Below are 57,671 nucleotides of genomic sequence, written 5' to 3'. Positions count from 1 at the left end.
TTATCGAGAAAAGCGAAGTAGCGTTTCGCAATACCGAGCATGATAATTATTCCGTCCTGGAGGCCGAGCTGACTTCTGGCAACCGGTTGCTGGCGGTGGTGAATACGGATGTGTTGTCGTGGGAAAACAAGGCTTCGCATCCCTGGGTGATGGTGATAGAAGTCCATTTTAAAGGCAATGAGCAAACAGGCATGCCTGATAATGAAACCTACCAGGAGCTGGAAGAGGTGGAGGAGAGCATTGGCGAGGAGCTGAAGGCCGAAGAAGGGTATATCAATATCGGCCGGCAAACGGCAGAAAATACCCGCACTATTTTTTACGCCTGCAAGGAATTCCGCAAGCCGGCGAAAATATTAAAGGAAGCGCCGCAGGCTTTCAGTAAAGATTTACAAATCAACTTTGCTATTTATAAAGATAAATACTGGCGCACTTTCAACCGTTTCGTTACTGCGGGTTAAAACGCCCGGTAATAAGGCCGGTGGGCTTCTCCAAAATGCCGGAGAAAGTAATGTACAACCGGACTGATAATATATAAGCTTACGTTCAGCACCAGCTGGATGTGAGCGGTTGTTACCGTGACTATACGTAGTTGCCTGCTGGCGGCGCCGAATGGGCGTGCCTGCAGCCAGCCCCGGTAGGCATTGAAGATAGAAACGATCATTGTGATGACAACGAGCCAGCGTACGAGGGAGTGTAAGGCGAGTAGAAATGAATACATGCGTATATACGTAGTAGTGAATAAAAAAAACCGCCGGGGCGGTTTTACAGGTAGTAGTTATGCTTCATAATCGTAATGTATCACGCGCATGGGTTTCCCTCCGGTGGCGTTGTAGAAGCGCATGGCTTCGGTGTCTCCTTCCATGGCCTGTACAAAAAATTCTCCGATATTATGTTGCTGGCAGTAATCGCGCAAACCATTGAGTAGCATGCTGCCCAGGCCGCGTCTTTGTTCGGCCGGGTCTACGGCCAGGTCGTACAGGTATACAGATGCAGTTTCTTCAAAATAGCTGGGCAGTACGTAGGCGGTGAGTCCTCCAAGCACTTTGCCATCCGCATCTCTGGCGGCTAATACGATAAAGTCGTTGTTGCTGAGCAGCCGTAGCAGGTAATTTTCCGCAGGTAAGGTAAATTCTTCCATCTCAAAAACCGCTTCATAAATATGCAGGATGGAAATAAACGCTGGCAGATCTGCCGCAGTGAGTCGTGAAATTGATACGGACATTGTAATTTTCGTTCTGGCTTATGGAGATAATTCCTGTTTGTCGCCTGCAAAATTACAATTATGATTGAAGTAAATGAAATTAATAACTGATTACACCCTTTCCTGCTGGCGCATGTGTTCTTCGTGGAGGGTGTTGACATCCACCGGGCCGCGGCGACCCGCAAATGCATTGTAGTTTATGCCTTTGAAAATGCGGTATTTGCCCAGGCCTGCACGTTGTAAAAAGTACTGAAAACTGACTTTGAGTACCCCGAGTCCGTAGATGCTGCTACGCCGGAAGTTAATGGAAGAGGCTTCCTTGAAATAGCGGGTAGGGCAGGTGACTTCACCGATTTCAAAGCCGCTGTAGAAGATCTGCGCTACTATCTCATTATCAAACACAAAATCATCAGAGCAATTTTCAAACGGAATATTTTCCAGCACCCTGCGATGGAAGGCGCGGTAGCCGGTATGGTATTCCGATAATTTCTGACGCATTAGAATATTTTGAGATACAGTGAGTAACCTGTTAAATAGATATTTATATAAAGGCATGCCGCCTTTAAGTGCGCCCATGCCGAGGATGCGGCTGCCAAACACCACCGGGTATACGTTGTTACCGATGATGGATGCCATGGCGCCCAACAGCTGTGGTGTATACTGGTAATCCGGGTGGAGCATGATGACGATATCTGCGCCCAGTTCCAGTGCTTTTTTATAGCATGATTTCTGATTGCCGCCATAGCCCTTATTATTTTCATGACGGATAATATAGTGGATGCCAATGTGCTGTGCCACCGCTACCGTATTGTCTTTGCTACAATCGTCCACCAGGATGATATCGTCCACTATTTTGCGGTCAATCTCTTCATAGGTAATCTGTAATGTTTTGTCGGCATTGTAGGCGGGCAGCACTACCACCACTTTCTGACCATTTATCATAGTAACTGGTTTATAACTTAAATTTAACTCCGGGCACTGCATTGACTCCGCTCTTAAAATTTTTCCCGGCGTTAACATCTGATTCAGCAACTGCCCGTGTGAAATAGTTAATATGCAGGGAGATTTGAATATCACAATGTCACAACCATGAAAGTTCCCGGGATTATTACGCTGTTACTTATTTTGTTTGTTTTCCGCCAGGCCACTGCACAGGCGCCGGACTGGAGTAGTCGCAGTACCTGGATTGTGCCTGGTTATGCCGAAGACACGGTATCCCGGCCCAGCCCCTGGTACAGGAAAGTTTTTACGGTGGGTAAGCCGCTGGCTTCGGCCACCCTATACGTTACTGCGCATGGTATTTATGAAGCATACCTGAATAATCAGAAAATAGGTACGGACTATTTTGCCCCTGGCTGGACGAGCTATGACAAGCGCCTGCAATACCAGCAGTACGACCTGCTTCCGTTGTTGGGTAAAGGAAATGCCGAGCTGCGTATAGTCGTGGGCGAAGGTTGGTACAGGGGGGCCTTTGGAGGACTGATGCAGCGGGATAATTACGGAGATGATGCGGCAATTATTGCAATGGTGGTGCTGCGATTCCAGGATGGCTCGCAGTTGGAGATACCGACGGATGCCACATGGGAAGCTACTACGGGGCCTATTCTTCATGCTGATTTATATGGCGGGATATTGTATGATGCTAATGTTGCCGTCTCAGGATGGGGGCCTGTAAAAACAGTAAATTTTACCAGGGAGATATTAGTGCCTGCCATCGGAAAAGGGGTACGAAAACAGGAAAGACTACCGGCAGTCAGGGTTTTCACCGCGCCGGACGGTAGTCAGCTGGCGGACTTCGGGCAAAACCTGGCAGGCTGGGTAGCCTTGCAGGTAAAGGGGAAAAAAGGAGATACCGTAACGGTACAACATGCAGAAGTACTGGATAAAGCCGGGAATTTTTATACCGGCAACCTTCGGGAAGCCAAGGCAACGGACACGTATATACTAAAAGGCGGTGTGCAAACACTGGAGCCGGTATTTACCTGGCATGGTTTCCGGTATATCAAAGTGAGTGGTGCAAAGGTGCGCCCGGAAGATCTTACAGCCATTGCCCTTTATACGGAGATGACGCCTGCCGGTACTTTCAGTTGCTCCAATCCTTTGCTGAATCAGTTGCAGCATAATATCACGTGGAGCCTGAAAGGGAATTTTCTGGATGTTCCCACCGACTGCCCGCAGCGCAGTGAGCGGCTGGGTTGGACGGGGGATGCGCAGGTGTTTTTCCGCACTGCCGCGTTCAACTATGACGTTAAAGATTTCTACAATAAATGGTTGCAGGATCTGGTGGCGGACCAGCGTGACAATGGTTCGGTGCCACAGCTGGTACCCTGGATTTATCGGAACCTGCAACCGCCACGCCGCAACGGCATCGCAGGCTGGAGCGATGCGGCCACCATCATTCCCTGGGAAATGTACCAGGTATATGGGGACCTTAGTATGCTGGCAAAACAGTACCCCAGTATGAAAGCCTGGGTGGATTATATCAATGGCGCCAGTATAAATGGATTGTGGACCGCCAATGGATATGGGGATTGGCTCGCACCCGGCGACTCCACCTCTCTGCCGTATATTGATCAATGTTACTGGGCATACAGTACCCGGTTGCTGGTAAATGCGGCTAAGCTGCTCGGCAAACAGGATGACGTGAACGCCTACACTAAAATGCTGCAACAGGTAAAGGATACTTTCCTGGTGCATTACATCCGCCCGGGTGGGCGCACCATGCCGGATACACAAACTTCCTATGTGCTGGCATTGCAGCTGGGCATGCTGCCTGATAGCCTGCAACTTCCGGCCGCAGCGCGTTTGGCGGCGCTGGTAAAAGCAAATAACAATCACCTGGCTACCGGCTTCCTCGGTACTCCCGGATTGCTGCACGCCCTTAGTGATAACGGGCAGCTTCACACTGCTTACGACCTGCTTCTGCAGGATACCTATCCCTCCTGGCTATACCCGGTAAAAATGGGGGCTACCACCATCTGGGAAAAATGGAATGCCATCCTGCCGGATAGCACCGTGCAGGCTACTTCGTATAACCACTACGCGTACGGTGCCGTTGGAAACTGGCTATACAGCGTAATTGGTGGTATCCAAGCCGCCAGCCCGGGATACCGGGACGTAATCATTCGCCCGCAACCGGGAGGTGGGCTCACCTGGGCCAAAGCGAGTTACAAATCTGCCTACGGGGAAATTAAATCGGAATGGGTATTGCAGGGCAGCAGGATGCTGATGACCGTGGAGGTGCCACCCGGTACTACCGCAACGGTATATGTGCCGGGGAAGGAGCAGGTAGTAGTGAAGGAGGGGAGGTATGCGTTTGAAGGGGTGAATGATGATCTAAAATAGACTGAACTTGTATATTCAAATTGTACGATTTTTTCTGATCGTGTTAATACTAAACCTGAAGTAAAATGTTTTAGAATGGATTTAAATTCATATCCCTGTAAAATAACTTCTCTTGATATCAATGGGATAAAGTTGCTTGGTTATCGAATTGTAGGATTGGATTTTGGAGAAGAATTTTTCATTAATCAATTAGTCCATCCATTCCTGAGCAGCTCAAGGTGCTTGTAAGCCTTGAGGTTATCACAAATATGTACAAACGTTTATTTATGTTGATAGACAAGAATGCAGCTGTTGTTATAGAACATTTTGATGATTTGTCAAAAGATGTAGAACAGGGAAAAGTAAGAGTCTAGCAATTGAAGTACTATACTTTATTTTAGGCGGTTAGGGGAAAACCTTAACCGCCTTTTTCTTAAAAAAAGTTATACCGCCTTCTTCCCTTTCCCCTCACCCTGTAGTTCACTCATATGCAATGAAAACAGCAGCATCACAATCAATGGTATAAACTGATAACGCAACACTACCGGCGTTGCAAATACGCTGAATCCAAAATTAATCACTACAAACACTGTAGCCAGCCACACGCTTGCAAAAGACACAAATGTGCCTTTATTATGCTTGCGGCCCAGGTAGAGAAATATCAGTGATACAAGGAAATAGAAATTGAGTCCGGTGAAGAGTAAACGGTAAAAGTACCCTATGATGAGCATAGGCCAGGTAGGTATGCGGGAAAATACAGCAGGATCTTCCAGTTGGAACCATTTTTGTGGAGAACGCCACATCTTTTTTTCACCCAGGTTGTAGTTTGTGTATTTCTCCAAGTGTGGGTTGAAGTAGGTTTTAGTGTTCAGCCACATGTAGTAGCGTGCAAAAGAAAATGGGTATTGCTTTATCAGGTACCAGCCGTATTTATTATAGGTAGGTGAAACGGAGCCCCATAATTTGATCAGCCCTACAGAAGAGGGTTCAAATTTGGGTCCGTATGCAAAGGAGTAGGGCTTTAAAATAGCATTTGGCATCTTGATAAAGAATGTGCCGGGCAGATCCGCCATCTGTTGATCCGTGGGGGCAATTTTTCTGAAATAAATTTTCGCATAGCGGTCCAGCGGACGCAGGTCTGCCGGTAGCTGCGTGCTATCCACCTGTATGTGGCCATACATATACAGTGCATTGTTGGCTATCTGCCAGCCACCAAAAATGGAGAACTCCGCATGACCCGTTATTTTTTTCGTTTCCTGTTTGGTGTATTGGATAAATGGCAGGATGAACAACCAGGGGAGTACAATGCCCAATAGCTTCAACGGTATTTTATACGCAGTAACAGGGATCACCAGCAAAGCAACCAGGGGGTAGTAAATAGCAGTGTAACGTATGGTGAATGCAATGCCTATGAGTACGCCCTGTATGACCAGGTACTTCAGTTTGGGCGACCTGAACATCCACATGTACTGGGCAAAAATAGTTACACTCACCGCGCAGAATAATGCATCACTCAATACACAATTGGCCAGGTAAAGTAAGGCAGGGTTAACGATGAGGAATATGAAAAAGATCCGTTTGTTCCAGCCCTGTAAATCGAGCAGGTATAAGGCGCTATAAAATAAATATAGCAGAGCTGTTTGTAACACCAGGTATTGTACTGCTACCAGCCATACATGCGATGGTGAAATGAGATGAACCAGTCGCAGAAAAAACGGATACCCCACCGGCCAGATGTTTACACGCAGGTTTTCCAGGTTTGTATCTACATAGTTAGATGAGTCAGAAATGAAGTCCGGAAACGGGTATAGCAGTTTAAACACTACAAACTGTATTACTGTTAACAGCAGGGCCGCCAGCAAATACTTTCTGTTGGCAGCGTTGCGGAATACGAAAGCAAAAAATGGCTCCCGGTCGCGCGTGGCCAGTGGTTGATGCGATAGTAAACGAATAAGGTTCATATGTTAAGCGTTTGAATTGGCGGTAGGTTGCTGCTAAATATCTGGCTTTCGCATGCTACGGGATTTCAGTAGGTACTCTTTTGTCTAAAAACTGTCACAAATAAATTATATCGTGTGCGATATAATATTTCGGTTTACATTTGTGTCGTAAACGATATAAATACAACCATCATGGCAAATACAATCTATCAGACAAAATCCACCGTTACCGGTGGCAGAAACGGTAAAGTGCAATCAGAAGATGGGGTGCTGAACCTCGAACTGCGTATACCTAAAGAAATGGGTGGACCCGGTGGTAGTTATACCAACCCTGAACAACTGTTCTCCGCAGGATATGCCGCCTGTTTCGACAGCGCCCTGAATTTTGTAGCCTTACAGCAAAAAATTAAACTGACAGGAACTAGGGTAACGGCCACCGTTGGACTGGAAAAAGCTGATACAGGCTTCAAACTGGCAGTGGCACTGGATGTGGCGATTAGTGGTATTCCGCGCGAACAGGCGCAGCAACTCCTGGAAACCGCTCACCAGGTATGCCCTTATTCCAATGCCCTGCGAAATAACGTGGATGTTAAGTTAACTTTGCTGGAAGAAGAATACTAAACTCATGGAACCAACTTTAAAACTGGCGGATCAGATCTGCTTTCCCGTATACGCCGCATCCCGGCTCATCATCCGGAAATACACTCCTTACCTCGATGAACTGGGACTCAGCTATCCCCAATACCTGGTGATGCTCGTATTGTGGGAAGAAGACCAGGTGCCGGTAAGTTTTATTGTCCAGAAGTTACTACTCAACACCAACACGGTGACACCGCTGTTGCAGCGACTCGAAGCGATGGGCATGCTCACCCGCAAAAAGTCGCAGCAAGATGAAAGAAAAGTAATCGTTTCCCTGACCGCCAAAGGCCGGAAACTCAAAGAACAAGCGGCGTCCATCCCTTCGGAGATGGCCGCCTGCCTGCTTTCCAAAGAAATTACAGCTGCCGACCTGGGCATGCTCGTCAATAAGTTAAACCAGCTGATAGCCACCCTCAATGAAGAAGAAGCCTCATAAATGTGAGGTATGTCACATCCCGGACGGCCACTATCGCTGAACTTTGTATATTCATACTAAACGAAAAGAACTACCATGTTAAATTTCGAACTTTATAATCCCACCAATCTGGTTTTTGGAAAAGGACAGATCGCAAAATTGAAGACATTGGTGCCGCAGGATGCCAAAATCCTCCTGCTCTATGGAGGCGGTAGCATTTTCAAAAATGGCGTGTACGACCAGGTAGCCGCCGCACTCGAAGGTTTCGATATCACTGAATTTGGAGGCGTAGAACCCAACCCGCACTTCGAAACACTGATGAAAGCAGTGGAAGTAATCCGGGAAAAAAATCTCAACTTCATCCTCGCAGTAGGCGGTGGCTCCGTAATAGACGGCGCCAAGTTCGTTTCTGCAGCCGTCAAATTCGATGGCGATCCGATCGACATACTGCAAAAACAAATCCGTATAGTCGATAACGTAGTACCTTTCGGAACGGTGCTCACCCTGCCCGCTACCGGCAGCGAAATGAACTCTGGCTCGGTTATCACCATCCAGCGGACACACGAAAAACTCTCCTTTGGCGGACGCGCACTCTTCCCCCTGTTCTCGGTATGTGACCCGGAAGTCATTACATCTCTCCCTAAAAGACAATTACAGAACGGTGTAATAGATGCCTATACACACGTGATGGAACAATACCTCACTTACCCGGCAGGTGCCATGCTGCAGGACCGCTTTGCGGAAAGTATCCTGCAAACCCTCGTGGAAGTTGGCCCTTCCGTAGTGGATAACCCGGACGACTACACGCTGGCCGCTAACTTCATGTGGAGCTGTACCATGGCGCTCAACGGCTTAATTCAGAAAGGCGTACCTACCGACTGGGTCACCCATATGATCGGTCATGAACTCACCGCCCTGTACGACATTGACCACGCCAGAACCCTTGCCATCATCGGACCTAACCTCTATAAAGTGATGTTCGATACCAAAAAGGAGAAATTGGCGCAATATGGTCGCCGGGTATGGAATATCCAGGGAGATAGTACGGAGGAAGTGGCCAAACAAGCCATTGACGCTACTATCCGCTTCTTCGATACCATGGGCATGAAAATGCAACTCTCTGCCTACACTACCGAATACGCTAAAACCGCCGATTTCATCGAAAAACGTTTTAACGAAAGAGGCTGGGTAGCTATGGGCGAAAGAAAAAATATTACACCGGATAAAGTGAGAGCCATTGTAGAAATGAGCTACTAATTAAAAATATGTTAGTTATTACGGCAGGTGGCGGAGGGTGGTACCCTCCGCCACCTGCCGATTTTATGGGTGCCGAAGGCACCCATAAAATCGGCACCAAAACCAACAACAATTTCCCCGCTCCTGTGTTGATGAAGAAAAACTCCTTCAGATGACAAACTTAATCATCGCTTCATTTGCCCAGGAAGCACAGGCCATCACCGCGTTTAATAAGCTGACTGAACTGGAAACCATCGGAGATCTTACCATTTACGAGAGCGTAATCGTGCAAAAGAATGACCAGGGCGAAACAGGCGTTGTGCAAACCGGCACCAGCTCGGAAGGGGTACGCACCTTATCCGGTATGGCACTCGGCACATTGGTAGGGGCTTTTGCAGGCCCGGTGGGCATCCTCGCGGGTATGTTGCTGGGCACCATGGGCGGAGCCGTGTGGGAAGCCAACTACTTCAACTTCACGGAGGAATTCAGCCGTAAGGTAGCCGATTCCCTGAAACCTGGTTATACCGCTCTCATCGCCGAAGTGGATGAAGACAATGAAGTATTTGCTGATACCTATATCAAAAGTTTAGGCGGCACACTCCTGCGCACCGACGTAGATTTCGAATACGAAAAAATTGTGGATGACCAGGTAGAGGCCCTCGATGAACAAATTGCGGCGGACCGCGCTAAAATGCGTGTGGCCGAAGCCGCTGATAAAGCCCGCTTCGAAAAGGAAATTGCTGCACTGAAAGAGAAAAGGAAACAACGTATCGCTGAACTGAAATCAGCCGTGAAGAAATCAGGTGCTCACACGGAAGCTACCCTGAAGGAAATGCGGGCCACCCGCCTCAAAAGCCGTATTGAACTGTATAAACGGCGCATTGCTACCCTGGAAGCTGAACTTAGTAAATTAGCATAAAAGGCCTTCGGCCTTCATGATCTTTTTTGCACGCAAAGCAGCCAGGCAGGTAAGCAGCAAAAGCTTGTGTTTTGTTTTTAGTTCGTTACAGGTCCGCCTTTGGCGGACCTGTAACGAAAATGAGGTGACCGAAGGTCACCTCATTTTCGTTATAAACTATTTGGAACAAAATGCAGGCATTTGCTGCTTATGCCCCTTATGCTGCTTTGTGAGAAAAGAGATCGCGAGGGCCGAAGGCCCCAAACCTATAAAGTTTAGCGAGAAGAAATCCACTGCACACAAACCGGGCTCCCTACCTTAATTCGTTTGCCCGTATCTGTTAGTGATCCCGTCTGTTTATCTACCTTAAATATCACCACATCATTACTCTCCTGGTGTGCTGCCAGCAGGAAATTCCCACCCGGATCAAAATTGAAATTACGCGGCATCACACCAAGGGTGGATTGAAATCCCGCTACGCTGAGTTTGCCACTTGCCTTGTCGCGCCTGAAAATCGCCAGGCTATTGGCATCTCCTCTGTTGGAGGCATACAGGAAATTGCCATCCGGAGAAAGGTGAATGTCTGCTGATCCGATTTTACCCTTGAAATCCGCGGGGTGACTACTGATCGTTTGTAACAAAGTGAATCTGCCATCTGCATAATTATATACCAATACTTCCCCGGAAAGCTCTGTCATCAGATATGCAAATTTACCACTGGCATCAAACACCATATGGCGAGGGCCGCTGCCAGGCTTTACCTGTACAAACGGAGCCGTAGCAGGGGAGAGCTTGCCGGTACTGGCAGCAAAATTGTAGCACATGATCTTATCAATACCCAGGTCATTGACAAACAGGTATTTGTTATCGGGAGAAAATATGGCTGCGTGCGCATGTGCTTTCTCCTGGCGGTCGGCTACCGGACCGGTGCCTGTATGCTGCACCTGGTCGGCAGGCGCACCTATGCTGCCTTTACTCACCGGAAACACCACGGCATTGCCACTGCCGTAGTTCGCCACCGCAATAAATTTACCGTTGCTGCTGGCAGACACATAACAGGGCCACTGGCCTTCGGACGGTACTTTGTTGATGAAGCGAAGCTGGCCGGTACTATGATCAAAGGCAAAGGATGACACACCACCTGGGCCACTGTCTTCATTCACCGCATATACGAACCGGTGATCCGGAGATACTGCCAGATAAGAAGGGTTGGTAGTTACCGCCTCACTTACAGGCGTAGCTTCCCCGGTTTGGGTATTGAAATGGTATACGTAAATGCCTTTGCTCTGGCCGCTGTTAGTATAAGTACCCAGCAACAGATAAGGCGCATTGGATGGTTTACCGGACATATGATGTGGTTTAGGCTTTTGCTGGCCATATATCAGGCCAAAAGGCAACAGCGCAAAGGCTGATAACGTGGCATATCGCTGGAAGATTCTTTTCATCTGCTGTTAACTTGGATTAAAACAGCACCAAGTTTAGTGAAAATAAGATAAAGAACAAAAGACGCAGCTCGCTGTTTTACCAATTTGTACTATGATACAGACTAAAAAACGCAAAATTATGATATTAACACCCAACACACCCGCACCTGATTTTAACTTGTACGCCACGCCCGATCAGCGTTTGAAGCTCTCGGATTTCAAAGGGAAGAAAGTAATCCTGTCGTTTTACCCGGCCGACTGGAGCCCTGTTTGTTCCGATCAGCTGGCACTTTATAATGAAACGCTGAACATGTTTCGCAAAGCCGGTGCAGAACTGCTGGGTATTTCAGTGGACAGTAAATGGTGTCATCTCGCCTTTTCTCAGGACCGCAAATTTCATTTCCCGCTGCTGGCCGATTTCGAGCCGAAAGGCGCTGTGGCAAAGCAGTACGGCATTTATAATAATGATGGGGGCGAAGCTCACCGTGCATTGTTTGTGATAGATGAAGATGGCATTATCCAATGGAGCTATCTTTCTCCTGATGGTATCAATCCCGGTGCAGACGGTATTCTCGACGCACTCGATCAATTAAACAACGGTAAAAATTAGTAGCATGGCACATTTAAAAACAGCAGTAAGCAAAGGCGATCATACGCTTGGGAATCCCAAAGCAGCAAAGGTTTTAGTGGAATATGGCGATTACCAGTGCCCGCATTGTGGCCTGGCATTCCCATTCATCAACCGTTTATTGGATAATTATGGAGATGAAATCCTGTTCGTGTTCAGGAACTTCCCGTTACAGGAATCGCATCCGGCCGCAATGATGGCGGCATTGGCGGCCGAAGCTGCCGGGCTGCAGGGGAAGTTCTGGGAAATGCATGATATGATCTTCGAACACCAGGCCAGCCTCAGTGCCGATACACTGCTTCACCTGGCAGAAAAGCTGCAGCTGGATATGCAAAAATTTTCGCAGGACTGGCGTAGCCAGGAGTTGATGAGCAGAGTAGAAGGAGATTTTGAAGGTGGCCTGCGCAGTGGGGTTAACGGCACGCCTACCTTCTTTCTCAACGGTGCGCGCTACGATCACTATAACGAAACATACGAATCGCTGGAGCAGATGATGCGCGATTAATTAACGATAATATTCTTCCCTGATCTGTACGAGCAGGGCCTCCGCTTTCCGGCTGTCCGGTGCATCCGGCAGTCCGGAAGCGGCATACAGCGCATCCATATTATCCAGTTTAGCATTGATCAGGTCCATCAGCTCCTCGTATTCATAAGCACCGCTCCTGATCTTCAGCAGGGCTTCCCGGTCACTGCGATGTACCCTTACCTCCTGGTAGCGGGCAATTTCCTCCGCCATACTCAGCAGTCTGAATGTATGCATCATATTTTTGGCATCATAGCTTTTTCCATGCGCCAGCGTGCCCTGGTAGCGCTGCTCATTTCTGTTATCCACCCATTGCCAGTATTCCAGGTATTCGCGGCAATAAACGGAATAGGCATCTTTGTTGAATGTCATGACCGCTAAAGGTTCCACTCCTTTGGGAATGGAGCTCAGCTGCACGTCGTTGGCCTGCTCACCTGAAAATATCCCCCGTAAATGCGGATGATGGTAAATCAGGTAACCATCCCTGAAATTCGGCAGGGCGGTGAGTCCGCAGCTTTCCTGCTGTAAGTTGTTTTCCTGTAGCCAGGTAGCCAGCGGCTGACTACCATTGCCACTCACCACGTAGCAGAAGTCCGCCACCGTTTTGCGGGTTTTTTCAAAGCTTTTATTTATTTTTTTATTGAGACCTGAAGCCTTCCTGATCTGTGTTTTTGCGTAGCCGGCAAAGGTATCCTGGCAAAGCTTTGACAGGAAATCCTTCGGGTGAATAAGTGCCATCAAAGGATGCCTGAAGAGCACACAATGTTCCGGTGTGTTGAGCAGCTCCAGTATATTGGGGTTGTTTTTGCAGAGCAGTTCAATGAACCGGCCGATCTCAAAAAACACTTCATCATTACTGCTGTTGTTTACCTGCGGCGTATAGGTGAGGCCGTAGAATGCCTGCTTTGGCAGCACGAATATGCCTTTAATATCCGTATCAGACGTGGGCAGCGCCAGGTTATAGGCATTGCTGCCGCTGATACATTTCAGCAGCAGCTGCTGCGGTGCCTGCATTAATTCCTCAAAGGTCATGGCTGATATACTTTCTGAAAATTTCGTCGAGTTGTGCGGTGGTATGTTGTACTGGGGAGATGTTATTGGCCCTTTCTAAACCCTCCGCGAGTTGGGTCGCTATCCACTGTTGCAGGTACGGAACAGGAGCTACCAGCGTTTTTTCATCGGCGGATTGCTTGCGGAGCAGCAGGGCATCTACTGCCTGGTGCCATTCCGGATCTGTAATGAGTGTGCGCAGGGTAGAAAACACCATGGGCGGAACTGTTTGCTTATCAAGGATCCATAGTCCTGCCAGCAGTGGCCGCAGGGCATAGAAGTACTTTTTTAGCTTCACTTCCGGCGATTGCAGGCTTTGTTCAAAGGTGTTCCGTGCCATAGAGAAGTAGTGATGACACCCCGAGCGATGTGAATAGTACTCGTTCATCAGGCCGCGGAGTTCGGCCGCAAAACCGGTATCTTCTCTATATATAATCGGCGACTGCAGCCACTCGTATAAAGGGCTGTTGGATTTTAAAAAGAGTTGCAGGGCCTTTCGTATATCCCATCCGTTTATATCAAGTACTTCATCCACCGGTAGTTCTATTACATCTTTGCGATCGCGGATGCTGAGGTATTCCCTGCCGGGGCGCATATATAAAAAGCGAACATCATAATCGCTGTCAGGCGAAGCAAAGCCCCAGGCGCGGCTCCCCGATTCAATCGCTAACACAATCCTGACACCTTCCTGTTGTTCGATGTGGGTGAGCTGCTGCTGTATTGTTGGTTCCATATGCTTGCTGCTTAAGAGAGGAAGTCCTCACGGTGAGGGCTAAACGTATCAATGAGTACTCCTGCTTCCAGGCAGGTGCAGCCGTGCATTACATTGGAAGGCATGTAGCAGCCGTCGCCGGCGCGGATAATTCGGGTTTCGTTGCCGATGGTGAATTCAAAGGCGCCGCTTTCCACGTAGGTGACTTGTGTATGTGGGTGTTGGTGCATGGTGCCTACAGCTCCTTTTTCGAATTTTACTTTTACAAGCATCACGCGGTCGTCGTAGCCAAAGATCTGGCGCTCAATGCCCGGGGAAGGGCTTTCCCATGCTATTTCCTGTTCAAACTGGAAGATCTGGCTTTCTGGTTTCTTACTCATCGATGTGTTTCATTTTGGGTAAAATTAATTTAAATATATATTATCTTGTCTGCCCATAATCGGAACATATGCGAAAGAACTTGTTACTATTAGGAATGAGCTGCCTGTTAACTGCCGGAGTAGCCTCCCGTGCAGCAGCAGTAGCACCGGCAGCTACGCTGCAGGTGGCCGACAGCAAAGAGCTGATTGGTCGTTGGGACATTACCGTTGATGAGGACGGTAAGCAGCTGCCAAGCTGGCTGGAAGTAAAGCTCAGCGGCACCCGCACCCTTGTGGGGTATTTTGTAGGCACCAGCGGCAGCGCCCGCCCGGTGGCTAAAGTAAATTTTGATAACGGTAAATTCAGCTTCACCATTCCTCCTCAATGGGAGAGTGGTAACCAGGACTTTGTGATCGAAGGCACCGTGGCTAATGAAACCATTACCGGTACCATCACTACCAGCGAAGGAAAAAAATATAGCTATAAAGGGGTGAGAGCACCGCTGTTGGTGCGTGAAAAAGCGCCCAGGTGGGGCAAACCCGAAAATCTGTTTAACGGTAAAGACTTAACCGGATGGAAGCCTACCGGCAAAGTAAACCAGTGGATCGTGAAAGACGGTGTGCTCACCAGTCCTAAATCCGGTTCCAACCTGGTATCAGAAAAAACCTTCAACGATTTCAAACTGCACGTAGAGTTCAGGTACCAGAAGGGCAGCAACAGCGGAGTGTACCTCCGCGGCAGATATGAAACACAGATCGAGGACAGCCCTAAAGGTGCGCATCCCTCTTCCGTATTATTCAGCGGTATCTACGGTTTCCTGGCGCCAAGCGAAATCTATGCCTTAGGTCCGGATCAGTGGCAATCGTACGACATCACCCTGGTTGGCCGCATGCTGACGCTGGTGGTGAATGGTAAAACTGTTATCTCCAACCAGGAGATTCCGGGTATTACCGGAGGTGCGCTGGACAGCGATGAAGGTGCTCCCGGCCCGATTTATTTCCAGGGAGATCATGGTCCGATTGAGTTCCGCAAGGTGGTGATTACGCCTGCGTTGTAATTGGGCCTTCGGCCCTTGCGATCTTATTTTCTCGCAAAGGGGCATAAGGGGCATAAGCTCGCAAAGACCTGGGTTATAATTGGGCCTTCGGCCCTTGCGATCTTATTTTCTCGCAAAGGGGCATAAGGGGCATAAGCAGCAAAGGCCTGCGTTTTGTTCCAATAAGTTTTGCTCTTAACCAACAAAACATAATCCTTAGCTGCTTACCTGCTTTGCTGCTTTGCGAGAAAAAAAGGTCGCTCCCCTGGTGCCGAAGGCACCTTAAAAGAAATAATTCTTTGCGAGCTTAAAAATCTTATGCCTCTTTGCGAGCAAAACCACAAAACAAAAGGTCGGGCTTTTATTTTTGCTGCTGCCTGAGCGCATCCAGGTCCACCTCGTACAACAGCAACTTCTCCTCATGCTCCCGTTGGAGCTCCTGTTTTAACTTCAGCCCCAGCTTATCCAGTAATCGTATAGACGAAACGTTATGTGGAAATGTCGTGGCATACAGCACCGGCTGTTTCGTATGTGCGATGAGTCCATCCATGACGCATTTGGCAGCCTCCAGGGCATAGCCGTTCCCGGTATACCTGGGAAGAAAGGCGTAACCAATATCTCTGTAAGGTAAATAAGTACGCTGGATAAGGCTGATCATCCCAATGGGGGATGCCGTGTCTTTCAGGTAAACCACGTAGTAATCAATATCCGGATTACCATTGATCCGCTGAATATATGCCCTGGCATCCAGGATAGTATGTATATAACGTTCACCAATAAACGTTTTCCACCCTTCTGTATTGAGTAACTCCAAAATAAAAGGGGCATGGTGTAGCGTGAGATTTTTTAGCTGCAGCCGATAGGTATCAGTATTAAAATTCATAGTTATAAGATAAACATTTTAATTGCCGGACAGTTTTATCAGGTTATTTATAATATAGCTTGATAAGTAAGAAAGTTATTAATAAGTTACGTTATAATAGTTAAATTTACGGATAACCCCTTCATCTAACTAGGTCTGCAGGACTCCTTCAAAAGGTTTTTTTTGTTTTCTTCAGTTCCTGCTTGCATTTCAAAGGGATTAAAAGTAATATTGAAATATATTTCTATTCTCATAAGCAAAACTGGAAACTATGCCTCCCATCTTTTATGGGAGGCTTTTCTTAGCAATCCTTACAAAATTGATTTAGCAAAATCTTTTATGGCTGCAACCGCGTTTCGGAGAAATTTATAAATCTCCCCGGTATAATTATAAATTCTCAAAAAAGCATGTTATATTAGCAGCCTGAGAGTCACCCAAAAAAACACGCTCGACATTTCCTTCCCAGTAAGGAGCTGTTTTTTTATTGAACCAAAATCAAATCCACGTTGTGACAAAGGTGATTCTCTTACCTCACGTAAGTGCTTTCCGTTTATCTGTCGCGTCGGTTTTTTCGATTAATTCTTCCTAGCAGGGGATTATCGTAAAAAGTCACGTCTAAGAAATTCCATTATTAAGTCAGCCAAAATTTACAGCGTAAACTGTATGCGACACGTAAACACTCTACAGTGCCTGCTATCTCTATTCCTATTAAGTTCTACCGCTTCGCAGGTCAAAGCACAATCCCGAATTATCAGCGGTAGTGTAAAGGATGAAAAGAACACGCCCCTGCAAGGCGTAACCGTTAAAATCAGGAACTCCAACCTCGGCGCCACCACCGACAGTAAAGGACATTTCTCCTTCAGCGCCTCCGGTACCCCTGATTCTCTGATCATCACTTTCATAGGATACAATCGCGAGGCCGTAAGCCTTGCTGCTAACTCTAACTTTAATATTACACTCTTCCCGGCAACAACCGGCCTTACCGACGTAGTAGTGGTAGGCTATGGCCAGCAGAAAAAAGAGTCCGTTACTGCTGCCATCTCCACCATCTCCTCCAAAGAACTGGTGCAATCGCCAGTAGCCAATATCAGTAATGCCCTCGCAGGGCGACTCTCCGGCCTCACCGCCGTGCAAACCAGCGGTAAGCCCGGCGCCGATGCTACCACCCTCTACGTACGCGGGGTAGGTACCTATACCGGTAATACCGCCCCACTCGTAATGGTGGACGGCGTCGCCCGCGAGTCCTATAACGATATCGATCCAAATGAAATCGAAACGCTCAGCATCCTCAAAGATGCCTCCGCCACCGCCGTATACGGGGTGCGTGGTGCCAACGGCGTTATCCTCATTACCACCAAACGTGGTAAGTCCGGCGCCCCTAAAATCAGCGCCTCCGCGCAAACGGCTGTCAGCAACTTCGCCGCCATGCCCGATTTCGTTGGTGCCTACGACTATGCCACCCTTAAAAATGAGCAGTCGTTCCAGAACTATTGGGTCAACCACGCCAAAGATGCGGATATCAAAACATGGGACGACTTCGTCAAAAAAAGAGATGCCAACTGGGTAAAAGAAGCGAATACCTATTTTTCTCCGGAAGATCTCAAGTATTACCAAAATGCGCATACGCCTACAATCGATGGCAAAGCGAATCCCTACTATGATCCGTACTTCCACCCGGATGTAGACTGGAAAAGCCAGATATTTAATAAGTATGCCCCGCAGAACCAGGTCAACACAAATATTACCGGCGGTACAAATTCAGTCAAGTATTTCGTTTCCTTTGGATACCTCAACCAGGGCGGTATGTTCAATACCGATTACATGCCCTTTTCCAATGAAATGCAGTTTAAAAAGAACCGGTATAACCTGCGCGGCAATTTCGACTTCGATGTCAACAAGGACTTTAAAATCTCCCTGGACCTCGGTACACAATATGTGACCATCACCGGGATGGACAACGACGCATATATCTGGGAAAAAAGGGTACTGTGGTCTTCCCCGATGGCCTCTCCGGGCATCATCGATGGGAAATTCCTCATCCCTTACACACAAAGCACCAACGATCAAACCAACCCGTTGTATGCCATCGCCAACTCCAATAACTACAACATTACCAACAACAGTACGCTCAACTCCACCCTCAAGCTGGCCTATAAACTGGACTTCATCACGCCCGGTTTATCCGTAAATGCCCGTGGAGCCTATGATAGCTACTTCTCCAGTCGCACCGGTGGTAAAGCCTACCCTGTACTCTACAACTTCAGGCCTAACCCTAATGGCGATAAGCTGGACCCGATCATTTACCGCGTCAATGATATCCGCCCTAATGAAAGGTGGAGCGACTGGTACAATGGTAAATGGCGCAAGATTTATACGGAGCTCTCCATTAACTATAATCGCACCTTCGGTAAACATGCGGTGACGGGGCTGTTGCTCGGTAACACCGAAAAACTGCATGACCCTAACCTGGTGCCCGACCTGCCACACGCCTACCTCGGCCTCGCCGGCAGAGTAACCTATGGCTACGCAGGCCGTTACCTGGCAGAGTTTAACATGGGGTATAACGGTTCGGAAAACTTCCCTGACGGACAGCGCTACGGCTTCCTGCCGGCAGTTTCCGCAGGATGGGTTGTTACCAACGAAAACTTTTTCCCAAGAAATGAAATCCTCACCTATCTCAAAATCAGAGGATCATTGGGTAAAGTAGGTAACGATAAAATCACCATCCCTAATACCAATACCCAGGCCCGCTACCTCTACCTGCCGGATGCTTGGGAATATACAGGCAGCTATGCCTTCGGTACGCTCACGGATCGTAACGTGATCCAGGGCGCCGGCGAAGCTACACTCGGTAACCCTAACGTTACCTGGGAAACTTCCACCAAAGGCAACATCGGTTTTGAAGCCCGCTTCTTCCATGATAAGCTCTCCGTTACCTACGATCACTACAACGAAAAACGGGTGGACATCCTTTCCTATAAAGGTACCGTACCTGGTGTACTTGCCGCCACACTGCCAGCTTACAACCTGGGCTCCGTAAGGAACTGGGGTAATGAGGTGGAAATTGGCTACAATGATCGTATAGGCAGCAAGTTTACCTACTGGATCAAAGGCAACATCTCCAACACACAAAATGAAATCCTCTTCCGGGACGAAGCCATCATCCCCGGCCTCGAATACCAGGCCGCTACCGGCCGCCCCATCGGACAAGGCTCCTGGCTGCAGTCCAGCGGACTATATACCTCCTGGGCGGACCTCTATAAACTGGATGGCAGCGGCAACCCTATCCTGTCGGAACCTGTGGCCGCAGTCAATAAACTGGGTAAATCCTATACTAACGCGGACGGCAAAACGGTGTATCAGAAAGACCTCGGCTACGGCGGTGTACCACTGCAACCCGGTGAGATCCGGCTGGTAGATTATAATGAAGATGGGAAAATTGATGAAAAGGATTTTGTGCGCTCAGGCAATACCAGCATCCCTAAAGTGACCTATGGTATCTCATTGGGCTTTAGCTACCAGGGCTTCGATTTCTCTGTACTCTTCCAGGGTGTATCCGGCACGGCCAGGTATGCCATGCAAAACCAGCTGCACTTCAATAAACAGGAATCCCTGTTTGACGTGGATATGAACCGCTTCACCGAAGAGCGCTACAAAAACGGAGAAAAGATCGACTTCCCAATTGCCGGTTACAATATGTCCGGTGCAGCCAATACCTTCTTCCTGATCAATACTTCCTATACCCGTTTGAAAAATATGGAGATAGGATACACCCTCAGGGCAGGCCTGCTCAGAAGAATCGGCATCGGCTCCGCACGCATTTATGCCAACGGTAACAACCTGGCTACCTGGTGCCCGAAACCTATCTGGGGTGATCCTGAAAACCTCAACTACATCGGGTATCCCATCACACGTACCTACAACCTGGGTTTAAACGTGAATTTCTAATTCGTAAAGATCACTAGTATGAAAAGATTATATATACTGATGCTGATGATTGCCTGCTGCATAGGTGGCATGCAAATGAGCAGCTGTAAGCGCGACTTCCTCGAGAAACCAAAAGGAGGAACCGTGACGGTGGATACCATTTTCCACACTATGAACCAGGCTCAGTATGCAGTAGCTCAGATGTACAACCTCTGTATCAAAAGCGGCTTCCCTGGTAATGACCCCGGCAACTCGCGCCCGGAAATTATCACCGACGCCTTATATATTGTATACCCGGGTTATAACTGGGCTTGCGCTACCATCAACGCCGGCCCCTATAATGGTGGTAATATGTCGCCCTCCGCCAGCATTGACCCCAGTTTCACCAATCACTACAAAGGTATCCGCCAGGCAAACCTGGTATACCGCAATATAGATATGGTGACAGATGCTACGGACGAATGGAAAAAAGACGTGAAGGGCCAGGCGGTGTTTTGTCGCGCTATGCAGCACTACGAACTGTTTCGCCTATACGGTGGCATCCCCGTAGTGGGCCAGGTGCTCAATAGCGAGAACATGATGGTGAAGCGCAGCTCCTTACAGGCCACCGTGGATAGCATCGTAAAATGGTGTGATGAAGCAGCTTCGCTGATGCCGCCTACCAGGGCATCGGTGGATTTTGGCCGTGCCACTGCCATTGCCGCGCTGGCGCTGAAAGCCAGGGTGCTGCTGTATGCCGCCAGTCCTATCTATAATACACCGGCTTCCATGGCATCTATCGCTAACCAGATCCGCTTTAATGACGGACGCGATTCCGTGCTGGCTTATCCCACTTACGATAAAGAACGCTGGAACACCGCTGCCAAAGCCAGTAAAGCAGTGATTGATGCCGCCGCTGCCGCCGGCCATGCACTGATGTACGGCCCTAACAGCAATCCTGTGTCTACCGGTAATAGTTACGACACCTACGGCAACTACCAGTTGATGTATAGCCGCTATGCCAACCAGGAGCTGCTGTTTGTGAACACCTACGCACAGGCCAGTTCCAGCGCAGGTTTCGACTGGAGCCAGTACCTCTCTGCCAAACTGCTGATGCAGGCATGGGGCGTAAAAAATAACCCGCCGGTAGAATTCATGGAGCTCTACGAAAAACGCGATGGTACGCCGTTTAAATTCGCGGAATCCGGTACTGACCTGCCAGTGGACGTAAAAGCCTGGAACCTCGACCCGCGCTTTTATCAAACCTTTGCCTATGACGGAATGCTGTATAACAGTGGTAGAGCCGGTATCCTCAACTATTACAAGGCAGGTCCGGGTGTTACCGCCGGCAACCTCTCCAGCAGCGATGTGGGACCTGATGGCTATGCCTTTGAAACCTACAAGTTTGTGGAGCACCTAGCCACCGGTAATGGTAACGACTCAAAGCACTTCGCCTGGATCATCTTCCGTTTAGGAGAGTTTTACCTCAACTATGCCGAAGCACTGAACGAATACCAGGGCCCCGGTGCAGAGACGGATTTCTATCTCAACGAAATAAGAAAAAGAGCAGGTATGCCGGATAAACACCCGGGTAGTCAGGATGCCTTCCGCACCGCTATACACAATGAGCGCGCAGTGGAACTGGCCTACGAAGGTCAGCGTTACAATGACCTGAACCGCTGGCTGGAAGCACATATAAAAGGCAACCTCCTCCTGCATGGTATTGCCACCACGGGTAATAAAGTAAACAATGTAATACTCCGTAACTGGGAAAAGGTAGTGCTGATGCAGCGCCGCTTCCCGATGAAATACTATTACATCCCGTTCCCGTATGCTGAAGTGAGTAAGAGTTATCTCGGCGGTGAAGGCTGGGATGGCCAAAACCCCGGATGGTAACAGCATTTGCAACCTTAATTACAGCCTAACATGAAAAGAAAATATATCAGCATATTATCCTTATCCCTGCTGGCCGGATGGTCTAACGTGCACGCACAAACGACTCCTTCGGATTCCGTAAAAGTATTGCAGACGGGGAGTAACAAAATGGTAGACCTGGGCATGCGCAGCGAAAAGCAATGGCGCACCACTGCGGCTACCTACAGCATCACCGGCGATGACCTGGCGCGTACTTCCGCTGCCAACCTGCTCAATGCCCTGCAGGGCCGCATTCCCGGCCTCACCGTGGTAACCGGCTCCGGTGAACCGGGCTACGATAACCCCGGCCTGTACATCAGAGGTACCAGCAGCTGGAACCTGGGTGCCAACCGCCTCGCCATCTACCTCGATGGTTTCCCGGTGGACCTGGGTGCACTCTCGCCTTTGTCGGCCTTTGAAATCGAGTCGGTAACGGTTTTGAAAGATGCCGCCGCCACAGCTATCTATGGCCTCCAGGGCGGTACAGGCGTACTGAGTGTACGCACTAAAAAAGGTAACCAGAGCGAACGTATACAGATCACTGCCAACGGCAGGTATAGTGTGGGTACTCCCATTCAGCTGCCCCAGGTGATGAACGCCTACGACTATACGCGATTGTATAATCAGGCCCTCGCCAACGACGGACTGCCATCAAAATATCCCAACCCGGACTTGTACAAGGCCACCAACGACCCGGTGCATCCGAATGTAAACTGGTATGACGAAGTACTGCGCAAAATATCAGTACTACAGGATTATAACCTCACCTTCAGAGGGGGCAGCGAGAAAGCCCGCTATTTTGTACTGATGGGGTATACCGATTATGCCGGTATTTATAAAAATGCCGACGCCATTGACGTGGATTACGGTACCAACGCCAAATACAAACGTATCAACCTCCGCGCTAACGTGGATCTGCAGCTGAGCAAAAACCTTTCTGTAGGAGTAAACCTCAGTGGTATTACCGAAGACAGGATTACACCCAATGGCTTCAGTGCGTCCACAGTGTTCAATAACCTGAGCCGCATTCCGGCTGCCGCCTTCCCCGTTAAAAACCCGGATAACACCTGGGGTACCAATGGCGTATATGGCTTCAACCCTGTGCAGCTGCTGCAACAGAGCGGTTCGTATAATTCACATGCGCGTAACCTCCAAACAGCGCTTAATATTACCGAACGCCTTGACCAGTTTGTGCCTGGATTATCCCTCACTGGTCTGATATCTTTCAATAACCAATATATTGGTACTTACCAGAAGATATTCACGGTGAAGTCCGCCGAACTGCTCAAAGACGTAAATGACCAGGCCATCCTGGATAGTAAGGGCAACTATACCTACAAAACCTTTGGCGCAATCAGCCAGAGTATCAGCGATGGTGGTAACCAGCACTGGCAGCACAATACCGTGCAGGTAGGGCTGAACTACAACCGCAACTTTGGTGCACATACCTTCTCAGGCGCCGTGCAGGGAAGAAGGGAAAATTACACGCACGAAGGGCAGGTATATGCCGTGCGTACACAGGGGCTGTTCTCTTATCTCACCTATGATTATAACGGAAAATATATTGTCGACTTTTCCGGCAGCTATAGCGGTGCGGCTGATTTTGCACCAGGCAGTCAATATGGATTTTTCCCTGCCGTGGGAGCAGGCTGGATACTCAGTAACGAACCATTTCTGCAAAATCAACAGGTGGTTAACTTCCTGAAGCTGCGTGCTTCTTATGGTAAAACCGGCAGTATCAACGAAGACAACCGCTTCCTCTTTGAAAAATGGGCAGTAGGTGGTAATGGCTGGTATACCGGGGCAGATGCTGGTAGTAACCAGGCAGGCCGCCTCGAAGGGGCTAACCCCAACACAGCTTTTACCTGGGAAGCAAAAACGGCCGTTAACTTCGGTATGGAAGCGCAATTGCTGAATAAACTGAGCTTTACCGCGGATGTGTTTCATGAAAAAAGAACCGGCATCCTGCAGGCACCTGCTACCGTGCCTTCCTTTACAGGCTTCCGTTTCCAGCGCCTCAATACCGGCGTGGTAGAAAACAAAGGCTTTGAAGCTGCGCTCACCTGGAAAGATAAAGTGAATGCCTTTGAATATTATGCCGGCGTAAATGGTGCCTTTGCCAGAAATAAAATCATCAGCATGGCACAGGATGCACAGCCTGCGGCTTACCTGTACAACCAGGGTTACCGCATCAACCAGATGCGTGGCTTACAATGGGCAGGCTTTTATCAGCAGTCCGACTTCGACGCTAACGGCGTGCTGAAGGAAGGAGTGGTGAAAACCAGTTATACCGTACCAAAACCGGGCGACCTCAAATATGTGGACCAGGACGGCAACGGCGTGGTGAATGATTACGATATCGTTCCGATGAAATATGCCAAGCTGCCGGAAATTTCGCTGGGTTTAAATCTGGGCTTCAAATACAAAGGTTTTGATGTGGATGCATTCGTACAGGCAGTGATGAACCGTACCGTGTCGCTCCTGGATGATGCTTACGATTACACACATCCGTTTGTAAATAATAACAATATCACCAAATTCTCCAATAACGCCTGGACACCGGAAACTGCTACCACGGCTACGTCACCGCGACTCTCCACCCTGAATAATGTTAATAATAACGTTAATTCAGACTTCTGGATGCGGAACGGCAATTTCCTGAAACTGCGCAGTGTGGAGTTGGGATATACCTTCCCGAAAAAAGGTTTCCTGAAGAAAATGAATACCCTGCGTGTATTCCTGATCGGTAACAACCTGTTTACAATTGACAAGCTGGATGATATGGAAGCAGAAAGATTATCCATGGGCTATCCCCTCATGAAATCCTACAGCTTCGGGTTGAATGCCAGATTCTAGTACTGATAAAATTACCAGCAAATGAAAAAACTCTCTATCATAATAACGGCAGCGGCGGGGCTGTTTATCAGTGCCTGTCAGAAAGACTTCCTGAATGTAAAGAAGATTGATGCCAATATACCTGTGGACCTGTTGTATTCCAACTATCCGTATTACCAGAGTGCGGTGTATAACGCGTACTCCTATCTGCCGGATGGGTTGAACAGGGCTATGAACATGGAAGCAGCATCCGACTTTGCGGAATGCACCAGTGTACTGGACCCCTCGCAGGTATTCAACCTGGGCATCTGGAACCAGTATGGCAATCCGGATGATGTATGGAACAACAACTTCCAGGGTATCCGACAGGCCAACCTCGTACTGAAAAACAAACCCATGGTGAGTTTGCAGTATAAGCTGGACCGCATCATTGGTACCGACAGTACTGATTACAAAAACTCCGTGGCCTGGCTTAACGCTTCGGAAGGGGGTATGTATTTCCTGAAGGCCTACTATTATTTTGAGCTGGTAAAGCGCTATGGCGGCGTGCCTATCATGGATACGGCGCTGGATTACAGCAATGCCGGCAGCTATGAAAAAATGCAGCGCAACAGTGTGGATGAATGTATTAAATACATTGTGAGCTTGTGCGACAAGGCGGCGAAAATCGTACCGGTGGCTTCCGGCAATGGTTACGACCAGGGCCTGGTATTGCGCGGTGCCGTGCTGGCGCTGAAGTCGAAAGCCCTGTTATACGGTGCCAGTCCGCTCTTTAAAGACGCCGGTGCCACTGCTACCTGGGAAGCCGCTGCCGCAGCTGCTAACGAGGTGATTGCACTGAAGATTTATACGCTGGAGAATAATTACAAAACCATTTTTGGTGCTGGCAATGTTAGTTCCAAAGAAGCAATTTTTTATAAGCGCTATGGAGCTTCTAACTTTTTTGAATTTGCGAACTACCCGATTGCCTTTCAGGGAAGCAATGGTAACAGTATGACACCTACGCAGAACTATGCCGATGAGTTTGAGGTGGTAACCCGCGATGGATCGGGGAATCCTGTTAGTTCCGTGCCTTTTAGCTGGAATAATCCTGTGCATACGGCTAATCCCTATGCCAATCGCGATCCCCGGCTGGATTCCACTACTTATCACAACGGCTCCCGTTTCGTAGGTTTTGCTACCAGCATCATCGAAACGTTTACCGGTGGTACCAGTGGCTTACCAAAGCAGAATGCCTCTAAAACCGGTTATTACCTGGCTAAATATGTAAACCCGACTATCAACCTGAACAATGGCGGCACCGGTACCACTACGGCGCATGCGTATATGTATTTCCGTTATGCGGAAGTGCTGCTGAACTATGCCGAAGCCATGTTCAACGCATATGGTGCCACTGGTGATCCGCAGGGGTATGGTATGACTGCGCTGCAGGCCATCAATGCCGTGAGAGGCAGGTCCAGCGTAAAAATGCCGGCCTATACTGCGGGCAATCTTACCGCAGCAGCCATTCAGCACGAGCGTGCAGTGGAGCTGGGCATGGAAGGTCACCGCTTCTGGGATGTACGTCGTTACAAAAAAGGAGTGGAGGTGTTCAATGCACCGGTGTACAGGATTCTGATCACTAAGAACGGTAATGCTTTTACGTATGAGCGTGTAAAGCTGGAGGACAGGACCTATCAGTCAAAAATGGACTGGTATCCGATTCCGCAGGCAGAGATTACACGTACCGGCTGGAAACAAAATGATGGCTGGGGGCAATAAACTTTTTGTTGATTTGTACCGATATATGTAAAGGATAGGTCCCGCGTCTGCGGGACCTTTTTATTTGTGCCGGTGGCGGGTATGACGGCCGCTGGCCGTCATACCCGCGAAAACTCCGTTCCGCCTTCGGCGGAACGGAGTTTTCGCATTAAATGTTAGGATCCGAAGGCGATAAAAACTTAAACGCCGGCGTATTTACAAATGACTTCACCGCATTACCTGCATACGTTTCACCTTTAGTCAGGCCCAGCTTTTTCACCGGTGCTTTTTCGCTGAAATCCACATCCTTAAAATTCACCCAGAAAGTATTGGGTGTAAGGGCGGTTTCAAAAAAGTACACCAGGTTTTTCTGGTCTGAAACGCAGCGCCAGCGGGTGGTAGAAATGTTGGGCTGGTTTTCGGTGCTGATACCGTAAGGTACGGAGCAGTTGCGCACCACGCTGAACACACTGGCCACACCTATACGCTGATCTGCCGTTTTAGGAATAGCGCCGATGTAAAAGGAGGCGCGTACGAAGCGGTCTGCCGCGCGGTTGGTGCCTGGCAGCATGGTGGTGCCGCCGATTTCCTTCCAGTATTCGTTCAGGGCCAGTTGTTTGTCGAAGGTAGGGGAGTTGGTCATCACATCGTAGGATGGGTCTTCATGAATAACCAGTTTACCGTTGAGATATTCCAATACCGCGTTATCACCGGTGGCATCGGAAATCGACAGATGCAGGGTGGCCAGGCGGTCTTCCCCGGGCGTTTTATCAGTTACCACTACAAACTTTTCTTTTTTCATTTCTGCCACGGCTTCTTTCACGGTCGCGAAGTTGTCCAGCATATACTGCACCCATCCTGCGATGGACAGGCCTGGTTTTGATTTATCCCACTTAGGATATTGGGATTCCACCAGCCAGAGAAGGTTGGCTACAAAGCCTTTTTCGTTCATGCCATCGGTGCTGCAGATGTCGTAGGCGGCGGCTACCACGCTGCCGTATTTGGACGTCCATTTGATGGTATTGGCGCCGGTGGCGCCGTCGCGGGCCATTCCGCGGGGGAATATCCAGAGGTTTGTTTCAATATCATTTTTCCAGTCCATGGACCTGCCGGTGAGGATCAGGCCATCCAGGCCTTTATACATCACGCGGGTGCAGGCGTTTCCCGGGGTATGGAAAGATAGGAGTGCAGCCAGGATAATGGCTGTGAAAATGCTGGTTTGCAGGAGTTTTCGGATCATATTGCAGGTTTTATCTCTTTTATGAACATCTAATCCGGCAAATAGTTGTATGGGTGTTAGAGAGATGTAAATTTCGCGGGGAGGGGAATACTTTTTCTCAAATAATGCAGCTGTTGGTTAAACAATCAACGGATTATCCTGTTATATATCTAATAGCGCCGCAAGCGCAGCATGAACGATAACACCGTCTATTTACTTGGTATAGCAATATTTAGCATCATCATCTCTGATCTGTTTCTATTTCGCTGAACGTAAAATCAGTTAACCATGTTACAAAGGTATTTATTGCTGATACCTGTATTTGCCTGTATTTATGCCTGTGACAATACCCAGGCAACGAGCAAAGCTAAAGCTATCACTACTTCAGCCACTTCCGCGGCGGACGCTGTAAAGGGAATGGTATTGGTAAAAGGGGATGTGTTCATGATGGGCACGGATGATCCTAAATCCTACCTCGCGGAGCGGCCTGCCCACCAGGTGAAGGTGCATGATTTTTATATCGATGCCACCGAAGTAACCAATAAACAGTTCAAAAAATTTGTGGATGCTACCGGCTACAAAACCGTTGCCGAGCGCAAGCCTAAATGGGAAGATCTGAAGCAGCAGCTGCCTCCGGGCACTGCGCAGATTCCCGATGAACAACTGGTGCCGGGCAGTATGGTGTTTGTGGCGCCGGATCACCCGGTGAGTAAAGCGAACATTTCCAACTGGTGGCAATGGGTACCGGGGGCGGACTGGCAACATCCCGAAGGCCCGGGTAGTAATATTGAAGGGAGATGGGACCATCCCGTAGTGCATGTGGCATGGGAAGATGCCAATGCATACGCTAAGTGGGCCGGCAAGCGGCTCCCCACCGAAGCGGAATGGGAATATGCCGCCAGAGGTGGCCTCGTGGAAAAACGTTACGCCTGGGGCGACGACTTCACCCCCGGTAATAAATACATGGCAAACACTTTCCAGGGCAGCTTCCCGGATAATAACGATCGTGCCGATGGTTATGCCATTACTGCACCGGTAGCTTCCTTCCCGGCCAATGGTTATGGCCTCTATGATATGATTGGTAATGTGTGGGAATGGACTGCTGACTGGTATGATGTGGATGAATATAAATCCATGGCGCATCAGCTTACCGAAGACCCCAAAGGCCCTGAAAAATGGCATAATCCGGAAGATCCTTACGCTATCCAGCGTGTTACCAAAGGAGGTTCCTTCCTTTGTGCAAATGATTACTGTATTAACTATCGCCCCAGCGCCAGGAGAGGTACCGCGTTTGATTCCGGTGCTTCGCACATCGGCTTCCGTTGTGTAAAGGATGCGAAATAATTAATTAACCCCTATAAAAAAAGGTTCCGCCAAATAGCGCGGAACCTTTCCTATTTTCAAAACTAAACGCCTAGAGTAAGAGGTTTACTGTAACAACACCTGCACTGATGTCAGCTGCAGTAACGGTTTTGTTGGCGGCAGTTTGTATACCGGTGCTGAGCACTGTGCCCCATGCCACCACCAGGTCGCCTTCTGCCACTTGCAGAATAGCTGGTACCTGTTCATAATTATAGCATTGTACTGGTGCTGGCAATACACTGGACCCATCTTTGTAATAGAAGGTGCTGCCTATTAAAGTTTGTCCTACCAGTGAGCAGACGTTAATAGGAACCCCTAATAATGACAATACGTTTACGCGTACAGAAACAGGAGTAAGTCGTTTGGCAGGAGCATAGTTAGAGAAGCTTTTGCCCATATACCATAACGGTTGGCCGGAAGTATGGCTGGTAGCAGCATTAACGGTGCCAAAAGCAAGGCACATACAGGCCAGCAGGAAAAATACCTGGAATTTTTTCATGAGTCAGGAGTTTTAGTTGGAGGGTTATTGGTTTGGGTTTCAGTATTCCGGTGATAAGGTATCCTGATTACCGGCGTGCTCGTGGTAAAGATAGGAGGAGGGCCTGCAAAGTAATGGCAGTATGCGTATAAAAAGAGGCCTCCCCGTTAAATGTAACGGAGAGGCCGGTTGCATATCAATCTTGAATTTAATTTTACCAAACTACCACCGTATCCTTTTTCCATGACTGTTCAAATATATTCAGACTTACTGGCAGACTGCTATTTGAAGGTGCCGTGATTCTAACGGTGGTGAGTGTGTTACGTTTTACGTTCAGTGGTTTGGTACCGAAATTATTCAAAGTGCCATCAGGACTACGCCACAGAAGTTGTAAATACACTGTTTCTGTTAATGAATCAGGAAGGAACTTAAAGCGATCGGATGAGAACAGGTATTGCTTTTGGTTGGCGGTGGTAACAGGTAAGTACCTTGGCGCTGCCTGGCCACTGTAATCCACGATCAGTGTTCCGCCTGGAAAGTTCACTGGTTCAAACTTCACACCAAAAGTTAACCGGCGCATGTTGATATTGATGGATGACTTGGCGCTGTCCGCAGCAGAACCATAATACTGGCCCCAGAAGAGGTCCAGTTCTGAATACCTGAACCGGTCATAACCAGAAGAATCTCTCGCCACCGTAAAGTAGTTCAGGGTGTCCATGAAGCGATTCGTCATGGCAAAAGGTCCGTAGGTATCTTTAGTCATGGTGAAATTGGTCAGGCGCTCAATAGGATATTCAAATTTGGTGAGGTTGGCTGTATCGCGTGAATACAATCCAAGCCCGCTGCCGGGTTTGATAGCCGCAATCTGAATCGTGTAAGGAACTCCTTTTGGAATTTCCAGGCTAACAGTATCCAGCCGCTTCAAAATACCTTGTGAAAAAGGAGCATAATTAACCCTTACATCTACCGCATAAAGTACGGAGTCGGAGTTAATACGTGCATTTGCAGATTTTCTTGCACCACCTAACGGAGATTCCATCACCACCAAATCACCGGTGATATTCAGTTTTACCGTTTGTGTTTCACCAGTCCAGGCTTTTTCAGAGCCTCCTGGTGCTGTAGGCTGGTCATTTTTTTTACAGGCATAGAATGCGCTGGCCAGGATCATTGCGCCTGCAATGAAAGTCAGATGTTTTTTCATGTCTGGGTTTGTTTTTTTTGATTAATAAAATGTTATGGCATAAGATAGCCGTCCGGCTTTTAGCCGAAATACACAGGATAGTGGCGCATTATCAAAATTTTTTTATGTGATCAATTTCAGTTAACAAGCCACTGCTGCACTCCACCGGTTGAGCGTAGCATATTGGTTGTGTGACATTCACCAGCTGCCTTTCCTGATGCATAGGATACGGATAGCTTCCTGATTTAAACGTGAAAAAAAATAATTTAGTTACATGTTGCCGTTAAAAATATTTAGGTAGATAAGATGGCTGCAAAGCAACGATTTTGTCGTTTATACGTTCATGTTATCTGATTACAATGAAACAATCATGCATGGCTAACGATATACTGATGCCGCAGGTATAATTTGTGGAAATCCATGACAGTATAGTGTTTGAGTATTTTTAGGTTACAAACAATTTTGTTATTAGGGTTAATTAATGCGATACAAAAATAAGTATTATTATGTCAGGGAAGCAAAATATTTTTAGGTAGATAAGAAGTTGATGCGAAATATTTCGCATCAACTTCCAGCTATTTTTTACCACACCACCACCGTATCCTTCGTCCACGTTTGTTCAGTAATATTCAGTTTTACCGGAGTTCCATCCTGCACGGGATTCGTAACTTTTATAGTAGTCAATACATTTCGTTTAGGCGTTACCCACCTGGAACCCAGTGGTACCATCTGCCCATTGGGGCGGGTCCAGGACAGCGTTAAGTATACTTCCTCTGTAAAGGGATAAGCCGTGATTTTGTGAATGTCTGCTGTATATAAATTTTCCGTTTGTGCAGCGGTGGCTACCGGCAATGATTTAGGGGCCGACATCCCACCATAGTCCACGTTTAAGGTTCCTCCCGGGAAATTGATGGGCTCAAATTTAAAACCATATGTTAAACGGCGCATGTTCAAGTTGATGGCGGTTAATCCGCTGTCGGAAGGGTAGCCCTGGTAATCGCAATAGAAAATGTCCAGTTCTGAATTTCTGAACCTCACTTTATTGCTTGCATCCACTGCCACACTGAAATAGCTCAGGCTATCCATAAAGTCATATTTAACGGCGAAGAGTCCCGCAGTATCTCTGGTGATCTGGTAGTTGTTCACTCTTTGAATAGGGCGATCGAAATAGGTGAGATTTGCGGTGTCGCCTTGCCACAGTCCGGGACTGCTTCCGCGCCTGATGGCCGTTACCTGCATTTTGTAATAGATGCCTCTGGGTATTTCGATGGAATCCAGGCGCCTCACCACCCCTTGCGCAAAAGGTAGCCAGTTACCAACGCGAATGTCCACCGCATACAGTACACTATCAGGTGTGATGCGCGCCTGACCCTGACCCAGTGGGGATTCCAATACTGTCAGGTCGCCGGAAAATTGCAGGCTGATTTTTTGGGTTTCTCCGTTCCAGGCAGTCGGCGTTTTTTCCGGGCCGGCCCCTGATTTTGATTTGGTACAGGCATAGCATGTCATTAGCAGGATCAATGATCCGAGTACAGGAAATAAGGTCTTTTTCATGTTTTGATTTGGGTTTAAAAAAGAATTTTGGTTACAAACAACCCTGTCGTTGAGGCACACCGAATATACAATGAAAAGGGGCAACTGGGGTAGTATACAGGAAATATATTTTTAGGTAGATAAGAAGTTGATGCGAAGTAATTGTTTCGCATCAACTTCCATCATTTTACTTCGGAAAAGCATCGAGCAACACACCCACCATCTCGCCAATAGCCTTGCTGTCAATCCATCTGATAACGGCTACCAACTGGTGTTCCGGGTCTACATAGATAATGTTGGCGCCGTTACCGATATGTATAAACGCGGATGCCGGCGCTTTGGGTGCCAGTTTATGATCTGTATTTAAAAACCAGTTCATATAGCCGTAGCCGTTATTGGCTTTGGTAGGGGTGAGCGACTGGCTTACCCAGGCGTCAGAGAGTAGCCGGCGGCCGTTCCATACGCCCCTGTGCAGGGTGAGCAATCCAAAACGTGCCATGTCGTATGCATTGATATACATCCCGCCGCCCCAGTGGCCACCGCCGCTTACGGATTGAACGGGTTGTCCGTCCAGCACGATCCATGCGTTATCGTAGCCCATCCACCTCCAGGTGGAGGAAGCGCCAATCGGATCCATGATGGTTGTTTTCAGTACCTGCGGTAAAGGCTTGCGCCATACATTGGTAGCAGCCAGTGCCAATGCATTTACCCGCACGTCATTGTATTTCCATACGGTGCCGGGCTCGTGCCGCGGCCTGTTTTTCCAGGATGCAAAGTTGCTGTCGGGCCGGTCCGCCCAGTCAGGCTTTCCCCATAGCGTGCCTTCCCAGTCGCTCGTTTGCCGGAGCATCACCTCCCAGGTAAGTTTGCGGTTGTGCGCAGAGGCAAAAGGCGTAATCACCTCGGAGGCCTGCCCCGGATGATAGATTTCCACCGGAGGTACATACCCGGCTACGGTATCTGATACACTACGAATCAGGCCGCTGTCCACCGCCACACCAACCACCGCAGATAAAAAACTTTTGGTTACGCTGTTGGTGATGTCGATCCTGGATGGCTGTCCCCACTCCGCCACAATGTATCCCTTGTAGATGATCAGCCCGGAAGGGTCGGCCCGGTTGATCAGCGCGCCCACAGGCTCGCTGTAGGGTTCCTTGCCGAACGACTGCCACTGTGCGGAGTCCATGTTTCTGCTTTGCTTCGATTCATGTGCGATGGCATATTGAATGGCGGCATCCAGTTTATCCGCCTGAATACCCAGGGAGGCCGGAGCGCGGTGTTCCCAGGTGCCGGCAGGAGGGAAGTATGGCTTAGGTACCTTCTGCTGGGCCTGTGCTGTGAAGGCCGCAAATATTATACTATGCAGGATCAGTTTCTTCATACCAATAAAAGTAAAAGATTGCCGCACGCAAAACAAGCATGCGCACCTCATCCATTTTAAATCAGCTGTTTTTTTTGTATTATTAATGCTGTAACTATCCATTCCACATTATGAACTCAAGACGCAGTTTTATTCAGAAAGTAGCGCTCACGGCTGCCAGTATACCACTACTTCGCTTTCAGTCGCTGGCAGCGCCGCCAGCTTCGGATGAGCCGGTGTTACGTGTTGCCCTGATGGGCCTTGGCGGCTATGCCAACCGGGTAGCCGATGCCATGAAATCCTGTAAAAAAGCTAAGCTTACCGGGGCCATTAGTGGTACTCCCGCCAAGCTTACCGACTGGCAACAGCGCTTCGGCATCCCGGAAAAAAATTGCTATAACTACCAGACTTTCGACCAGATAAAAAATAACCCGGATATCGACGTAGTATACATCACCACGCCGAATGCGCTGCATCATAGCCAGGTATTGCGTGTAGCCGCTGCCGGTAAACATGTGATCTGTGAAAAGCCAATGGCCATCAACGCTAAGGAAGGCCAGGAAATGGTGGATGCCTGTAAGAAAGCTGGCGTGCACCTGCTGGTAGGCTACCGGATGCACTTTGAGCCTAAAACGCTGGAAGTAATCGGGATGCGCAACAGCGGTGAGTTTGGAAAAATAATGTTTTTCCAGGGGCAATGCGGATTTCGTATAGGCGACCCCACGCAGTGGCGACTCAATAAAGAACTTGCCGGCGGTGGCTCCATGATGGACATCGGTATATACGCCATTAACGGCGCCCGCTATATGGTTGGGGAAGAGCCCATCTGGGTTACTGCCCAGGAAGTGAAAACCGATCCGGTGAAGTTCAAGCCCGGCGTAGATGAAACCATCCAGTTCCAGTTTGGCTTCCCCAGTGGCGCCGTGGCCTCCTGCCTGTCTACCTACAACATGAATTACCTCGACCGCTTCTACCTCAACGGTGAAAAGGGCTTTGCAGAACTGCAGCCTAGTACCGGCTACGGCCCTATTAGAGGTCGTACCAACAAAGGAGAACTCACGGCACCGCATGTGACGCATCAAACTATACAAATGGAAGAGATGGCAGATATCATCCTGCGTGGTAAACAGCCACTGATACCTGTAAACGGGGAAGAAGGCGTGAAGGACCTGAAGATCATCGACGCAATTTATGCAGCGGTGAAAAGCGGCCGCAAAGAACCATTGAAGTTAGTATAAGTTACACGAGCGCCTTGCATTTGCAACCGCCGGCAGGGTTGCAAATGCATAAAAAATGCCGGTCTTTCTTAGCTTTGTGGGCTAATCAACTACCCCGCATGAATTGGACGATCTCTGGATACAGCACGGCTTTGTTTGCTACCTGGTACTTTATAGAAGAAGCCGGAATCCTGTTTGATGCCGGCGACGGGCTTACGGCCACACTATTGCAAAAGAGCAGAAAAATCAATCACGTATTTATTTCCCATGCCGACCGTGACCATCTCACCGGTATTATGCAATTCAATCAGTTGAATGCCCGCGATGGCTGGCCGGTATTTTACTATCCGCGCGATAGTCGCTCCTTTCCTGCGCTGGAAGAATTCCTGAAGCGCTTCGACCACTACACTGCCGGCGCCCGGTGGATTCCTGTAAGTCCTGGCGATGAAATCCGGATCAACGATCACCTGATAGTGACGCCTGTACGCAACGAGCATGTGGAGGTGGAGGAGCATGTTATCCGTAGCCTCAGCTACAAACTCGTAGAAGTAAAACAAAAAGTGAAACCCGAACTGGCGGGCTTGCCTTCCGCAGAAATTCGCCGCATTATCCTGGAGCAGGGTAAAGAACATACCACCAGGGAAGTGCGGAACACGCTTATTGGTTATTCCGGCGATACACCCGTGGTAGACCTGCAACGGTGGAATAATACCGGCATACTTATACATGAAGCCACCTTTCTGGAAAGCGATGCCGTGAAAGTGGTGAGTCATAAAAATAAGCACAGCAGGTTAGAGGAGGTGATGGAGATGGTAAGCACGCTGGAAATTGGTCAGCTGGTGCTGGGGCATTTTTCGTCGCGGTATGAGCCGGAGCAAATTGACCGGGCGATATTGGGGGCGTGTGAGAAGTATGGGGTAACGATACCGGTGTTTAGGGTGTTGCCGGGGGAGGTGGTGTGGGATGTGTTGAGGGGCAAGCCGGTGAATCGTTAGTTTTTTGCCCGAATTGATCTGATGGCTTCGCCATCAGATCAATTCGGGTGAGGAGGGGCGGTGCCCCTCCTCACCCACATGTGTAACTACAATAATTAAGCGGGTGCCGGGCGCAGCCCGTCCTTCCCGGATGACACCGAAGGTGTCATTCCAACTTGCAACAAACGCAGGCGCCGGGCGCAGCCCGGCCTCCCCTAAATGACACCGAAGGTGTCATTCCCTTAAAAAAACAAAACACATAAACCATTAACAATCAATTAAAAACCCAATTCTTAAAATAATAGTTTGAATTCAAACAGTTTTAATCTTAACTTTGTTCCGCTAATTCAAACAACACCATGGAACAGCCGCTTCCTTCGCTGGTAGAATACGGCAGCAGAAGGGTCATCATCACCATCACCGCCGTAGTATGTGCCTTATTAGAAATAATTGACACCACCATTGTTAACGTTGCCCTGCCCGACATGCGTGGTAGCCTCGGGGCTACTCTCAACGAAGTAAGTTGGGTCATTACCGCTTACTCCCTCGCCAACGTAATCATTGTACCGATGACGAGCTGGCTCTCCCAGCAGTTTGGCCGGCGCAACTATTTTGCCGTTTCCGTTATCATTTTTACTGTTTGTTCGTTCCTCTGTGGTAACGCCACCAACATCTGGGAGCTGGTATTTTTCCGTTTCGTACAGGGCCTCGGCGGTGGCGCGCTGCTGGTAACCTCACAAACGATTATCACAGAAAGCTGGCCTACAGAAAAACGTGCCACCGCCCAGGCAATCTATACCTTAGGCGTCATTGTAGGTCCCACCCTGGGGCCACCCCTTGGCGGATACATTATCGATAACTACGCCTGGCCTTATATTTTTTACATCAATATTCCGGTTGGTATCGTGGCAGCATTACTCACCTTACAGTACGTAAGGAGTCCGCAATACGAAAAGAAACGCAGCGTAAGTGAGGTTGACTGGTTAGGGATTTTCCTGCTGACCGTCGGCATCGGCTCCCTGCAGTTTGTACTGGAAAAAGGGCAGGAGGAAGACTGGTTTAGCAGCAGCCTCATTGTGGTACTTTCGGTGGTGGCAGTATTTGGCCTCTTCTTTTTTATCTGGCGCCAATGGGTATACGAACATCCGATTGTAGAACTGCGGGTATTGCGCAACGGTAATCTACGTATAGGCGTGCTGTTATCCTTTATTATGGGCTTCGGCTTGTTCGGGTCCACCTTTGTGATACCGCTCTATACGCAGTCGCTGCTGGGGTGGACGGCCCAGCAATCAGGTATGCTGCAACTGCCCAGTACCATATTCGTGGCCGTTATGATGCCGGTGGTAGCCATACTGATCCAGAAAGGAGTACCGCAGAAATACCTCATTGCCGTTGGGATGACGGTGTTTTTCATCTTCAGTTTGCTCTCCTACAAAATCATCGGACCCGATACCAGCGCAGGAGATTTTTTCTGGGTGCTGATCATCCGCGGTTTTGGCCTGGGCTTATTATCCGTACCGGTTAGCACGATGTCGCTTTCCACGCTCAAAGGCAAGGAAATTGGCCAGGGTGCTGCTTTCTCGGGAATGATGCGCCAGCTCGGAGGGGCGTTCGGGGTAGCCCTGATATCTACCTTTGTAACCCGGCAAACAGACTACCACCGTGCTACGCTGGTAGAACACCTGGACGTCAATAACCCGGATGTGGTAAACCGCATTGCACAAACGGCCGCCGGTATGCGGGCCCAAGGCCTGGATGTGGGCGCCGCACAACAAAAAGCCTACGCCCTGGTGGATGCAGGCGTCATGAAACAAGCCACCATCCTCTCCTATATGGACGTGTTCCTGTGGGTAGGTGTCCTGTTCCTCATTTGCGTACCTTTTGTACTAATATTTGTGAAGTCGTCGAAAAGTAAAGTGAATATGGCGGATGCTGCCCACTAATTTTTCCGGCGTCTGGCCGAATACGATATATTTGTTGATATGGAACCTACAAAAAACTTAACAGAGCTGGCCCGTGAACTGTGGCGTGAAATGGCGGAAATGCGCAATTCACTCAGGCAGTACGTGCACGTAAAGATTAAGGAGAATAATTGGGACATCAGCATGGAACTGGTGGAGATCCTGGGACTCATTTACAAAAGGAGTGGATTAAACCAGCAGGAGATCGCAGATATTATCGTAAAGGATAAATCCAGCATGACCTACCTCATCGATAACCTGGTGAAGAAAGGGCTGGCAGAACGCACGGAGGACCAGCGCGACAGAAGAAATAAACTGATTTATATTACAGAGAAGGGAAAGCTACTGATGGAAGAGCTCACGCCCTGGGTAACGGAAATCTACGAAAAAGCTACCCGGGAGCTGCTGACCGACGATATCCTGAACGCCCTTTCTGTAGCACGAAAAATGAACGAAAATCTGAAGCAATAATAACAATGAAAACATTACTGATACCCGTAGATGCCAATACCACTGACCTGGCGCTGATCAACTTCGCAGCGGCCTGGGTTACGCAGTACAAATATGAACGGGTAGTACTGTTGCAGTCCCTGTACGAAAACGTTTTCAGTACCATGGCAATGTCGGCCGATTATGTGGCCGTAAACCCGGATAATATTTCTGACTGGCGGGAAGATGTAATGTGGAAACTGAATGATCTCGCGCAGGCCCTGCAAAAAACGCTGGGAGAAAGCATAGAAGTAAAGATGGCGTGGAGCGAACAGCCGTTACTCCGTGCTATCATGTGGTCCGTTAAGGAAGACAATCCCCAGCTGATACTATTGCAAAATAAAAATAGTGATGACCCCATCAGCGCATCACTGATCGCAATCGCCAGGACCAGCCCCGTTAGATTGCTGGTGGTGCCTGCTGGCATGGCTTATCAGCCCGTTACTAAAGCCCTCATACCGGTGGACTTCAAAGCATTCAAAACGCTGGACAAAATGCAGGCCTTCCAGCAGTCGCCCCTCTGGGTGCCCGACGAACTGATTGTGCTCAATGTAGACCCACAACAGCACTACCTGCAGCCCTCCCCGGAGTTCCGCACCGCCGTGGAAACCGTGAAGTCGTACCTGCAACAGTACAACTATGAAATTGAATACAGTAACAACGCCAACATCATCAGCGCCATCCTGGACTATGCGGACCATCAACAGGTAAGCCTGATCGTAGCGTTGCCGGGTAAGCACAGCTTTTTGTACTCACTCACACATAAGAGTATTTCTGAAGGAATTTATAAGGCAGCAAAGCTGCCGGTGATGATACTGAAGTGATTTTGGGGGAACATGGATGAAATTTCATAATGTTCCTAAACTGTGTCCTGATTGTAGAGATAAACAGGACGGGAAATTTATCGTCTTGAGCGTAAATAGAGTCGTCACAGGAAGTCCGAGTTCGTAGAGTCATTAGCGTTATACAAATGTAATAATCCGCACATATTACAGGGAGGGTGAAAACACCTGTTTTATGACCGTAAAATCACGGCAGTGGGGCAACCATTCCGGCTGTTTTTTGTTAGTACCCCATGATTATTATTTATCAAAAAACAGCTCACACCATGAAAAAGACTCTTTTTCTTGCAGTTATCATAGGCCTGGCAACGGTAACTACCGCCAGTGCGCAGGGCGTGCTGGATCAGGCAAAGAAAGCGGCCGGTACCACTCAAACCGGTAATACCGGCAACCTGACCAGCAGTATTATGGGAATGCTGACCCCCTCCCTCGGACTCAGCAATGCCCAGCAGCCACAGGTACAAAACCTGATTACCGGGTTTCTGCAAAAGAAAGCCGGAATCATGCCGCTGCAGCAAACTAACCCCGCCGACTATACTTCCAAATTCAACGGGCTGCAGGGCGGACTCTTTTCCAAACTGAAAGGGATATTATCCGCTGCCCAGTATACCAAGTTCCTGGGGCTGAAGCCTAAAACCAATGATGCCACCAATGCATTGTCCCAACTGTTTTTTTAAATAGCACCAAATTTATAGCGCAGATAACAGGCGATGATTTTGTGCGTCACCCTGTTATCTGCGTTTTTTCCTGCTTTTTGCGTCCCCAAATTTTCAGCAATTTTTAATCTCCCCATATCAAAAAAATCCCCACATTTGCACCCACAATTGCTAGTAGATTCCATAATATTTATTTTACATGAGGTTCCTCTTACCTTTCCTTGCCGGCATCTTTGCGGCCGCCGGCAGCTATGCCCAGTCTGATGTGGTGTTGAAGAAAAAAACGCTGGGTGATTCTGTACTGCTGCCCACGCGGGAATTAATTCTCCCCGACCCATTTAATGGAGAAAAAGCCCTGGAGGCGCTATTCCCCGGGCGACATTACAATCTCTCCACTACCTACAAAAATGAAATGGTAAACTGGACCTGCCCCACCTGCAAGGCCGTAAAATATCCTGATGCCAATGCAGACGAGGTATTGCCGTTTCCCTATAAGAACGGGGTAGCCACCCGCCTGATCAACACGATGGACTTCAGCGATTCCACCGGTATGCAGTACAAGGTGATCAGCTTTAACCACTCTGAATTTGAAGAAGATGGCTTCCAAACTTCCCGCTTTACCGGCGGCCTGCTGGGGCTGGCGAAATTTGTAAAAACAGCAGAAGGTTGGAAACTACGGATGTATGCCCCGGCGATAAAGGCCTACGGCGCTTTCAGTCAGGCACCTACACCTAAGCCACTGCTGATAGGCCAGGACCAATATGCCTTTGTGATTAAACACAGCAACGGCCCCGGAGGCGGACCTTTCTACAGCACGCTCTATATGATTGCCGGTATCAATGGTACCTATCAGCAAATTATGGAAGCATATGCCACGGAAAAAACCGGTGGCGATCCGGAAGAAGGGGACCTGAGCAAATGGACCAGCACTTACAGCGCTCCCGTGAGCGATAAAAAGTATTTCAGGGACATCATCGTTACTACAAAGGGGAACTACGATACCGCCGACCTCGACGGATTTCCGGAGGAAGTGGCCAGGCAGTTAAAGAAAAGTAAGAAGGCAGGAAAATTTACGATGGTACAACTGTTTGTGTACAAAGCCAAAGGGTACGAGTTGCAGCCTGGCATACAAGTGAAAGTGATCTGATCATATACATACAGCGCGCGCCATGGCCCGGGCACTGGTGCGCGCTGCATAAGCCGTTATTTAATATCTACCCCAATCCCTACCTGTATCTGCTGCGACTTCCAGTCATAACGGTCATCAATTCCATTAATGTTAGAAAGCCCCTGTACAAATCTGCCGTAGAAATGTACCGGCTGCACGTTCACGGTTAAGCCGGCGGACAACCCGAAATTACTGCGTTTAAACGCATCGCGGTTGTACAGGAGCAGGTCTTCATTGCTATAAAAAAGAATACTGTATTCAGGGCCCGCGTTCAGCGTAAAGTAACGGTTAAGGTTATACTTTAACAGCAGGGGGATGGTAACATAGCCCAGTTGAACCTTTGCGCTGCCATCGGGGTTGTTAGTATTGATATACTTTGCGGAGAAGTTAGCGTCGCGGGTAGCGTTGGACTGCGAGTACTGCAGTTCGGCCTGTACGCCGATTTTGTTGTTGAAGTCCCAGGAGCTGAGCAATCCCAGTTGGATGCCCGGTTTGTAACCTGGCTTGATGCCTTCGCCGGTAACTTTAAAGAGGTTTACGCCGGCCTTGGCGCCGAAATGTAGCCCCTGGCCGTAGGAATGCAGGCATCCCAGGATCAGCAGCAGGGGTAAGATCATTCGCTTACTCATAAAATTGGTGTTTTACAGCTATTGATAACGCCAACATACCAACTGTAACGGAGTATTGCAGGTACAAATAGACCATCAGGAAGATTTTAGCTATTACTGGCAGAATTCCCTCGTCCGGTTTTTTGCTATCTTTAAACGGTAATGAAATAATAAACACAGATTTATGATAGCATTTTTAGGAATGGGCCTTTTGGGTTCCAATTTCGTGAAAGCCTTACGTAGAAAAGGAGAAACCGTGCAGGTATGGAACCGTACTGCCTCCAAAGCAAAAGCCCTGGAAGCGGATGGTGCGGTGGCCTTTGAACAGGTGGCAGATGCCGTACGCGGTGCGGACCGTGTACACATTGTTGTGAAAGACGATGCCGCAGTGGATGAAGTACTCGCCAACGCCCTGCCAGGATTACAACCCGGCGCCATCATTGTGGATCATACCACTACCAGTCGTGAAGGCGCCATCGCACGTACCGCAGCCTGGCAGGCAAAAGGATTTACTTACCTGCATGCACCGGTATTTATGGGCCCGGCCAATGCGCTGGAAGGAAGCGGCTTTATGTTGGTTTCAGGGGATCAGTCGCTCATCGCCAAAATGGAACCGCTGCTGGCCCCTATGACGGGCAAGTTATTAAACCTGGGGGATGAAACGGGGCGCGCTGCAGGGCTCAAGCTAATCGGCAACCTCTTCCTCGTTACCTTCACCGCCGGCCTGGCAGATACCTTTGCGCTGGCAAAAGCGCTGGAAGTGCCGGTTGATGCGGTAGCGGATCTGTTTAAAGTATGGAACCCGGCTAACACCCTGCCTACACGCATTCAGCGTATGACCGGCGGCGACTACAGCAAGCCTTCCTGGGAGCTGAACATGGCCCGTAAAGATACCGGTCTGTTTATGCAGGAAGCGGCGCAGGCTGGCGTTCCGCTGAATATTATTCCGGCCATCGCAAAGGTGATGGACCAGTGGATCGCAAAAGGCCATGGTGACCAGGACTGGACCATCATCGGCAGCGCTGCGCTCCAATAAGCCTACAAACACTCCACTAATGTTAACATCCTTTATTCAGCACATCCTGCTGGTATTTGTCATACTCCTGTTGATAATGCTGGCAGGAAGGCTGAAAATAGCTTATCCTATAGTGCTCTGCATCGGTGGCCTTGTACTCAGCACCATGCGCGCCATGCCTTCCATACAGATCAACCCTGAGTTGATCCTCCTGATATTTTTGCCGCCGTTGCTATATGAAGCGGCCTGGTATACTTCCTGGAAAGATTTCTGGCGATGGCGACGGATTATATTCAGCTTCGCTTTTCTGATTGTCATAGTAACCGCCAGTATGGTGGCGGTGGTATCCCATGCGCTTATTCCCGGCTTCACACTGGCGCTGGGCTTTTTGCTTGGTGGCATTGTTTCGCCGCCGGATGCGGTGTCGGCAACCAGCATTCTCAAAAACGTAAAAGTCCCGAAGGCGCTGAGTTCCATCCTGGAAGGAGAAAGTTTGCTCAACGATGCCAGCTCCCTGATCATCATGCGTTTCGCCATGCTGGCCGTTACTACCGGTCAGTTTGTATTTTACAAAGCTGCCGGTAGCTTTGTACTGGTGATAGTGGTGGGTGTGGCCATGGGCCTGTTGATAGGTCTTATCTATTATGTGGTACACCGCTGGCTGCCAACCACCACCCAGATAGATATTGTGCTTACCCTTACGGCGCCTTATGTGATGTATATCATGGCGGAGCAGTTCCATGGTTCGGGCGTACTGGCGGTGGTAACGGGCGGACTGTTTCTCTCCTCGCGGAGTCATTTATTTTTATCCAACAGGAGCCGCATTGCCGCTACGGACGTGTGGGCCACGCTGGTGTTTATTTTAAACGGACTGGTATTTATGCTGATTGGGCTGGAACTGCCGGTGATTATCAATGAGCTGGGCACACACAGCGTGGGAGAGGCGATTAAATATGGTGTGGTGATTACAGTGGTGCTGATTGTGGGGCGACTCCTGTGTACCCTGGGCGCTTCTGCGTTTACGGTATTTGCCAGTAAATACATCACCACGGCGAGTGCCCGACCGGGTTGGCGGGGGCCTATCGTAATTGGCTGGGCGGGTATGCGTGGTGTAGTGTCACTGGCGGCAGCCTTGTCTATTCCCGTGATGATGGACAATGGGCTGCGGTTTCCACAGCGCAACCTGATTCTCTTCATAACGTTTACGGTTATACTCCTTACGCTGGTGGTACAGGGACTAACGCTACCCTGGATCATCCGCCTCACTAATCCAGAAGATGAAGATCATGCGCTGCCGATTAAGCAGCAGGAAGCCAATGTGCGCAAGCATCTGTTGCATCACAGCTTGCAGTTCCTGGATAGCTACCACAGCGAAGCGATTCAAAACAATAATGTGGTGAATAAGCTGCGGGAGGAGTTGAAGGAATTACACCTGTTAACCAACCGGGAACCGGATTCCGTGAGGGATCGGGAACAATACCTGAATATCTCCCTGCAACTGATAGAGCACCAGCGACAGGTGTTGAAGGAATTGAATAAGGATTTAGCCACCGATAGTGAGGTGATCCGCAAGTTTTATGAGCTGCTGGATGTGGAGGAGGAGAAATTGCGATTGCAATTCGAGATTGGTTAACCGCTTGCGGCCCTCTCCAGTAAGCGGAGTATGCTTCGCCGCGGGCGAAGCATACTCCGCTACAAAAGTTCTACGTTTCCTTTAGTAATGCGAATCAAATGTTTCCCTGGTTTGTTCAGCTGAATTTCCCTGGTTAGTATAACCGTTGCCGTAGTATTTGCCGGCAGCTCCACCGTCAGTAAAATATCCTGTTTGTTTCTTTTCCAGTTTACTTCAATATTCCCGTACATGGAGGTATGCGAGCAGTTCACATTGTTTAATCCGGCAGGGAATTTTGGGGAGATGATAATGTGTTTGAATCCCGGCGCCTGCTCGTCCGGTCTGATGCCTGCCAGCGCTTTATACAGCCAGGCTCCAATTTCTCCAAACATAATATGGTTGCGCGAGAGGTCAGATTTTGCATGGATGGGCCAGTTTTCGTACAGGGTGGTTGCGCCATTTTTAATCCACCATCCCCAGGAGGGTTCTTTTTCTGCTGCGGCCAGTTGATAGGCGAGGTCGATATATCCGTTATCGCTCAGTGCGTTGAGGATGGTTTTGGTACCGAGCAGGCCTACGTCCAGTTGGAGGCTGTCCGCTTTAACGCGGGCGGCGAGTGCGGCAGCAGCTTTGCTGCGGAGGGAGTCGGGCACCAGGTTCCAGTGCAGGGCTACAGACTGCTCTGTTTGCAATCCTTTATCGTATATGCCTGACTGTGGGTCGAGGTATTTTTTATTGAAAGCTGTTTTGATAAAACTGGCCAGCGCAGTATAGTGGCGGTGATCTTCTCCATAACCCAATAGTTTGGCAGCTTTTGCCAGGATGGTTACATCCGTAAAGTAATAAGCCGTAGAAGTGAATGTTACCGGCGTTACGGATTTCACCGGTACCCAGTCGCCCAGGCCCCAGGAGCAGAGTCCTTCCGGGCTGCGTGCGGTGATCTGGTCTACATACCGTTTCATGGCGGGATAGCAGCGCGACAATGCCGTAGTATCTCCATAAAACAAATAGAGGTTCCATGGGATAATGGCGATGGTGCTGGTCCAGTCCGGCCCGTTGCCCCATTCATAGCCCCAGCCGCCGGTGGGAATGATGGAAGGAAATACACCGTTGGGCTGTTGTTCATCCAGGTGGTCGTTCATCCATTTTTCATATACGGTGATGGCATCAAAGTTATAGAGTCCTGTTTCAGATGCGATGTGAGCATCGCCTGTCCAGCCGTTTTTTTCGCGCTGCGGGCAATCCGTGGGATAGCCGTATAGGTTAGCAAGGTAAGAGCTGTTGGTGGCGGCCCATATTTTATTCAGCAGCGTGTTGGACGACCGGAAGTTCCCGATTGGCCTTACGTTGCTGTGCATTTCCACTCCCTGCAGGCTTTCTTTTGTGAGGGTGATGGGCCGGGAGCTGGTAACTTCTATGTACTGGAAGCCTTTGTAGTTAAAGGCGGGGGTAAAGGTATGCGGGCCTTTGCCATCGAGGATATAAATGTCTGTCTGGAAAGGATCTGTGTTATCGGTGGGGCGATAGTGGACATCGATATTGGAGATATCCGCGTGGCCGTTGGGATAAAGTTGTTCCGCATGTTTGAGTTGTACGATGGTGCCGGCGGGGCCGTTGAGCGTAATGCGGCTTACACCTGCAATGTTGCGGCCAATGTCGAACAGGTAGTTGGTATCACTGAACTGGCGCATGCTGGCGGCGGGGAGGATGGTATCAGCGGTGATGGGCACCATGGCCTGCGCTGTGATGTTGGTGGAAGGTGCTGCGCGTAGGGTGACGGGTTGCCAGCTGCTGTCGTTAAAAGCAGGGAGGTCCCAGTTAGTTTGTTGGCGTCGCAGATCATGATGTTCGCCGGTATAGATGCTGTTGAATACGATTTCGCCGGTGGATGTTTTCCAGTCCTTCCCGGTGCTGATGGTAGCGGTGGTACCATCGGTGTAGGTGATGCGGAGGTCGAGGCAGAAGGTGGGTCGGTTGCGCCAGGGGGCTTTATCGAAGAACCATACCGCGGTGGACTGGTGGTTATACCAGCCGTTGCCGAGGACGACGCCGATGGTGTTGGCGCCGGACTGTAAGTTGTTGGTAACGTCGTAGGTAACGTAGAGGGTGCGGCGATCGAACCGGGTGTACATTGGGTCGAGCAGGTGGTTGCCGATTTTATGGCCGTTGATATGCAGTTCATAGAGGCCGCCGGCGGCGATATAGGCCCTGGCGGAGGCGATGGTTTTGGAGGTAATGAATGTTTTTCTGAAGAGGGGTGCAGGTTTATGGGAGATGGGGTGGTGATCTGATATCCAGGTACCCTGCCAGTTGTGTTGGTGCATCATGCCGGTTTCGAAGGAGGCGGTGCTACCGTTTACTTTCCACTGGTAGGCGGTGAAAGGTTGGAGGGCGGGGCCTGTATAGGAGATGGTATTGTTTTGCGTGGTGGTATCCCAGAGGAGTTGGTGATGGTGGTACAACTCAATATGTGCGTTGGCGGTAGTGCCGTTGTATTGCCAGGACAGGCGGGGGTGTGGGTTATCGATACCGATGGGATTGGTGAGGTAATCGCATCGGAGGAGGGTGCATGTTTGTGCGGCTGTTGTGAGGCAGCAGCAGAGTAGTGCGAGGAGGGTAAAGTATCTCATGCCGGAAATAACAGAATGTTTCCGGGAAGATAAAAAAGGAGTGTGGTAAGCTGTAAAATAATTGATGGCTGGCTTACAATTTAGCGGGGCCTTGCGTGCCGAGCCATTCAAAGGTGTTGACCGGGTTATTTGCATCAAATCCGCGGTAGCGGAGTATCCACAGGCCGCTGTCGTTTGCTTTGCGGGCTACGTTTGGATCTACGGTTTCGCAGATGAACAGTGGCTGGAAGTGGAGGTGTGCGTATTCCGGCATTCTTTCTCTGATACGGTCTCTGTTATAGAGTGTTTTATAGAAGTTTTCGGCTTTCAGTTCTTTTTTGGCTTCGGCGATGAACAGGTGGGTGCTATTGATGGCGATCATGTCTGCTTCTACGAAGGCGTTGGTACCGGTGCCCCAGGTGCGTTTAAATTTATAGTAGGAGGTATGCACTTCGTATACCTTTTTAAGGTAGTTGGCCACGTATGCGATGGCGAGGCGTTCCAGGTGTCCGTTCCAGTGCGTGCTGAAGCAGGCGAGTTGTTCGTTGGTTTCTTCCACGAACATGTGGAAGGCTTCTCTGAAGCCGTTGATAGCGTCGTAAAATTCCATGGTGTGTGATAGGTTTTCAAGCATAGCCTGATAGTATTTGCTGCTTTCCGGTGTAGCGTCGATACCTGCCTGCATTTGGGCCATAAGGGTTTTGCATTCCTGCAGAATTTCCTTGTGCCATTTATTGCAGCGTTCCAGGTGTTGCAGGTGTGTTTGTCTTATTTGTTCGAAAAGCAGGTTGAAGTCATTCAGACTGGGAAGAAAATGTAATGTCATGTCCTTCATGGCATGTAGTGTTTTGGGGGGCTATAGGATAAAAAGCCCTGCTTACGCAGGGCACATGAAAAGAAATAAGTGACTATTCGTCATCATCGTCCATTGGCACAATGTTTACAATTACTTGAAACTTTGTGTTATTGTCCGGTTGTTCCATCAGGGAGATGAAGGCCAACAGCTTTACGTACGCACCAGTCTTGGTCCTGATGGTGATATACGGTCGGGCGATGGGCATGATATCATCCATCCATTTGGTAACTATGTTATTGAGCCAGGTGGAGAGTGCGCGTGAGCACATGAATGTCCATTTCCTGCCTTCAATTTCTCTGTACTTATAGCCACATATGCGGCGCATTTCGCGGTTCATGTAGCAGAAGTTGAGGTCTTTGTCTACATAGAACACGCCTACTTCCGGCGGGCCGTCGTCCAGTTCGGATTCAAATGTATTTTTGAATGCGGCGATGGTGTCATCGGCCATTTTCTCGTAGGCTTTTTGCTTTTCCGCCGAGTACCGGGAAAAGGTGAGGCCGATAATGGACGTTGCCAGTAGTCCGATTCCTACGGAAAAGGAGCATGCAATCCAGAATGGAAAAATCTGAAAGGTGTAAGCGGTGCCGGCGATGCTAAACAATAAAGTGAGTCCAATGGTGACTCCTTCCTTGAGCCTTAGCTCATCAAATTGTTTCATTTGATTGGGGGTTACAAGTTTGGTTTTAAAATAGGTTTTGGTTTTGCTGTCAATGAGGGATTGGCAGTATCTATCTAAAACATTCACCTGGTTGCAAAGAAGCAATTGAGTAAATGTATCCGCAACAAGGATTTTTGTTTTGGATGGATCAAATGTCGGGAAACCGTTTGATATAATTTGTAAGGCAAAAGTTATTCAGTTGTTAATCCGAAAGCCAGCCAGTTGCAGTTGCATTTTTGAGGTAGTGGTCAAAAAACGCCTGCATTCGTTCACTGAAATCCATTGCAGAAGCGCCGGTTACGCCGTGGTTGCCATCGCTGTATTGCAGCAGCCATGCGGGTTTATGGAGTCGGCGGAGGGCCAGGAAAAAGGAGAGGATGTTAGAGAAAGGGCAGGCACCATCATTGGTGGTATGCATTAATAACAGTGGGGTGTTCATTTTATCTGCCGCGTAAATGGGAGAGTTTTTCAGGTATTGTTCCGGTATATCCCAGGGGGTGGCTTTCATACGGAATTGGCCGTTTTCGAAGTTCTCTGCATTAGGGCGACCGTTATTGACCAGGGAGTTGTAGGCCGTCATCCAGTCGGCAATACCGCTGGCAGAAACGGCTGCCGCAAACTTATTGCTATGGGTAACCAGGTAGTTAATTTGTATGGCGCCCCAGGAGCAGCCCTGTAGCCCTATCCTTTTCGGATCTACGAAATGGAGTTTTTCCAGGTATTCCGCTGCACCCAGCACGGCGTCGTACGCGCTTTGCATGGGATCACCGGGGGTGTAATAGATATCTGGCGTAAATACGAGGTAGCCGTTTTGCGTATAGGTAGGGATGTTGATGTTGCAGCCGCTGGTGAGGGGTTCGGTTTTGAGGTAGCTGTTAAGTGCATCGGACTTACGTTCGTAGAGGTGCACGATTACCGGGTATTTTTTGGTGGAGTCGAAGTTGGCGGGTTTGTAAAGGATGGCCTGTCGTTGCTGGCTATCCAGGGTGTTGTACGTCGTGAGTTGCGCGGTGTATTTATGATCCGGCTGATTAAACGTGAGCTGGGTAAAGTGTTTGAAATCTTTTGTATAAAACAGGTTAGGGGCTTCGGTGGCGCTTTGCCGCCTTACGATAATGGAATCGTTTCTTTTAATGGGCGGGAAGTTGCTCTGGTCGGGCACGTAGGGGTTGTTCATGATGTCGTACTGGTAATTGCCCATGGTGAGTAGTTCAGGTGCTTTGCCTCTGGTGAGTTTATACCAGCCGTTTTCCTTGGTGTCGATGTTGAATGCGTTCAGTATCAACGGGAATTCAATCGGTTTGTTTTTAGGCTGGTTATTGAATTCCTGGACGGTGAGCAGGATGTGGTGTCTGGCGCCGAAGCCTCTGGTCAGGTTTTGAGCGGGAGTAGTGCCTAGTGGGTCTACTTCCCAGAGGTCGAAGGCATCATAGATGTATACTTTAGTGCCTGCTTTGTTCCAGCCGGCAATGCCCCGCGGGGAGGCGAATAAGTCGTTGCGGTACAGGTAGTGGAGGTCTGTTTTAATATCGGGTGAAATAGGTTTGGTTTGTTTTAGGGAGATGTGATAGCAGTGGTAGGCGGCATTGTCGTAGTACACGATCAGTTGTCCGTTCGGGGAAAGTCCGTTGGACATGGCACCGGTAACGACCTTATCATCGGCAATCTGATATTTGTCGCCGGTGCTCAACTGCGTAAATTCCAATACCCGTTTATCTGTTTGCGTTAGCATCAATACCGTATCGCCATAGGTGCGGATGAGCAGGGAGCGGGTATCGCCCATGGGGATGGTGCGGCCGGTTTTAAGGTCGATCAGGGCGGTTTTGGGCCGGGTGCTGGTGGCGGGTTGTTCCGTCCAGATGATGGGGTTAGGCGTGGCGCTTTTTTGCGGGCTGGTTTCCATGTAATAAGCGTAGTGCTTCACTGCGGAGATGATGCGCTTGTTTTGCCAGTTGGTGGCCACGATTATTTCTTTATCCGTAGGCGTTGCACGGGCCAGGAGGGTATCGTGCCGGAGTGTGGGTAGCCAGGTGGTATCCGGAGCTGTCCCCTGGAGGGATAACCCAAGCAATAGGAGGAGGGAATTCATGTTGGCATAGGTATTAGTGGCAGGAGTAGATCGTTTGTACTTCACACTCCGCGGTGTAAGTATCTCTTGCCCTGGTTACTGTGATGATAGTTCCGCCATTATTCAGCAGCGAGCCGCTCGTTTCTAACGTGCATAAACCATCTTTAGGATCTACTACATACAGTTTGCAGCTGGGACTTACCCTCGCAGCCAACGCCGCGGATATAGCCGCTACCAGCCCTATTACCGACAGGAGAATTTTTGCTTTTTTCATAGGTTGAATGTAGGTTTTCCGGGTGCATTACTGCATCAGTGACTACTTGATGTAGTATACAATGGAGCCCATGAAGAAGCGCTGCAGCACGGTGCTTTGGGTGTCTTCGAAGTAAGTAGGGGTAAAGGTGCGACTGAAGCTGTTGTTGTTGTTCAGGATATCGAAGCCCTGGGCTTTGATTTCCATCTTATTTTTGAGGAGGCGCTTGCTGAGGAATACGTTGAGTAAGTCCACGGAGCGGTTGAAGCCGGCAGAGAGTCCGGAGGTGACTACTTTATTGTACTTAACGCCGGCGATGAAGCCGAGCGGGAGGTAGCCGGTAACCTCGAGGTTCATGTTGAAGGAGGTGACTTCGTTTTTGGTGACGGTACCGAGGTTGTAGGTGCTGTAGGTGCGGTTGGCACTGAAGCTGCTCTGGATGTCGATAAGTTCTTTTTTGGTATAGTTAATGGATACCCTCGGGGTAATGCTCAGCGATTCGCTGGTGCCTAGGATGCCGCTGACGGAAACGGGGTCGTTGGCGTAGAGGACGTTGTTGCTCAGGTTGATGGCGAGGCGGCGTTTGAAGAAGGGTTTGGAGTAGGTGGTGCCCCAGGAGAGCATGCGGGAGTGGTCCAGGTTGATAGGGGTGAGGATTTGGCGGCCGAGGGAGTCGAAGAAAGTGTTTTGGACGATTTTTTGGTTGGTGTTGGAAAACATCACCGTACTGCTGAAATTTGAAAGTGTTTTTGGGTTTAGATTGGAGAATCTAACTGTCATATTCCGTTTTATTGGATTCTTTAATGCAGAATTGCCGGATTGAACAATCAATGGGTTTTGAAAGTTCCTGGTCGTGATAAGCAGAGCCGGTGATATAGCTGCCGCATCATAATACAGGGAGTAAGCCAGCGTGGAAGACGGCTTGAAACGATAAGTAAGGTCAATTCGCGGGTAAATATAGTTCCAGTTTATTTCTGCAACAGAGCTATTGGTAGGAAGGACCTCCTGCTGTCTGATTTGCCAGTTAGCATAAATAGAACCGTCAAATTTTTTACTTCTTACATTAAGACCCATTGTTAGGGAATTTTGAATAAGCTTATAATTCCAATCGTTATTTAAGGAGTCTATCAGTGACATTTTTCCCTGTGTAACTGGATCTCTTGCGTACACCTGATTTTTGTCGATGGAACTAATATATGAGATGCTATTTAACCCGAATAAGCTTAATGTTGAATTAAACAGGTATGCTAAACCTGTTATTCCGGATATATTTGTGGTACGCCCGCTTATTGGATTGTAATTATCCAGCAGTGTTGAAACGGTAGAATCATCATATTTTTGCTTATAATCGGACAGATAATCCATTTTGTCACGACTGTTATTTATTCCTGCATTAATCGTTTGAGAAAATGCACCTTTTGAATTATTAATTCTATGGATAAATTCATTGGAATATGATATAGAGGTATTGTTGGATAAGGATTTATTATAAGCTCTACCGGTAATGTCAATGCTACTGCTTGGAAACTGGTTAGAATAATTGCTACTATTTGTGGTAGTTCTATTTGTATTCTTAAATGAGATCCGTTGCGTTACCTGGTTTAAGCTATCCATCTTTAATTGGTGTTTTATATCAATATTTATACTTTTAGTGTTAGCATTAGTTTCGTTGTTTTGAAGGCTTAGCCCACTCGGAGTGGTATTAATAAATTCTCGCCTGGTTGCGCTGGTATTATAACCTGACAATCCAGAGTAAAGAACATTGGTAGACAAATTGTTTTTGGGGTTGATAATATAATTGTAGTTTAAGCCGATTTCACTACTCTTATTAAAACCACTGGAAATCTTTGGTTTTCCGTCCTGGATACCATTGATATTGTCCATATTGGCAATAATAGAAAGTTGTTTTTGAGAACTGAATCTATTTAGCGTTAAGCTTCCAATGTACTTGTCGGATGAGCCATAACCCAGTTGAATATTGCCCGAAAACTTGTCTCTTTGAGATTCCTTTATCGTTAGGTTCAATACTTTGACTTTTTCAATATTATTTCCTACGCCCATTCCCTGGTTATCCGATGTGATAATTTGAAGTTTGTCTATAAGGTCTGCGCTGATATTTTTTAAGGCCATCAAAATATTGCTACCAAAATATTCCTGCCCATCAATTAAAATTTTCTCTATTTTTTCTCCATTATATGAAATGCTACCATCTGAAGAGATTTCCAAACCAGGCAAATTTTTAAGTAATTCTTCTAGTAAGGCATTTTCATTTACTTCAAATGAGGAGCTGTTGAATTCGGTCGTGTCCTTACTTACCTTCGCTATTACTGGTTGACCTTTAACTGTAAATTCATTCAGGTTAATAGAAAGGCTGCGCAATTGAATAATGCCTAAATCAGTAATAGAGTCTCGCACCAAAACTTGGAGGTATTTGTTATGGTAGCCGTATTGCGAAATCACTATTGTCATATTACCTGGTTGAGAGGTTGCTGAAAAGGAACCGTTTTTATCTGTGCTCAAGTTTTTACTAGATCTAGCATTAGAAATAACTATTAATCCTTCAGCAATAGGTTTTCTGGTAATACTGTCTTTAACTTGTCCTTTAATAACGTAAGTGGGCCTTACCTGTGCAAATAAAGGTGTAATATATAATATGATAAACAATGCGGTCGCAAAGGAAATCCATTTCATTTTTCTGTTCTTCAAAAATACCAAAGTACTAAGTCAGGGTGCAATAAGCATTCAGTGTAGTTTCGTTTGGTGATTTTCAATTTCGACAGATGTATAAGTAGACTTGATCTGGAAGGCAATAAGAATGTGTTGGAGATCGAACTTTTAAAAAATGGTTGGAATTTAATTTTTCATTAAAGCATATAAAATATTCTCCGCAAATCTTAATAGGATAGTTCGCCGTAATTTAAAAGCAGATGATTATCTAGTAATCTCTTACTTTGTGTAGGCTGTTAGAAGTTTACGTGGCTTATGGATTAGAGGAATCCGCTATAAACTGTTTCTAAGATAGTGCATGGACCACCTTTCTCATTGGTAGCATACGTTTGAACGGTAGTTGTTGCATATGGTTCAAAAATCAAAGTGGCATTAATTATCGTTAATTCGCATATTGTATCAATATTTGTTGTTCGTACATATATTATTGAAACGATTTTAGATGCGATTGCAGATACGGTAATTGCAATAAGTCCGACTGCTGATAATAATATTTTTTCTTTTGTCATACATCAAATTTTATGAATTTATAAATAGAGTTGTTTAGAAGCAGTCTAATTAAAGGAGAAGTCATACATTGCCAGACGCACTTAGGACTAAGATTTTGATGCTAGGAAGTCTAGTAAATCCATCGTGTGTTCAGTCTGCATAATCCCGCCATTTAATATACTACCTGACTTGATAGATTTATTTAATGTATGAGTCGCTTAATTTGCCTGTTAATATAGAGATATCGTTGATTGAAAGGGTTATTATTTAATGGATAGGGTATTCCCTTTTATCCCTATTTGACTTTCTGTACCAAATATAGTAAATCAGTATGCTGTCGGCCTTCAGTTAAAATAGGTTTTTTCTTGTAGTCTAAATGGTTACTAATGGCTTAAATGTGTATTACCTTGCTGTTGATTTACTAGTGGTAGATTTTGGTTATTTTTGATTGTGCTCCATGGGTCTTTAGTCTTTGAAGTCATCCACAATGGTGCCGGCATTTCTTTTAAATAATGGTCAAAAAATTGTCGCATTCGCATGCTGAAATCTGGTGCATCGTTACCATATACCCCATGAATCCCTTTTTTGTATTCCAGTAACCAAACTTTCTTATTTTGATTTCTCAATGCAACAAAAAATTGAATCGCATCATAAATAGGGCAACGGTCATCATTGGTAGTATGCATCAAAAGGATTGGGGTTTCAATTTTATTAACCTTTAATATAGCAGCATTGTCGATATAAAGTTGTGGGTTTTCATATAAGCTTACCCCAAAATTACCCTGGCCTCTTTGATACCATAAGGAATTTAGTCCCGACTGAGTTAACATATTAAATCCACTAATTGGGTTTGCTAATGCAGAGGAAATTACGGCAGCTTTAAAGGCTTTTACTTTGGTAAGAATAAATTCAGTTGTAGTGCCGCTAAAGCTACAACCAACTATCCCTACATGATCCATGTCAATTTGTCTAATTTTTGATAGTTTTTCGAGTGCTCCCAAAATTGTTTCTGTCGCTCCCATAAAAGTATTTCCTTGGGGTCGGTATATATCTGGTACAAAAACCATATATCCATTACTCACATAGGTAGTGATGTTAGGTAAACAACTTGTGCATAGATCTTGTGGTTCTATGTATCCATTTAGTGCTTGTGATTGCTCCTGGTATGAACTTATTATCAGTGGATATTTTTTTGTTGAGTCATAATTTTCCGGTTTATATAGTATGCCATTTATCTTTATGTTATTAGGCAAATAGTATTGAATCAATTCGCTTTTCATCCAATTGTACTTTGCCTCTGGTTTCACAAAAGTTAGCTGGGTCAGATGCTTGAAGTCTTTTGTAAAGAAGAGGTTAGGTGCCTGATTTACAGTGGAACGTGTTACAATATATCTATCGGAACCTCTTGACTTTATGGGGAATTGTATTGGGGTTGACCCCAAAACGCTTAGTTGTTGTATATGAACATAATAAAAAGGGCCAAAATTTAGTTTAGTTGGCTTCTTGTTGGTGCCTGGATAAATGGAGAAGAACCCATGCTGCATTGTCTTTTTGTCAATAGCCGGTAAGAACTTTAAATCTGCATATTGAATCTTGTTATCAAATTGCCCTGTCCTTAAAAAAAATTGAATTTTGTTACTTGCTCCATATCCACTTGTTAAATTAATGATAGGGAACTTATTTTCACAACTTACCATTAAAATGTCATAATTTGAATAGAGATATACAGTATCGTTATCTAAAGACCAACCAGCTATACTGACAGTGGGCGGCTCATTAGTTTCTAATTCGGTATGATTATGCACTTTTAGAATCGGATAGTGAGTTTGGTTACCCGTATTGAATACAAAGATTGTACTGTCTTTCAAATAGACGATATTTTTAGTGAGTGGAGACATGCCACGGATTGTCGAGCGCATAATTCCGGGTCTAATAATACCCTTTCCTTTGACTGAAATTAGCTGGATCGGTTCCAGGATTTTATTTTTCAGGAGAGTGCCTGCTGGATCTTCAAATTGAGCCCTTGAATTTATAATAGCCCACTCACCAGAAGGTGTTCCAGTTAAAACTAACGAATCATTTTCTAGGGGGTGTAATTCAGACTTAAAGATATTATACGCATAGGTTATTTTTAGATCTTTTCCGTTTACTTCATCTGAATTTAAGCTTATTTTATTATCAAGATGGCTCCATATGACTAAGGAAGTTACTGAAGTGTCAGTAGCATTAGTCTTTAAATTCAATTGTGGTAATAAATTAAATATTATTGTACTATCATGATCTGCTATTGATAAGCTATAGGGATCTAATTTCATATCGAATTTACCTGGAATGTTTTCATCACAAATAAGAATATTGGATGTTTTCCCTATTTCAACAATTTTGGATTGTTTTGGAGTATATACTAAAATAAAAAATTTTTGTGCCGCAATCGAATAAATAGCTCTAGTTAAAATCTCTTGGTCGGAGCTAAATTTATAAATTGTATCAACTTTTAAAGTTTGGTTAATTCTTAATAGAAACGTGTTCGATTTTATTATAGGAGTTTCATTATTTCTTAGGAATAAAGTTTGCTCAACAGAATCAAAAAGTAACGAATTTTCACTTTTAGTATTTATTAGCTCAGTCGATTTATCTTTTTTATTTACGAGAATCCATTGGCTTTTTAAAACAGAATAAGCTTCTTGTCCATTAGGTTGAGATACAGTTACATTTCTAACATTCGTTTTTAAGAGAACTTTTTTGGTGCCTAGAGTGATAATCCACAATGAATCCTTGATTAAAATAAGCCCGATTTCTTTACTTCCCAAATTAGTAATTTCGAAAGAATGAACTGAATTGAAAGTCGATTTCCATTTTTGATCTACTGATTCAAAAGTAACTTTATTCGTACCTGATTTCTTATCAATAATTTGATACGCGAAATAATTTCCTGAATAACTGAATTTCGTACCGGTTGAGTTTAAAATAGGCCAATGATCATAGCTTGAAGGAATAATCGCAGGCTTATCTTGGGCACATAAAGAATCATTAACTATAAGTAAAGCAAATAAAGTACATATTAAAATATTTAATTTTATGGAACCTTTAGCAGGCATTTTTATATGTTTCATTCAGATTATGGATATTTAATAATAAATGTAATTTCCTTATTAGCTGTTTAATGTTATGCAAATGTTATGCAAATGTTATGCAAATGCTAGTGAAGTAAATCTGTATTAAATATATTCTTTGTTATGTTAATGTGATTTGAAAAAAAATGGAAGAGATTCAATAAAGAATCCCTTCCAGAAAAAATGGCTATTGAAGACTCAAAGCCCTTGAACGATTACTGGATGCCTTGGAAAACAGTAGTTGTAGTAGTACACTCTGCGCTTTTCAAGGTAGTTGCGAAAGTTGTGAATGAGGTAGTAGCATTTGGATCTGGTGCTAATGTAGCATTCACCAATGTTAATTCGCAGATATTAGCTGCTGGAGCAGTTCTAACATAAACAACTGATGCAATTTTGGAAGCGAATGCTGTTCCGGCAACTGCTATGAGGCCAATACCTGCTAATAAGAATTTTGCTTTGTTCATAATAATTGGTGCTTTTTGATAAAAAGCTAAATTATGGTTAAACGTTCTCTTTAGTTTAAATGCAGAATAGGAAGAGAACAATGCCCCATGCTGCATATCCGGATATCTTTGTTTTTG

The 57,671-nt window shown here is 47.5% G+C and carries 49 protein-coding genes and 1 pseudogene (1 of these 50 only partly in view); 24 read left to right on the top strand and 26 right to left on the bottom strand.

Features of this window, described 5'->3' with window-relative positions:
- Positions 1-458, top strand: partial view of a DUF695 domain-containing protein gene (locus BUB18_RS10935; protein WP_073080706.1) — the end only. The gene continues 646 nt to the left of window position 1, outside the view; only the last 458 of its 1,104 coding nucleotides appear in the window; its start codon lies beyond the left edge, outside the window; its stop codon occupies positions 456-458.
- Here BUB18_RS10935 and BUB18_RS10930 read toward each other — a convergent pair.
- The 3 genes from BUB18_RS10930 to BUB18_RS10920 form a co-directional block, all read right to left on the bottom strand.
- Complete coding sequence (locus tag BUB18_RS10930) at positions 455-718, bottom strand: hypothetical protein (RefSeq protein ID WP_143159907.1); 264 nt, start codon at positions 716-718, stop codon at positions 455-457. The two genes, BUB18_RS10935 and BUB18_RS10930, sit on opposite strands and share 4 nt — an antisense overlap.
- Positions 719-775: 57 nt before the next feature.
- Positions 776-1,222 (bottom strand): GNAT family N-acetyltransferase, encoded by a 447-nt coding sequence (locus tag BUB18_RS10925; RefSeq protein WP_073080703.1) that lies wholly within the window; start codon positions 1,220-1,222, stop codon positions 776-778.
- 90 nt (positions 1,223-1,312) lie between these two features.
- Positions 1,313-2,143, bottom strand: coding sequence for a glycosyltransferase family 2 protein (locus BUB18_RS10920; protein ID WP_083549757.1), 831 nt, complete (start codon positions 2,141-2,143; stop codon positions 1,313-1,315).
- A 147-nt stretch (positions 2,144-2,290) separates the two neighbouring features.
- Here BUB18_RS10920 and BUB18_RS10915 point away from each other — a divergent pair, with 147 nt between their 5' ends.
- Positions 2,291-4,546, top strand: coding sequence for a family 78 glycoside hydrolase catalytic domain (locus BUB18_RS10915; protein WP_073080701.1), 2,256 nt, complete (start codon positions 2,291-2,293; stop codon positions 4,544-4,546).
- A gap of 422 nt (positions 4,547-4,968) precedes the next feature.
- Here BUB18_RS10915 and BUB18_RS10910 read toward each other — a convergent pair whose 3' ends face one another.
- Positions 4,969-6,486, bottom strand: a complete 1,518-nt coding sequence (locus BUB18_RS10910) for a hypothetical protein (RefSeq protein WP_073080699.1) — start codon at positions 6,484-6,486, stop codon at positions 4,969-4,971.
- A 171-nt stretch (positions 6,487-6,657) separates the two neighbouring features.
- On the opposite strand from BUB18_RS10910, the gene BUB18_RS10905 reads away from it, so the two are divergent.
- From BUB18_RS10905 to BUB18_RS10890, 5 genes are all read left to right on the top strand, one after another.
- A complete protein-coding gene (locus BUB18_RS10905) occupies positions 6,658-7,086 on the top strand; it encodes an organic hydroperoxide resistance protein (protein ID WP_073080697.1) in 429 nt (142 codons plus the stop codon).
- Between the two features lie 4 nt (positions 7,087-7,090).
- A complete protein-coding gene (locus tag BUB18_RS10900; protein WP_073080695.1) occupies positions 7,091-7,540 on the top strand; it encodes a MarR family winged helix-turn-helix transcriptional regulator in 450 nt (149 codons plus the stop codon).
- 75 nt (positions 7,541-7,615) lie between these two features.
- A complete protein-coding gene (locus BUB18_RS10895) occupies positions 7,616-8,776 on the top strand; it encodes an iron-containing alcohol dehydrogenase (RefSeq protein WP_073080694.1) in 1,161 nt (386 codons plus the stop codon).
- An 8-nt stretch (positions 8,777-8,784) separates the two neighbouring features.
- Entirely contained in the window at positions 8,785-8,931 is a 147-nt protein-coding gene (locus tag BUB18_RS29645; RefSeq protein ID WP_178372120.1) for a hypothetical protein, read from the top strand.
- A complete protein-coding gene (locus BUB18_RS10890; RefSeq protein WP_073080692.1) occupies positions 8,928-9,674 on the top strand; it encodes a DUF1269 domain-containing protein in 747 nt (248 codons plus the stop codon). The genes BUB18_RS29645 and BUB18_RS10890 overlap by 4 nt, the downstream gene beginning before the upstream one ends.
- Before the next feature lie 254 nt (positions 9,675-9,928).
- Here BUB18_RS10890 and BUB18_RS10885 read toward each other — a convergent pair whose 3' ends face one another.
- Positions 9,929-11,098, bottom strand: a complete 1,170-nt coding sequence (locus BUB18_RS10885) for a lactonase family protein (protein WP_073080690.1) — start codon at positions 11,096-11,098, stop codon at positions 9,929-9,931.
- Between the two features lie 118 nt (positions 11,099-11,216).
- On the opposite strand from BUB18_RS10885, the gene BUB18_RS10880 reads away from it, so the two are divergent.
- Together BUB18_RS10880 and BUB18_RS10875 are read left to right on the top strand one after the other, a co-directional pair.
- Positions 11,217-11,687: a redoxin domain-containing protein gene (locus BUB18_RS10880; protein ID WP_083549892.1), complete on the top strand. Its 471-nt coding sequence runs from the start codon at positions 11,217-11,219 to the stop codon at positions 11,685-11,687.
- 4 nt (positions 11,688-11,691) lie between these two features.
- Positions 11,692-12,210 (top strand): DsbA family protein, encoded by a 519-nt coding sequence (locus BUB18_RS10875; RefSeq protein WP_073080689.1) that lies wholly within the window; start codon positions 11,692-11,694, stop codon positions 12,208-12,210.
- Here BUB18_RS10875 and BUB18_RS10870 read toward each other — a convergent pair whose 3' ends face one another.
- Genes BUB18_RS10870 through BUB18_RS10860 form a run of 3 tightly spaced genes read right to left on the bottom strand, consistent with a single transcriptional unit; the run spans position 12,211 to position 14,370 of the window.
- Entirely contained in the window at positions 12,211-13,260 is a 1,050-nt protein-coding gene (locus BUB18_RS10870; RefSeq protein ID WP_073080687.1) for a DNA polymerase beta superfamily protein, read from the bottom strand.
- Positions 13,250-14,011, bottom strand: a complete 762-nt coding sequence (locus BUB18_RS10865) for a nucleotidyltransferase domain-containing protein (RefSeq protein WP_073080686.1) — start codon at positions 14,009-14,011, stop codon at positions 13,250-13,252. The genes BUB18_RS10870 and BUB18_RS10865 overlap by 11 nt, the downstream gene beginning before the upstream one ends.
- An 11-nt stretch (positions 14,012-14,022) precedes the next feature.
- Positions 14,023-14,370: a cupin domain-containing protein gene (locus BUB18_RS10860; RefSeq protein WP_073080684.1), complete on the bottom strand. Its 348-nt coding sequence runs from the start codon at positions 14,368-14,370 to the stop codon at positions 14,023-14,025.
- A gap of 68 nt (positions 14,371-14,438) precedes the next feature.
- On the opposite strand from BUB18_RS10860, the gene BUB18_RS10855 reads away from it, so the two are divergent.
- Positions 14,439-15,407 carry a 3-keto-disaccharide hydrolase gene (locus BUB18_RS10855; protein ID WP_073080683.1) on the top strand — a complete coding sequence of 323 codons (969 nt, stop codon included), beginning with the start codon at positions 14,439-14,441 and terminating at the stop codon, positions 15,405-15,407.
- A gap of 340 nt (positions 15,408-15,747) precedes the next feature.
- Here the strand turns inward: BUB18_RS10855 and BUB18_RS10850 are convergent, their stop codons facing one another.
- A complete protein-coding gene (locus BUB18_RS10850) occupies positions 15,748-16,269 on the bottom strand; it encodes a GNAT family N-acetyltransferase (protein WP_073080681.1) in 522 nt (173 codons plus the stop codon).
- A 642-nt stretch (positions 16,270-16,911) separates the two neighbouring features.
- Here BUB18_RS10850 and BUB18_RS10845 point away from each other — a divergent pair.
- Genes BUB18_RS10845 through BUB18_RS10830 form a run of 4 tightly spaced genes read left to right on the top strand, consistent with a single transcriptional unit; the run spans position 16,912 to position 26,664 of the window.
- Positions 16,912-20,196, top strand: a complete 3,285-nt coding sequence (locus BUB18_RS10845) for a SusC/RagA family TonB-linked outer membrane protein (protein WP_073080679.1) — start codon at positions 16,912-16,914, stop codon at positions 20,194-20,196.
- 18 nt (positions 20,197-20,214) lie between these two features.
- On the top strand, positions 20,215-22,050 hold the full coding sequence (locus BUB18_RS10840) for a RagB/SusD family nutrient uptake outer membrane protein (RefSeq protein WP_073080676.1): 1,836 nt from the start codon (positions 20,215-20,217) through the stop codon (positions 22,048-22,050).
- A gap of 30 nt (positions 22,051-22,080) precedes the next feature.
- Positions 22,081-24,924 carry a SusC/RagA family TonB-linked outer membrane protein gene (locus tag BUB18_RS10835; protein WP_073080674.1) on the top strand — a complete coding sequence of 948 codons (2,844 nt, stop codon included), beginning with the start codon at positions 22,081-22,083 and terminating at the stop codon, positions 24,922-24,924.
- Between the two features lie 21 nt (positions 24,925-24,945).
- A complete protein-coding gene (locus BUB18_RS10830; protein WP_073080672.1) occupies positions 24,946-26,664 on the top strand; it encodes a RagB/SusD family nutrient uptake outer membrane protein in 1,719 nt (572 codons plus the stop codon).
- A gap of 148 nt (positions 26,665-26,812) precedes the next feature.
- Here the strand turns inward: BUB18_RS10830 and BUB18_RS10825 are convergent, their stop codons facing one another.
- Entirely contained in the window at positions 26,813-27,883 is a 1,071-nt protein-coding gene (locus BUB18_RS10825) for a linear amide C-N hydrolase (protein ID WP_073080670.1), read from the bottom strand.
- Between the two features lie 267 nt (positions 27,884-28,150).
- On the opposite strand from BUB18_RS10825, the gene BUB18_RS10820 reads away from it, so the two are divergent.
- On the top strand, positions 28,151-29,206 hold the full coding sequence (locus BUB18_RS10820; protein ID WP_073080668.1) for a formylglycine-generating enzyme family protein: 1,056 nt from the start codon (positions 28,151-28,153) through the stop codon (positions 29,204-29,206).
- Positions 29,207-29,276: 70 nt separating this feature from the next.
- Here the strand turns inward: BUB18_RS10820 and BUB18_RS10815 are convergent, their stop codons facing one another.
- From BUB18_RS10815 to BUB18_RS10800, 4 genes are all read right to left on the bottom strand, one after another.
- The gene (locus BUB18_RS10815) at positions 29,277-29,723 is read right to left on the bottom strand and encodes a hypothetical protein (RefSeq protein WP_073080667.1); all 447 of its coding nucleotides are present in this window, start codon (positions 29,721-29,723) and stop codon (positions 29,277-29,279) included.
- 193 nt (positions 29,724-29,916) lie between these two features.
- Complete coding sequence (locus BUB18_RS10810; RefSeq protein ID WP_073080665.1) at positions 29,917-30,903, bottom strand: hypothetical protein; 987 nt, start codon at positions 30,901-30,903, stop codon at positions 29,917-29,919.
- A gap of 561 nt (positions 30,904-31,464) precedes the next feature.
- On the bottom strand, positions 31,465-32,436 hold the full coding sequence (locus tag BUB18_RS10805; protein ID WP_073080663.1) for a hypothetical protein: 972 nt from the start codon (positions 32,434-32,436) through the stop codon (positions 31,465-31,467).
- A gap of 166 nt (positions 32,437-32,602) precedes the next feature.
- Positions 32,603-33,796: a serine hydrolase domain-containing protein gene (locus BUB18_RS10800; protein ID WP_073081316.1), complete on the bottom strand. Its 1,194-nt coding sequence runs from the start codon at positions 33,794-33,796 to the stop codon at positions 32,603-32,605.
- A 110-nt stretch (positions 33,797-33,906) separates the two neighbouring features.
- Between BUB18_RS10800 and BUB18_RS10795 the strand changes: the two genes are divergently transcribed.
- The 6 genes from BUB18_RS10795 to BUB18_RS10770 all read left to right on the top strand — a co-directional run bounded on the left by BUB18_RS10795 (position 33,907) and on the right by BUB18_RS10770 (position 39,935).
- The gene (locus BUB18_RS10795) at positions 33,907-35,013 is read left to right on the top strand and encodes a Gfo/Idh/MocA family protein (RefSeq protein WP_073080661.1); all 1,107 of its coding nucleotides are present in this window, start codon (positions 33,907-33,909) and stop codon (positions 35,011-35,013) included.
- 98 nt (positions 35,014-35,111) lie between these two features.
- Complete coding sequence (locus BUB18_RS10790; protein WP_073080660.1) at positions 35,112-35,987, top strand: MBL fold metallo-hydrolase; 876 nt, start codon at positions 35,112-35,114, stop codon at positions 35,985-35,987.
- A gap of 338 nt (positions 35,988-36,325) precedes the next feature.
- Complete coding sequence (locus tag BUB18_RS10785; RefSeq protein WP_073080658.1) at positions 36,326-37,909, top strand: DHA2 family efflux MFS transporter permease subunit; 1,584 nt, start codon at positions 36,326-36,328, stop codon at positions 37,907-37,909.
- A 39-nt stretch (positions 37,910-37,948) separates the two neighbouring features.
- Positions 37,949-38,398 carry a MarR family winged helix-turn-helix transcriptional regulator gene (locus BUB18_RS10780; RefSeq protein WP_073080656.1) on the top strand — a complete coding sequence of 150 codons (450 nt, stop codon included), beginning with the start codon at positions 37,949-37,951 and terminating at the stop codon, positions 38,396-38,398.
- A 5-nt stretch (positions 38,399-38,403) separates the two neighbouring features.
- On the top strand, positions 38,404-39,240 hold the full coding sequence (locus BUB18_RS10775) for a hypothetical protein (protein ID WP_073080655.1): 837 nt from the start codon (positions 38,404-38,406) through the stop codon (positions 39,238-39,240).
- A gap of 284 nt (positions 39,241-39,524) precedes the next feature.
- Positions 39,525-39,935 carry a hypothetical protein gene (locus BUB18_RS10770; protein ID WP_073080654.1) on the top strand — a complete coding sequence of 137 codons (411 nt, stop codon included), beginning with the start codon at positions 39,525-39,527 and terminating at the stop codon, positions 39,933-39,935.
- On the opposite strand, the gene BUB18_RS29640 is transcribed toward BUB18_RS10770, so the two are convergent.
- On the bottom strand, positions 39,932-40,099 hold the full coding sequence (locus BUB18_RS29640; protein ID WP_178372119.1) for a hypothetical protein: 168 nt from the start codon (positions 40,097-40,099) through the stop codon (positions 39,932-39,934). The two genes, BUB18_RS10770 and BUB18_RS29640, sit on opposite strands and share 4 nt — an antisense overlap.
- 14 nt (positions 40,100-40,113) lie before the next feature.
- On the opposite strand from BUB18_RS29640, the gene BUB18_RS10765 reads away from it, so the two are divergent.
- The gene (locus BUB18_RS10765; RefSeq protein ID WP_073080652.1) at positions 40,114-41,061 is read left to right on the top strand and encodes a hypothetical protein; all 948 of its coding nucleotides are present in this window, start codon (positions 40,114-40,116) and stop codon (positions 41,059-41,061) included.
- Between the two features lie 56 nt (positions 41,062-41,117).
- Here the strand turns inward: BUB18_RS10765 and BUB18_RS10760 are convergent, their stop codons facing one another.
- The gene (locus BUB18_RS10760; RefSeq protein WP_073080650.1) at positions 41,118-41,711 is read right to left on the bottom strand and encodes a porin family protein; all 594 of its coding nucleotides are present in this window, start codon (positions 41,709-41,711) and stop codon (positions 41,118-41,120) included.
- 163 nt (positions 41,712-41,874) lie between these two features.
- Here BUB18_RS10760 and BUB18_RS10755 point away from each other — a divergent pair, with 163 nt between their 5' ends.
- Entirely contained in the window at positions 41,875-42,726 is an 852-nt protein-coding gene (locus BUB18_RS10755) for an NAD(P)-dependent oxidoreductase (protein ID WP_073080649.1), read from the top strand.
- Between the two features lie 19 nt (positions 42,727-42,745).
- Positions 42,746-44,338 (top strand): Na+/H+ antiporter, encoded by a 1,593-nt coding sequence (locus tag BUB18_RS10750; protein ID WP_073080647.1) that lies wholly within the window; start codon positions 42,746-42,748, stop codon positions 44,336-44,338.
- Between the two features lie 59 nt (positions 44,339-44,397).
- Here BUB18_RS10750 and BUB18_RS10745 read toward each other — a convergent pair whose 3' ends face one another.
- The 10 genes and pseudogenes from BUB18_RS10745 to BUB18_RS10710 form a co-directional block, all read right to left on the bottom strand.
- Positions 44,398-46,947, bottom strand: coding sequence for an alpha-L-rhamnosidase (locus BUB18_RS10745; protein WP_073080646.1), 2,550 nt, complete (start codon positions 46,945-46,947; stop codon positions 44,398-44,400).
- Positions 46,948-47,020: 73 nt separating this feature from the next.
- A complete protein-coding gene (locus tag BUB18_RS10740) occupies positions 47,021-47,761 on the bottom strand; it encodes a hypothetical protein (protein WP_073080644.1) in 741 nt (246 codons plus the stop codon).
- A 73-nt stretch (positions 47,762-47,834) separates the two neighbouring features.
- Complete coding sequence (locus tag BUB18_RS10735) at positions 47,835-48,440, bottom strand: PAS domain S-box protein (RefSeq protein ID WP_143159906.1); 606 nt, start codon at positions 48,438-48,440, stop codon at positions 47,835-47,837.
- A 202-nt stretch (positions 48,441-48,642) separates the two neighbouring features.
- Complete coding sequence (locus BUB18_RS10730; RefSeq protein ID WP_143159905.1) at positions 48,643-50,574, bottom strand: alpha/beta hydrolase family protein; 1,932 nt, start codon at positions 50,572-50,574, stop codon at positions 48,643-48,645.
- Positions 50,543-50,782, bottom strand: coding sequence for a hypothetical protein (locus BUB18_RS10725; protein ID WP_073080639.1), 240 nt, complete (start codon positions 50,780-50,782; stop codon positions 50,543-50,545). Before BUB18_RS10725 ends, BUB18_RS10730 begins: the two co-directional genes overlap by 32 nt.
- A 42-nt stretch (positions 50,783-50,824) precedes the next feature.
- On the bottom strand, positions 50,825-51,835 hold the full coding sequence (locus BUB18_RS29970; RefSeq protein ID WP_245805650.1) for an outer membrane beta-barrel protein: 1,011 nt from the start codon (positions 51,833-51,835) through the stop codon (positions 50,825-50,827).
- Between the two features lie 1,278 nt (positions 51,836-53,113).
- Positions 53,114-53,452, bottom strand: a pseudogene (locus BUB18_RS30185) (carboxypeptidase-like regulatory domain-containing protein); the annotation flags it as partial.
- A gap of 296 nt (positions 53,453-53,748) precedes the next feature.
- Positions 53,749-53,997 (bottom strand): hypothetical protein, encoded by a 249-nt coding sequence (locus tag BUB18_RS29355; protein ID WP_143159903.1) that lies wholly within the window; start codon positions 53,995-53,997, stop codon positions 53,749-53,751.
- 363 nt (positions 53,998-54,360) lie between these two features.
- Entirely contained in the window at positions 54,361-57,090 is a 2,730-nt protein-coding gene (locus tag BUB18_RS10715; RefSeq protein WP_073080626.1) for an alpha/beta hydrolase family protein, read from the bottom strand.
- A 215-nt stretch (positions 57,091-57,305) separates the two neighbouring features.
- A complete protein-coding gene (locus tag BUB18_RS10710; RefSeq protein ID WP_073080625.1) occupies positions 57,306-57,650 on the bottom strand; it encodes a hypothetical protein in 345 nt (114 codons plus the stop codon).
- Between the last annotated feature and the right edge of the window lie 21 nt (positions 57,651-57,671).

Origin of the sequence: Chitinophaga jiangningensis (assembly GCF_900142605.1) — a bacterium.
Classification (GTDB): Bacteria; Bacteroidota; Bacteroidia; order Chitinophagales; family Chitinophagaceae; genus Chitinophaga; species Chitinophaga jiangningensis.
Note: the sequence above shows the minus strand (reverse complement) of the source record. Positions and strands in the feature narration are given on the sequence as shown.

What these genes read in the sequence shown, in the direction of transcription:
- BUB18_RS10885 (WP_073080690.1), bottom strand. Translation starts at nt 11,098, where the DNA reads ATGAAAAGAATCTTCCAGCGATATGCCACGTTATCAGCCTTTGCGCTG.
- BUB18_RS10800 (WP_073081316.1), bottom strand. Translation starts at nt 33,796, where the DNA reads ATGAAGAAACTGATCCTGCATAGTATAATATTTGCGGCCTTCACAGCA.
- BUB18_RS29355 (WP_143159903.1), bottom strand. Translation starts at nt 53,997, where the DNA reads ATGACAAAAGAAAAAATATTATTATCAGCAGTCGGACTTATTGCAATT.
- BUB18_RS10880 (WP_083549892.1), top strand. Translation starts at nt 11,217, where the DNA reads ATGATATTAACACCCAACACACCCGCACCTGATTTTAACTTGTACGCC.
- BUB18_RS10875 (WP_073080689.1), top strand. Translation starts at nt 11,692, where the DNA reads ATGGCACATTTAAAAACAGCAGTAAGCAAAGGCGATCATACGCTTGGG.
- BUB18_RS10810 (WP_073080665.1), bottom strand. Translation starts at nt 30,903, where the DNA reads ATGAAAAAACATCTGACTTTCATTGCAGGCGCAATGATCCTGGCCAGC.
- BUB18_RS10795 (WP_073080661.1), top strand. Translation starts at nt 33,907, where the DNA reads ATGAACTCAAGACGCAGTTTTATTCAGAAAGTAGCGCTCACGGCTGCC.
- BUB18_RS10925 (WP_073080703.1), bottom strand. Translation starts at nt 1,222, where the DNA reads ATGTCCGTATCAATTTCACGACTCACTGCGGCAGATCTGCCAGCGTTT.
- BUB18_RS10895 (WP_073080694.1), top strand. Translation starts at nt 7,616, where the DNA reads ATGTTAAATTTCGAACTTTATAATCCCACCAATCTGGTTTTTGGAAAA.
- BUB18_RS10850 (WP_073080681.1), bottom strand. Translation starts at nt 16,269, where the DNA reads ATGAATTTTAATACTGATACCTATCGGCTGCAGCTAAAAAATCTCACG.
- BUB18_RS10910 (WP_073080699.1), bottom strand. Translation starts at nt 6,486, where the DNA reads ATGAACCTTATTCGTTTACTATCGCATCAACCACTGGCCACGCGCGAC.
- BUB18_RS10915 (WP_073080701.1), top strand. Translation starts at nt 2,291, where the DNA reads ATGAAAGTTCCCGGGATTATTACGCTGTTACTTATTTTGTTTGTTTTC.
- BUB18_RS10855 (WP_073080683.1), top strand. Translation starts at nt 14,439, where the DNA reads ATGCGAAAGAACTTGTTACTATTAGGAATGAGCTGCCTGTTAACTGCC.
- BUB18_RS10735 (WP_143159906.1), bottom strand. Translation starts at nt 48,440, where the DNA reads ATGAAACAATTTGATGAGCTAAGGCTCAAGGAAGGAGTCACCATTGGA.
- BUB18_RS10920 (WP_083549757.1), bottom strand. Translation starts at nt 2,143, where the DNA reads ATGATAAATGGTCAGAAAGTGGTGGTAGTGCTGCCCGCCTACAATGCC.
- BUB18_RS29970 (WP_245805650.1), bottom strand. Translation starts at nt 51,835, where the DNA reads ATGGGTCTTAATGTAAGAAGTAAAAAATTTGACGGTTCTATTTATGCT.
- BUB18_RS10710 (WP_073080625.1), bottom strand. Translation starts at nt 57,650, where the DNA reads ATGCAGCATGGGGCATTGTTCTCTTCCTATTCTGCATTTAAACTAAAG.
- BUB18_RS10815 (WP_073080667.1), bottom strand. Translation starts at nt 29,723, where the DNA reads ATGAAAAAATTCCAGGTATTTTTCCTGCTGGCCTGTATGTGCCTTGCT.
- BUB18_RS10790 (WP_073080660.1), top strand. Translation starts at nt 35,112, where the DNA reads ATGAATTGGACGATCTCTGGATACAGCACGGCTTTGTTTGCTACCTGG.
- BUB18_RS10900 (WP_073080695.1), top strand. Translation starts at nt 7,091, where the DNA reads ATGGAACCAACTTTAAAACTGGCGGATCAGATCTGCTTTCCCGTATAC.
- BUB18_RS10740 (WP_073080644.1), bottom strand. Translation starts at nt 47,761, where the DNA reads ATGAAGGACATGACATTACATTTTCTTCCCAGTCTGAATGACTTCAAC.
- BUB18_RS10785 (WP_073080658.1), top strand. Translation starts at nt 36,326, where the DNA reads ATGGAACAGCCGCTTCCTTCGCTGGTAGAATACGGCAGCAGAAGGGTC.
- BUB18_RS10750 (WP_073080647.1), top strand. Translation starts at nt 42,746, where the DNA reads ATGTTAACATCCTTTATTCAGCACATCCTGCTGGTATTTGTCATACTC.
- BUB18_RS10770 (WP_073080654.1), top strand. Translation starts at nt 39,525, where the DNA reads ATGAAAAAGACTCTTTTTCTTGCAGTTATCATAGGCCTGGCAACGGTA.
- BUB18_RS10830 (WP_073080672.1), top strand. Translation starts at nt 24,946, where the DNA reads ATGAAAAAACTCTCTATCATAATAACGGCAGCGGCGGGGCTGTTTATC.
- BUB18_RS10715 (WP_073080626.1), bottom strand. Translation starts at nt 57,090, where the DNA reads ATGAAACATATAAAAATGCCTGCTAAAGGTTCCATAAAATTAAATATT.
- BUB18_RS10905 (WP_073080697.1), top strand. Translation starts at nt 6,658, where the DNA reads ATGGCAAATACAATCTATCAGACAAAATCCACCGTTACCGGTGGCAGA.
- BUB18_RS10860 (WP_073080684.1), bottom strand. Translation starts at nt 14,370, where the DNA reads ATGAGTAAGAAACCAGAAAGCCAGATCTTCCAGTTTGAACAGGAAATA.
- BUB18_RS10835 (WP_073080674.1), top strand. Translation starts at nt 22,081, where the DNA reads ATGAAAAGAAAATATATCAGCATATTATCCTTATCCCTGCTGGCCGGA.
- BUB18_RS10775 (WP_073080655.1), top strand. Translation starts at nt 38,404, where the DNA reads ATGAAAACATTACTGATACCCGTAGATGCCAATACCACTGACCTGGCG.
- BUB18_RS10760 (WP_073080650.1), bottom strand. Translation starts at nt 41,711, where the DNA reads ATGAGTAAGCGAATGATCTTACCCCTGCTGCTGATCCTGGGATGCCTG.
- BUB18_RS10755 (WP_073080649.1), top strand. Translation starts at nt 41,875, where the DNA reads ATGATAGCATTTTTAGGAATGGGCCTTTTGGGTTCCAATTTCGTGAAA.
- BUB18_RS10745 (WP_073080646.1), bottom strand. Translation starts at nt 46,947, where the DNA reads ATGAGATACTTTACCCTCCTCGCACTACTCTGCTGCTGCCTCACAACA.
- BUB18_RS10845 (WP_073080679.1), top strand. Translation starts at nt 16,912, where the DNA reads ATGCGACACGTAAACACTCTACAGTGCCTGCTATCTCTATTCCTATTA.
- BUB18_RS10805 (WP_073080663.1), bottom strand. Translation starts at nt 32,436, where the DNA reads ATGAAAAAGACCTTATTTCCTGTACTCGGATCATTGATCCTGCTAATG.
- BUB18_RS29640 (WP_178372119.1), bottom strand. Translation starts at nt 40,099, where the DNA reads ATGGAATCTACTAGCAATTGTGGGTGCAAATGTGGGGATTTTTTTGAT.
- BUB18_RS10840 (WP_073080676.1), top strand. Translation starts at nt 20,215, where the DNA reads ATGAAAAGATTATATATACTGATGCTGATGATTGCCTGCTGCATAGGT.
- BUB18_RS10820 (WP_073080668.1), top strand. Translation starts at nt 28,151, where the DNA reads ATGTTACAAAGGTATTTATTGCTGATACCTGTATTTGCCTGTATTTAT.
- BUB18_RS29645 (WP_178372120.1), top strand. Translation starts at nt 8,785, where the DNA reads ATGTTAGTTATTACGGCAGGTGGCGGAGGGTGGTACCCTCCGCCACCT.
- BUB18_RS10825 (WP_073080670.1), bottom strand. Translation starts at nt 27,883, where the DNA reads ATGATCCGAAAACTCCTGCAAACCAGCATTTTCACAGCCATTATCCTG.
- BUB18_RS10930 (WP_143159907.1), bottom strand. Translation starts at nt 718, where the DNA reads ATGTATTCATTTCTACTCGCCTTACACTCCCTCGTACGCTGGCTCGTT.
- BUB18_RS10765 (WP_073080652.1), top strand. Translation starts at nt 40,114, where the DNA reads ATGAGGTTCCTCTTACCTTTCCTTGCCGGCATCTTTGCGGCCGCCGGC.
- BUB18_RS10870 (WP_073080687.1), bottom strand. Translation starts at nt 13,260, where the DNA reads ATGACCTTTGAGGAATTAATGCAGGCACCGCAGCAGCTGCTGCTGAAA.
- BUB18_RS10890 (WP_073080692.1), top strand. Translation starts at nt 8,928, where the DNA reads ATGACAAACTTAATCATCGCTTCATTTGCCCAGGAAGCACAGGCCATC.
- BUB18_RS10865 (WP_073080686.1), bottom strand. Translation starts at nt 14,011, where the DNA reads ATGGAACCAACAATACAGCAGCAGCTCACCCACATCGAACAACAGGAA.
- BUB18_RS10780 (WP_073080656.1), top strand. Translation starts at nt 37,949, where the DNA reads ATGGAACCTACAAAAAACTTAACAGAGCTGGCCCGTGAACTGTGGCGT.
- BUB18_RS10725 (WP_073080639.1), bottom strand. Translation starts at nt 50,782, where the DNA reads ATGAAAAAAGCAAAAATTCTCCTGTCGGTAATAGGGCTGGTAGCGGCT.